Source organism: Piscirickettsia salmonis LF-89 = ATCC VR-1361 (assembly GCF_000297215.2).
GTDB lineage: Bacteria > Pseudomonadota > Gammaproteobacteria > Piscirickettsiales > Piscirickettsiaceae > Piscirickettsia > Piscirickettsia salmonis.
In genome coordinates this window covers 22,726-80,396 of record NZ_AMFF02000020.1, presented here as the reverse complement: position 1 = coordinate 80,396, position 57,671 = coordinate 22,726, and the positions used below count along the sequence as shown (strand labels likewise).

Annotated in this window: 63 protein-coding genes and 2 tRNA genes; 22 read left to right on the top strand and 43 right to left on the bottom strand. The window is 42.4% G+C overall.

All coding sequences use genetic code 11. The features are described from left to right. Positions 1-19: 19 nt before the first annotated feature. Complete coding sequence (locus tag C200_RS02610) at positions 20-529, top strand: hypothetical protein (protein WP_016209264.1); 510 nt, start codon at positions 20-22, stop codon at positions 527-529. Here the strand turns inward: C200_RS02610 and C200_RS02605 are convergent. Further along, positions 503-781, bottom strand: coding sequence for an RnfH family protein (locus C200_RS02605; RefSeq protein WP_016209308.1), 279 nt, complete (start codon positions 779-781; stop codon positions 503-505). The two genes, C200_RS02610 and C200_RS02605, sit on opposite strands and share 27 nt — an antisense overlap. Then, positions 778-1,218: a type II toxin-antitoxin system RatA family toxin gene (locus tag C200_RS02600; protein ID WP_016209302.1), complete on the bottom strand. Its 441-nt coding sequence runs from the start codon at positions 1,216-1,218 to the stop codon at positions 778-780. Before C200_RS02600 ends, C200_RS02605 begins: the two co-directional genes overlap by 4 nt. Positions 1,219-1,374: 156 nt before the next feature. Between C200_RS02600 and smpB the strand changes: the two genes are divergently transcribed. Then, on the top strand, positions 1,375-1,848 hold the full coding sequence (gene smpB, locus C200_RS02595) for an SsrA-binding protein SmpB (protein ID WP_016209247.1): 474 nt from the start codon (positions 1,375-1,377) through the stop codon (positions 1,846-1,848). Positions 1,849-2,037: 189 nt separating this feature from the next. Further along, positions 2,038-2,931 (top strand): dihydropteroate synthase, encoded by an 894-nt coding sequence (gene folP / locus C200_RS02590; protein WP_016209254.1) that lies wholly within the window; start codon positions 2,038-2,040, stop codon positions 2,929-2,931. A 9-nt stretch (positions 2,932-2,940) separates the two neighbouring features. On the opposite strand, the gene C200_RS02585 is transcribed toward folP, so the two are convergent. After that, positions 2,941-3,759, bottom strand: a complete 819-nt coding sequence (locus C200_RS02585; RefSeq protein ID WP_016209243.1) for a glycerophosphodiester phosphodiesterase family protein — start codon at positions 3,757-3,759, stop codon at positions 2,941-2,943. 104 nt (positions 3,760-3,863) lie between these two features. Next, positions 3,864-4,805 (bottom strand): glutaminase A, encoded by a 942-nt coding sequence (gene glsA, locus C200_RS02580; RefSeq protein ID WP_016209301.1) that lies wholly within the window; start codon positions 4,803-4,805, stop codon positions 3,864-3,866. A 130-nt stretch (positions 4,806-4,935) separates the two neighbouring features. On the opposite strand from glsA, the gene pip reads away from it, so the two are divergent. From pip to C200_RS02560, 4 genes are read left to right on the top strand one after another with little or no spacing between them, the layout of a single operon-like run. Then, on the top strand, positions 4,936-5,889 hold the full coding sequence (gene pip, locus C200_RS02575; RefSeq protein ID WP_016209270.1) for a prolyl aminopeptidase: 954 nt from the start codon (positions 4,936-4,938) through the stop codon (positions 5,887-5,889). Positions 5,890-5,892: 3 nt separating this feature from the next. After that, a complete protein-coding gene (dtd, locus tag C200_RS02570) occupies positions 5,893-6,330 on the top strand; it encodes a D-aminoacyl-tRNA deacylase (protein ID WP_016209277.1) in 438 nt (145 codons plus the stop codon). A 19-nt stretch (positions 6,331-6,349) separates the two neighbouring features. Continuing rightward, a complete protein-coding gene (locus C200_RS14430) occupies positions 6,350-7,246 on the top strand; it encodes a DUF1853 family protein (protein ID WP_016209280.1) in 897 nt (298 codons plus the stop codon). Positions 7,247-7,301: 55 nt separating this feature from the next. Then, on the top strand, positions 7,302-7,631 hold the full coding sequence (locus tag C200_RS02560) for a PilZ domain-containing protein (RefSeq protein ID WP_080664812.1): 330 nt from the start codon (positions 7,302-7,304) through the stop codon (positions 7,629-7,631). A 66-nt stretch (positions 7,632-7,697) separates the two neighbouring features. On the opposite strand, the gene C200_RS02555 is transcribed toward C200_RS02560, so the two are convergent. Genes C200_RS02555 through C200_RS02535 form a run of 5 tightly spaced genes read right to left on the bottom strand, consistent with a single transcriptional unit; the run spans position 7,698 to position 10,725 of the window. Beyond that, the gene (locus C200_RS02555; protein WP_016209252.1) at positions 7,698-8,495 is read right to left on the bottom strand and encodes an MlaA family lipoprotein; all 798 of its coding nucleotides are present in this window, start codon (positions 8,493-8,495) and stop codon (positions 7,698-7,700) included. Positions 8,496-8,542: 47 nt separating this feature from the next. Beyond that, positions 8,543-8,899: a hypothetical protein gene (locus C200_RS02550; protein WP_016209306.1), complete on the bottom strand. Its 357-nt coding sequence runs from the start codon at positions 8,897-8,899 to the stop codon at positions 8,543-8,545. Further along, entirely contained in the window at positions 8,899-9,747 is an 849-nt protein-coding gene (locus C200_RS02545) for a PilW family protein (RefSeq protein ID WP_075274700.1), read from the bottom strand. The genes C200_RS02550 and C200_RS02545 overlap by 1 nt, the downstream gene beginning before the upstream one ends. 16 nt (positions 9,748-9,763) lie before the next feature. Continuing rightward, a complete protein-coding gene (locus C200_RS02540; protein ID WP_016209292.1) occupies positions 9,764-10,117 on the bottom strand; it encodes a hypothetical protein in 354 nt (117 codons plus the stop codon). 29 nt (positions 10,118-10,146) lie between these two features. Next, a complete protein-coding gene (locus tag C200_RS02535; RefSeq protein ID WP_016209248.1) occupies positions 10,147-10,725 on the bottom strand; it encodes a YqeG family HAD IIIA-type phosphatase in 579 nt (192 codons plus the stop codon). Between the two features lie 117 nt (positions 10,726-10,842). Between C200_RS02535 and C200_RS02530 the strand changes: the two genes are divergently transcribed. The 5 genes from C200_RS02530 to C200_RS02510 all read left to right on the top strand — a co-directional run bounded on the left by C200_RS02530 (position 10,843) and on the right by C200_RS02510 (position 13,975). Continuing rightward, entirely contained in the window at positions 10,843-11,604 is a 762-nt protein-coding gene (locus C200_RS02530) for an SDR family oxidoreductase (RefSeq protein ID WP_016209241.1), read from the top strand. A gap of 210 nt (positions 11,605-11,814) precedes the next feature. Continuing rightward, positions 11,815-12,171 carry a dihydroneopterin aldolase gene (folB, locus tag C200_RS02525; RefSeq protein WP_016209257.1) on the top strand — a complete coding sequence of 119 codons (357 nt, stop codon included), beginning with the start codon at positions 11,815-11,817 and terminating at the stop codon, positions 12,169-12,171. After that, entirely contained in the window at positions 12,161-12,877 is a 717-nt protein-coding gene (locus C200_RS02520; RefSeq protein ID WP_016209300.1) for an SDR family oxidoreductase, read from the top strand. The genes folB and C200_RS02520 overlap by 11 nt, the downstream gene beginning before the upstream one ends. Before the next feature lie 7 nt (positions 12,878-12,884). Continuing rightward, positions 12,885-13,370, top strand: a complete 486-nt coding sequence (locus C200_RS02515; protein ID WP_016209296.1) for a 6-pyruvoyl trahydropterin synthase family protein — start codon at positions 12,885-12,887, stop codon at positions 13,368-13,370. Between the two features lie 131 nt (positions 13,371-13,501). After that, a complete protein-coding gene (locus C200_RS02510; RefSeq protein ID WP_016209303.1) occupies positions 13,502-13,975 on the top strand; it encodes a hypothetical protein in 474 nt (157 codons plus the stop codon). An 84-nt stretch (positions 13,976-14,059) separates the two neighbouring features. Here C200_RS02510 and C200_RS14425 read toward each other — a convergent pair whose 3' ends face one another. Continuing rightward, on the bottom strand, positions 14,060-14,491 hold the full coding sequence (locus C200_RS14425) for a tetratricopeptide repeat protein (protein WP_051307302.1): 432 nt from the start codon (positions 14,489-14,491) through the stop codon (positions 14,060-14,062). Continuing rightward, positions 14,488-16,827 (bottom strand): penicillin-binding protein 1B, encoded by a 2,340-nt coding sequence (mrcB, locus tag C200_RS02500; protein WP_016209244.1) that lies wholly within the window; start codon positions 16,825-16,827, stop codon positions 14,488-14,490. Before mrcB ends, C200_RS14425 begins: the two co-directional genes overlap by 4 nt. 168 nt (positions 16,828-16,995) lie before the next feature. On the opposite strand from mrcB, the gene pcnB reads away from it, so the two are divergent. From pcnB to C200_RS02465, 7 genes are all read left to right on the top strand, one after another. Then, entirely contained in the window at positions 16,996-18,405 is a 1,410-nt protein-coding gene (pcnB, locus tag C200_RS02495; protein WP_016209265.1) for a polynucleotide adenylyltransferase PcnB, read from the top strand. Then, positions 18,402-18,896, top strand: a complete 495-nt coding sequence (gene folK / locus C200_RS02490) for a 2-amino-4-hydroxy-6-hydroxymethyldihydropteridine diphosphokinase (protein WP_016209281.1) — start codon at positions 18,402-18,404, stop codon at positions 18,894-18,896. Before pcnB ends, folK begins: the two co-directional genes overlap by 4 nt. Before the next feature lie 195 nt (positions 18,897-19,091). Next, positions 19,092-20,270 (top strand): acetyl-CoA C-acetyltransferase, encoded by a 1,179-nt coding sequence (locus tag C200_RS02485; RefSeq protein ID WP_016209285.1) that lies wholly within the window; start codon positions 19,092-19,094, stop codon positions 20,268-20,270. A gap of 83 nt (positions 20,271-20,353) precedes the next feature. Then, a complete protein-coding gene (gene phbB / locus C200_RS02480; RefSeq protein WP_032126238.1) occupies positions 20,354-21,106 on the top strand; it encodes an acetoacetyl-CoA reductase in 753 nt (250 codons plus the stop codon). A 99-nt stretch (positions 21,107-21,205) separates the two neighbouring features. Beyond that, positions 21,206-21,721 carry a polyhydroxyalkanoate synthesis repressor PhaR gene (gene phaR / locus C200_RS02475; protein ID WP_016209279.1) on the top strand — a complete coding sequence of 172 codons (516 nt, stop codon included), beginning with the start codon at positions 21,206-21,208 and terminating at the stop codon, positions 21,719-21,721. Positions 21,722-21,851: 130 nt separating this feature from the next. Then, positions 21,852-22,262 carry a phasin family protein gene (locus C200_RS02470; protein ID WP_016209261.1) on the top strand — a complete coding sequence of 137 codons (411 nt, stop codon included), beginning with the start codon at positions 21,852-21,854 and terminating at the stop codon, positions 22,260-22,262. A 139-nt stretch (positions 22,263-22,401) separates the two neighbouring features. Further along, entirely contained in the window at positions 22,402-22,749 is a 348-nt protein-coding gene (locus C200_RS02465) for a phasin family protein (protein WP_016209271.1), read from the top strand. Positions 22,750-22,815: 66 nt separating this feature from the next. Here the strand turns inward: C200_RS02465 and C200_RS02460 are convergent, their stop codons facing one another. The 27 genes from C200_RS02460 to tpiA all read right to left on the bottom strand — a co-directional run bounded on the left by C200_RS02460 (position 22,816) and on the right by tpiA (position 49,695). Further along, a complete protein-coding gene (locus C200_RS02460) occupies positions 22,816-23,883 on the bottom strand; it encodes an alpha/beta fold hydrolase (RefSeq protein ID WP_016209276.1) in 1,068 nt (355 codons plus the stop codon). Beyond that, positions 23,877-24,419, bottom strand: coding sequence for a hypothetical protein (locus tag C200_RS02455; RefSeq protein WP_016209294.1), 543 nt, complete (start codon positions 24,417-24,419; stop codon positions 23,877-23,879). The genes C200_RS02460 and C200_RS02455 overlap by 7 nt, the downstream gene beginning before the upstream one ends. Positions 24,420-24,499: 80 nt before the next feature. After that, positions 24,500-26,671 (bottom strand): polyribonucleotide nucleotidyltransferase, encoded by a 2,172-nt coding sequence (gene pnp, locus C200_RS02450; protein WP_016209282.1) that lies wholly within the window; start codon positions 26,669-26,671, stop codon positions 24,500-24,502. Positions 26,672-26,738: 67 nt separating this feature from the next. Next, positions 26,739-27,005 (bottom strand): 30S ribosomal protein S15, encoded by a 267-nt coding sequence (gene rpsO / locus C200_RS02445; protein ID WP_016209298.1) that lies wholly within the window; start codon positions 27,003-27,005, stop codon positions 26,739-26,741. A 63-nt stretch (positions 27,006-27,068) separates the two neighbouring features. Further along, a complete protein-coding gene (gene truB, locus C200_RS02440) occupies positions 27,069-28,013 on the bottom strand; it encodes a tRNA pseudouridine(55) synthase TruB (protein WP_032126237.1) in 945 nt (314 codons plus the stop codon). After that, the gene (gene rbfA, locus C200_RS02435) at positions 28,013-28,366 is read right to left on the bottom strand and encodes a 30S ribosome-binding factor RbfA (RefSeq protein ID WP_016209267.1); all 354 of its coding nucleotides are present in this window, start codon (positions 28,364-28,366) and stop codon (positions 28,013-28,015) included. The genes truB and rbfA overlap by 1 nt, the downstream gene beginning before the upstream one ends. 48 nt (positions 28,367-28,414) lie before the next feature. Then, the gene (gene infB / locus C200_RS02430; protein WP_016209251.1) at positions 28,415-31,090 is read right to left on the bottom strand and encodes a translation initiation factor IF-2; all 2,676 of its coding nucleotides are present in this window, start codon (positions 31,088-31,090) and stop codon (positions 28,415-28,417) included. A 16-nt stretch (positions 31,091-31,106) separates the two neighbouring features. Continuing rightward, positions 31,107-32,624: a transcription termination factor NusA gene (gene nusA / locus C200_RS02425; RefSeq protein ID WP_016209245.1), complete on the bottom strand. Its 1,518-nt coding sequence runs from the start codon at positions 32,622-32,624 to the stop codon at positions 31,107-31,109. A gap of 76 nt (positions 32,625-32,700) precedes the next feature. Continuing rightward, entirely contained in the window at positions 32,701-33,153 is a 453-nt protein-coding gene (gene rimP, locus C200_RS02420; protein WP_016209273.1) for a ribosome maturation factor RimP, read from the bottom strand. Between the two features lie 96 nt (positions 33,154-33,249). Next, positions 33,250-33,326 (bottom strand) — tRNA-Met (locus C200_RS02415). 45 nt (positions 33,327-33,371) lie between these two features. Beyond that, on the bottom strand, positions 33,372-34,811 hold the full coding sequence (nuoN, locus tag C200_RS02410; protein ID WP_016209289.1) for an NADH-quinone oxidoreductase subunit NuoN: 1,440 nt from the start codon (positions 34,809-34,811) through the stop codon (positions 33,372-33,374). Then, positions 34,811-36,349 (bottom strand): complex I subunit 4 family protein, encoded by a 1,539-nt coding sequence (locus C200_RS02405; protein ID WP_016209272.1) that lies wholly within the window; start codon positions 36,347-36,349, stop codon positions 34,811-34,813. Before C200_RS02405 ends, nuoN begins: the two co-directional genes overlap by 1 nt. Before the next feature lie 14 nt (positions 36,350-36,363). Then, entirely contained in the window at positions 36,364-38,334 is a 1,971-nt protein-coding gene (gene nuoL / locus C200_RS02400) for an NADH-quinone oxidoreductase subunit L (RefSeq protein ID WP_016209256.1), read from the bottom strand. Between the two features lie 3 nt (positions 38,335-38,337). Beyond that, positions 38,338-38,643: an NADH-quinone oxidoreductase subunit NuoK gene (nuoK, locus tag C200_RS02395; protein WP_016209309.1), complete on the bottom strand. Its 306-nt coding sequence runs from the start codon at positions 38,641-38,643 to the stop codon at positions 38,338-38,340. A 23-nt stretch (positions 38,644-38,666) separates the two neighbouring features. Then, entirely contained in the window at positions 38,667-39,290 is a 624-nt protein-coding gene (locus tag C200_RS02390; protein ID WP_016209288.1) for an NADH-quinone oxidoreductase subunit J, read from the bottom strand. Between the two features lie 19 nt (positions 39,291-39,309). Beyond that, complete coding sequence (gene nuoI, locus C200_RS02385; protein ID WP_016209275.1) at positions 39,310-39,798, bottom strand: NADH-quinone oxidoreductase subunit NuoI; 489 nt, start codon at positions 39,796-39,798, stop codon at positions 39,310-39,312. 13 nt (positions 39,799-39,811) lie between these two features. Next, positions 39,812-40,837, bottom strand: coding sequence for an NADH-quinone oxidoreductase subunit NuoH (nuoH, locus tag C200_RS02380; protein ID WP_032126235.1), 1,026 nt, complete (start codon positions 40,835-40,837; stop codon positions 39,812-39,814). Positions 40,838-40,841: 4 nt separating this feature from the next. Next, the gene (gene nuoG, locus C200_RS02375; RefSeq protein ID WP_016209249.1) at positions 40,842-43,235 is read right to left on the bottom strand and encodes an NADH-quinone oxidoreductase subunit NuoG; all 2,394 of its coding nucleotides are present in this window, start codon (positions 43,233-43,235) and stop codon (positions 40,842-40,844) included. A 49-nt stretch (positions 43,236-43,284) separates the two neighbouring features. After that, entirely contained in the window at positions 43,285-44,574 is a 1,290-nt protein-coding gene (nuoF, locus tag C200_RS02370; RefSeq protein WP_016209307.1) for an NADH-quinone oxidoreductase subunit NuoF, read from the bottom strand. Positions 44,575-44,580: 6 nt separating this feature from the next. Further along, positions 44,581-45,090: an NADH-quinone oxidoreductase subunit NuoE family protein gene (locus C200_RS02365; protein ID WP_032126234.1), complete on the bottom strand. Its 510-nt coding sequence runs from the start codon at positions 45,088-45,090 to the stop codon at positions 44,581-44,583. After that, positions 45,090-46,343 (bottom strand): NADH-quinone oxidoreductase subunit D, encoded by a 1,254-nt coding sequence (locus C200_RS02360; RefSeq protein ID WP_016209278.1) that lies wholly within the window; start codon positions 46,341-46,343, stop codon positions 45,090-45,092. Before C200_RS02360 ends, C200_RS02365 begins: the two co-directional genes overlap by 1 nt. Position 46,344: 1 nt before the next feature. Then, positions 46,345-47,022: an NADH-quinone oxidoreductase subunit C gene (locus C200_RS02355; RefSeq protein ID WP_016209242.1), complete on the bottom strand. Its 678-nt coding sequence runs from the start codon at positions 47,020-47,022 to the stop codon at positions 46,345-46,347. Between the two features lie 17 nt (positions 47,023-47,039). Next, complete coding sequence (locus C200_RS02350; RefSeq protein WP_016209262.1) at positions 47,040-47,525, bottom strand: NuoB/complex I 20 kDa subunit family protein; 486 nt, start codon at positions 47,523-47,525, stop codon at positions 47,040-47,042. After that, a complete protein-coding gene (ndhC, locus tag C200_RS02345) occupies positions 47,516-47,884 on the bottom strand; it encodes an NADH-quinone oxidoreductase subunit A (protein ID WP_016209283.1) in 369 nt (122 codons plus the stop codon). Before ndhC ends, C200_RS02350 begins: the two co-directional genes overlap by 10 nt. A 530-nt stretch (positions 47,885-48,414) precedes the next feature. Beyond that, positions 48,415-48,501, bottom strand: a tRNA-Leu gene (locus C200_RS02340). Between the two features lie 68 nt (positions 48,502-48,569). After that, the gene (gene secG, locus C200_RS02335) at positions 48,570-48,920 is read right to left on the bottom strand and encodes a preprotein translocase subunit SecG (RefSeq protein ID WP_016209290.1); all 351 of its coding nucleotides are present in this window, start codon (positions 48,918-48,920) and stop codon (positions 48,570-48,572) included. A gap of 13 nt (positions 48,921-48,933) precedes the next feature. Further along, positions 48,934-49,695: a triose-phosphate isomerase gene (gene tpiA, locus C200_RS02330; protein WP_016209286.1), complete on the bottom strand. Its 762-nt coding sequence runs from the start codon at positions 49,693-49,695 to the stop codon at positions 48,934-48,936. A 302-nt stretch (positions 49,696-49,997) separates the two neighbouring features. Between tpiA and C200_RS02325 the strand changes: the two genes are divergently transcribed. Continuing rightward, entirely contained in the window at positions 49,998-51,365 is a 1,368-nt protein-coding gene (locus C200_RS02325; protein ID WP_016209266.1) for a hypothetical protein, read from the top strand. Positions 51,366-51,444: 79 nt separating this feature from the next. Here the strand turns inward: C200_RS02325 and ampD are convergent, their stop codons facing one another. After that, positions 51,445-51,987: a 1,6-anhydro-N-acetylmuramyl-L-alanine amidase AmpD gene (gene ampD, locus C200_RS02320; RefSeq protein ID WP_032126233.1), complete on the bottom strand. Its 543-nt coding sequence runs from the start codon at positions 51,985-51,987 to the stop codon at positions 51,445-51,447. A 114-nt stretch (positions 51,988-52,101) separates the two neighbouring features. Between ampD and nadC the strand changes: the two genes are divergently transcribed. Together nadC and C200_RS02310 are read left to right on the top strand one after the other, a co-directional pair. Then, positions 52,102-52,935 carry a carboxylating nicotinate-nucleotide diphosphorylase gene (gene nadC / locus C200_RS02315; protein ID WP_016209287.1) on the top strand — a complete coding sequence of 278 codons (834 nt, stop codon included), beginning with the start codon at positions 52,102-52,104 and terminating at the stop codon, positions 52,933-52,935. Positions 52,936-52,956: 21 nt separating this feature from the next. Next, entirely contained in the window at positions 52,957-53,550 is a 594-nt protein-coding gene (locus C200_RS02310; protein ID WP_016209268.1) for a thymidine kinase, read from the top strand. On the opposite strand, the gene C200_RS02305 is transcribed toward C200_RS02310, so the two are convergent. The 4 genes from C200_RS02305 to C200_RS02290 all read right to left on the bottom strand — a co-directional run bounded on the left by C200_RS02305 (position 53,522) and on the right by C200_RS02290 (position 56,900). Continuing rightward, a complete protein-coding gene (locus C200_RS02305) occupies positions 53,522-53,923 on the bottom strand; it encodes a DUF423 domain-containing protein (protein ID WP_016209295.1) in 402 nt (133 codons plus the stop codon). The two genes, C200_RS02310 and C200_RS02305, sit on opposite strands and share 29 nt — an antisense overlap. A 23-nt stretch (positions 53,924-53,946) precedes the next feature. Further along, positions 53,947-54,957: an SGNH/GDSL hydrolase family protein gene (locus C200_RS02300; protein WP_016209305.1), complete on the bottom strand. Its 1,011-nt coding sequence runs from the start codon at positions 54,955-54,957 to the stop codon at positions 53,947-53,949. Positions 54,958-55,023: 66 nt separating this feature from the next. Continuing rightward, positions 55,024-55,872, bottom strand: coding sequence for a zinc metalloprotease HtpX (htpX, locus tag C200_RS02295; RefSeq protein WP_016209259.1), 849 nt, complete (start codon positions 55,870-55,872; stop codon positions 55,024-55,026). 116 nt (positions 55,873-55,988) lie between these two features. Next, a complete protein-coding gene (locus C200_RS02290; protein WP_016209274.1) occupies positions 55,989-56,900 on the bottom strand; it encodes a Nudix family hydrolase in 912 nt (303 codons plus the stop codon). Between the last annotated feature and the right edge of the window lie 771 nt (positions 56,901-57,671).

Below are 57,671 nucleotides of genomic sequence, written 5' to 3'. Positions count from 1 at the left end.
AAAGAAATACGGACATCAAATGAAAGTACGCTGGCTTACCAGCTTAATATTAAGCTTCAGCTTGCTAACAAGTTTTGCTTTAAAATTACCTTTTTCACCCGATTTTAATAGTCAAGCTGCTTGTAATACTTGGGTAAGAAAAAGTATCTTAGCACCAATTAAGCATACTTGGTTTGAAAAATTAACTTCAAGTCAAGTGCAAGATTCGGAAACCGAAATCAAGCAATTAAGCCATTTTAGCCGTTGGTTTAAAAATTCGATTAACAGCTCTGAAGAAAACTATGACCAAGGCTTATTAACAAGTATTCACGGCGTCTGCTATCTGTTTTCATCAACGAACCCAGCAGATCACACCCTAGGCAAACAGATTCTCAATCAAGAAATATCTGCTTTTAACTCTTGCGGCACCAGCTTGCCAACTAAGATTCCATTGCACTGTAATATTAATAAACACTGTACTATCAATAGCTCAACTGCTTTTTTGCAGGATTTACCCATCAGTTCAACACTGCCGTTTGGCAGCGCGTAACCGCCTCGCCTCTTTTGGATCAATCAAAAGCGCGCGATAAATTTCAATACGATCTCCCTCTTGTAAAAGATGATCAAGCCTAACCTGACGATTCCATACGCCACACTCGAGAGCGTCGACAACAAGCTGATGTTTTACCAGCACCCCTGACTGCTCTAATGCCATTAAAACCGTTGCTTGTGAATTTTCTAAGTCTAATTTGATCAATTCCTGCTCATCTATACTCGCACCATAGACAACTTCAACATTCATAATTCACGCTCTCCATAAATAACACGAGCACGCTTTAAAAAAGCATCAACCATTGAGCTGACCACCGTATTAAAAATAGGTCCAAACGCAATAGCAACCAACTTATTCGAAAACTCAAACTCAACATCAAGCAATACCCTACAGGCATTGTCTGCCAGTGGCTCTAAACGCCAGCACCCTGTCAATGATCGAAAAGGCCCCTCCACAAGCTCCATATACACCGCTTGGTTTTCAGTACCTCGATTACGTGTCGTAAACGATTTTTTCAAACTTCCCCGACTAATTGTTAATCTGGCCACAACGGCATCATCAGACTCACTAAGAATCACTGATTCACTGCACCAAGGCAGAAATTCAGCATAGTGTTCAATACCTTGGATTAACGGGTACATTTCTTCAACACAATAAGGCACCAGTGCTTTTCGATTCACTTTCACAGGAGATACTCACTAAATTTTACTGGTCTTGACTGATAAAGTCCCTTATTATAGGGACCTGTTACATGAAAGCCCAGTCTCATCACAGAAATTATAGGAATACCCTTAATTCTCTCATTAATATATTTAAGATTACATTTATAGATCATTATCATTATGGCAAAGAAGAAAGTTAAAACACCAGACAATACCATCGCAGTTAATCGCAAAGCACGCCATGAGTATAGTATTGAAGAAACTTATGAAGCCGGCATGGTTTTGCAAGGCTGGGAAGTAAAAAGCCTACGTGCAGGTAAATTGCAGCTTGCCGAAAGCTATGTGCTAATTAAGCGAGGTGAAGTCTTTCTAATTGGCTCGCATATCACGCCGCTGAATACGGCCAGCACACATGTTAAAGCCGATCCAACACGCACACGCAAATTATTATTACATGATTATGAAATTAGCAAACTCATTGGTGCCGTTGAGCGTGATGGCTATACCATCATTCCATTGTCCATGTATTGGATTAAAGGTCGAGCTAAATTAAAAATTGCCTTTGCCAAAGGTAAAAAGGACCATGACAAGCGTTCAACTGAAAAAAATCGCGATTGGCAGCGCCAAAAAGCACGCCTGATGAAATCGGGCTAAGCAAGATGCTAAAAACCAGATAAAACATAACTTTTTCGCCACTTTCACTATTACAGCCGCACATATAATTTATATTTAGACTGGCATCATACTGAAACTTTATATCTAAAATGAATACAAAAAGTGAAAATTATTTTAATATAAGCACAGTGTAAATTTTTAAATACTCATTAATTTTAGCAACACATTATGACTATCCAAAGAAATCATTTAAATTTAGCAAGAGATATCCCATATATCATGGGAATTATTAATCTGACACCAGAGTCATTCTATAAACCTGCACTTGGCATCAACTCCGTTCTTGAACAAGCAGAACACATGGTCGACGCTGGCGCTGAAATTCTCGATATTGGTGCCATAGCAACCAACCCCAGCATTAATATCAATCAGTTAATCAACCCTAATGAAGAACTTGCTCTGGTCATGGAAGCCATAACAGCAATTCGCGCTCATCTAGGCCATGATATTTTCTTAAGTATCGATAGTTTTAACACCTCAACCATTCTTGAAGTATTAAAGACTAATATTGATATGATTAATATACAACAAGGTACAATATCACTTGATATTGCTGATCAATTAGTTATAAGTGACGTATATACCTGCATTATGCACTGGCCTGACCCAGCGTTTTTAAATAACGGAACCAACCCAGATCAAAGCAAGAATGCGGATAGCAATAGCGCATATTACCAGCAAAGGGTTGCTGCGATTATTACGGACTTAACGTCAATCTCTGCCAAACTTATTGCCGCGGGCATGCGCTCTAACAAACTTATCATCGACCCAGGTTTTGGTGGTGGCCACTATGGCAAGAGTGACGATGAAAACCTCTATATGCTCTATCACTTGCCACAGTTCTTAGCGGTTAAACACCCCATTTTAGTTGGCCTATCGCGTAAAGGCTTCCTATCGCGCTTGCTCAGTGAAGGTGATGATAGTCTACAAATCAGTGTCAGCAGTGCACTTATTGCTGCGCAAAATGGCGCTAAAATACTGCGGGTGCATGATGTCAAAGAAACCGCTGATGCGATTAAAGTCATTCATACGCTGTCAAAATTTAGAACCAACAAACTTTAATCAAAATAATCAATAAGAAATATTATCAAGTAATTTGGGGTAATCACTAAATACAGCATCCACCCCCCAAGCCAATAACATTTTTGCTCTTACACTATCATTGACGGTATAGCTTAACAATGGACAGTTAAATAACTGCTTTAAATCGTGCACAGTCTGCTGGTCTAAGCCCTGTTGATTCACATGCAACGAATAGCAATCGAGCTGCTTAAATACTGCAAGATAACGCTGACTTTCTTCTACAGCTAACCCCTGTGTATGTGTAGATAAACAATGATCAACCAAAAGACCTAAAGCATAATGAGGCAACTCGTTCCTAGCAGCAGCTAATAGTGACAAAGAAAAGCTAGAAATAACCAAAGATGCGCGTAAGCTTGGAAATTTCTTAATGACGGCACAAATAATTTTTGCAGTTGCCTTTAAGTCTACAGGTGAAGCTGAGCATGAAGCGATTTTTTTTTCTATACCTTTTAATTCGATATTGGCGCTTAATTGGCATTCATCCAACCAAGCCAATACAGCCTCTAAGTGCGGAATTTTTTCATTTTCAAGCAATTGCCCTTGGTGTTTGATCTGCAATGACGATAGATAAGCACTGCTCGCCTCAGTGATATGACCTACTCCATTAGTCATACGCTCCAGCGACTCATCATGAAAAATAACTGGCACACCATCTGCATTAACCCAAACATCAAATTCCAACCACTTGGCACCTTGCTCATGCGCATGCTCAAACGCCATCCAAGTATTTTCCGGATACTCGGCACTCGCACCACGATGGGCAATGACTTGAACGCAATCATTAGTCAAATCAAATGAAAAGTTCATTACATTTTTCCTAAACTAAAATTTAAAATTTGAGTCAAATCAATTTATATCTACAATTAATCTATATATAGTTATAGTGTATATGAGCTCGCTTTACCTATCACCTAGCGATAAAGATGCCAATCCAGTTCACTGGCAATATGCGCTAATATTATTTCACCACGGACACTAGTACCCTTTCTATTAATCCGCGGGCTAACTACCGCAATACCCGCACTATCAGGCACAACAGCAACAATATAACCGGCAACACCACTTTTTGCGGGCATCCCGGTACGTACCAGATGTGTACCTGACTCATTATACAGGCCACAGGTTGCCATAATGGCATTGACATGTTGCGCAGTTTTTTTAGAAATCACTTGCTCACCTGCCGGATTACAACCCGAACAGGCGAGTAAATAAGGCAAATAAGAGCTTTGTTGCAATGACGCCTCAAAAGAACACAAATAAAAATAATACTCTAAAGTCTCTTCAACACTCCCCGTAATAATATGATTACTTCGCAGTAAGTAGGCTAAAGCGCGATTACGATCACCGGTTCTACGCTCTGAAGCAAAGACCTGCATATTAACCATCAATTGACTGCCAAATAAGCGCTTTACCCAATGATTAAGCCAAGCAAAACGCTCTTCTTCACTATGACCTGGAATATGATTACTTAGCGCAATCGCCCCCGCATTTAACATCGGATTAGATGGTAAAGGACCAAATTGATCCAAACGTGCGACGGATGAAAAATCATCTCCAGAGGGTTCAACTTTCACCCATGAAAAGACATCCTCTTCCCCAAACTCTTCTAACAGACCAATCAGCAATACTAGTTTAGCTACACTTTGTAAGCTAAAACGCTCATGATCAGAATCACCAGCACAAAAATAACGGCCATCCATTAACCTAACCGCAACTCCAGTAAAATCAGGATTCACCTGTGCAAGCTCTGGAATATAATCAGCCACCTTACCTTCTTGACATCGCCTTGCAACAATCACAGCCTCGTCTAATACCTCTTGAATACGTTTTTCATCACGCAGTAATTCGCTCACACCGACCCCCTCATTAAAATTTTCACCCCTTATATTCTTAAATATTGCACATATTCACTTTTCACTTATGAACTAAAAAGTGCTAACGTTAAGTCAAATACTGGTTATTATAGGTGAAGAGGCAGGTTATATGCTAACACTCTATCCACGAATCAAGCCCAACGACACCCACCAACTTCAAGTCGATTCTAAGCATAGCCTCTATCTTGAAGAAAGCGGCAACCCCCAAGGCATTCCTGTTCTTTATGTTCACGGTGGGCCAGGCAGCTGTTGCTCTGAGCCCAGTCGTCGCTATTTTGACCCAGAAGCCTATCGGATTATTTCATTTGACCAACGCGGCTGTGGCCAATCCACTCCCCACGCCTCAGTGACAAATAACACAACAGCTGAGCTCATTGCAGACATAGAAAAAATTCGTGAACACTTTAAGATTAAACAATGGCTACTATTCGGAGGCTCCTGGGGTTCGACCCTATCATTATTGTATGCCCAAGAACACCCAGAACGCATCAGTGGATTAATTCTACGTGGTATTTTCCTTGCGACTCAAAGCAATCTTAACTGGTTACTCGATCAATCCGGTATTGGCCAGGTCTTCCCTGATTACTGGCAAGAATTTACCCATCATATGAATACCAACTCAACACAAACATTGATTAATGATTATCATCAGCGTCTATTTGGTGATAATGAAATTGAGCGCCTGCATGCAGCAAAAAAGTGGGCAAGCTTTGAAGCACGCTGCGCAACGCTCGATCCGAATCCCAAATATGTTAAATCAGCAAAAGACCCGCATCATGCACTGGCCATCGCGCGCATCGAGTGCCACTACTTTAAGCATTATTGTTTTATAGAAGAGAACCGTATTCTCAATCATATTGGCCGCCTGAGCAGCCTGCCTTGCATTATTATCCATGGCCGTTATGATATGATTTGTCCACTTAAAAATGCCTGGCAATTGCACCAGACCTGGCCTGAATCACAGCTCAATATTATTCGCGACGCCGGCCATAGCGCCAATGAACCGGCAATTATTGATGCATTGATTCGCGCAACCAATACCATGGCATTAAGGTTATCTTGAACAATGAAAGGGCTTATTCAACGTGTCTCTTGCGCCAGCATTCATGTTGCAGGAGAGTGTATTGCAAGTATCGACCAAGGCAGCTTAATTTTAATTGGCTTTGAGGCAGATGATCTACTTAATCAAATTCCACGCTTTGCTGATAAATTAATTAAATACCGTATTTTTCCAGATGAACAAGGCCGTATGAATAAAAATGTCGCTGATATCCATGGCCAGATTTTATTTGTCCCGCAATTCACCCTCGCCGCAGAGACCAAAAAGGGACTAAGAGCCGGCTTTTCAAGCAATCTAGCCCCTGATCAAGCGCAACAATATTTTGATACTCTCATTCAAACAGCCCAAAAAAATTACCCAAAAATTCACACCGGTCAATTTGGTGCGAATATGCAAGTCTCATTAATTAATGATGGACCTGTGACCTTTTTAATTGAAATGTAAGCAATACTGAATTATTACTATGGCCATTCAATTCCAGCACCAATGCGTCAGTGATCTATATTGGGTCACTCACTCCTCTATTCTATTAAACCGGCATCATGTCCTACCCAATCACGTTGAATATTTTAATCTACCCACCCCCATCGATTACTTTAAGACACTCGATCAAAACCCCAAGTCACTCAGCCAACATTTAGACAATTGCAGCACTCGTATCGGCAAATATTTTGAACAATTACTTTTATTTATTTATAAAGAACATCACTATGAAAAAATACTTTTTAGCCAACAAGTGATTAATAATAAAAAAACCATTGGCGAGTTTGACTTTATTTTGCAAGAATCACCCTCCCACCCTACCTACCATCTTGAAGTCGCAATTAAATTTTACTTAGGAACAGATCACTTAAATCAAACAGCGCATTGGCTTGGCCCCAATTGCAAAGACCGCCTGGACTTAAAATTTAACCAACTGCTTTACCAACAAAGCCAACTTAGCACACATCCAAGCAGCCAAGCTTATCTACAGCAGTATCAACTTCATCAACTCAGACCAACCATACTCATGAAAGGGTATTTATTTATACCCTTACACGCTCAAAATACGCATCATACCCAGAGCTCACCTAAAATAATTAATCCAGATGCACTGAAAGGCTGGTGGGCTCATATTAACCATGTGCCCACCTTGCTCAACAGTCAAAGTTACTGGTCTGTTTTAAATAAACCGCACTGGCTTGCCGCACCCTCATCGGCTCAACTTAAACTCAATCCGCCTTTCACTCTCACAGAGCTCTACCAATATTGTTTGGATTATTTTGACACACAGTCTGCGCCTATCTTGGTGTGCGAACTTGATAAAACTCTGCAAGAACAAAGCTGTGGCTTTATTACACCCACACACTGGCCTTTTTGACTGGTGTAAAAATTGACAGCGCGATAAAGATCAACAAAGCTTAGGACAAGGAAGGATGGATACAACCGACAAAATAAGGAAGGCAACACACATGGTTGAGTATGAAGAGAAGCGCGAGTACATTCGCCTTGATGCTCAAGCAAAGCTCCGCTTTACGCTTCCAAACCGTGAAGAGCTTTATCAAGGCATCTGCCAAAATTTAAGTGGTGGTGGCATCTTATTTGAAACAAACATTGATATTCCTGTTGGCAGCCTAATTGACGTTGCCTTAGAACCCAATGGTAACTATATTCCTCCATTGGAGGCACAAGTTAAAGTCAACCGTAGCTTCCAAGAAAGCGAAGCCCTTTTTATCATTGCCGGAGAAATTCAAGCGATTGCTTAAGCAGTCGCTCGCTAGCTACCCTCACTATAGATGCCTACTCTTAGCCGTTAAGGCATAAAAAACACTTTACTCACTCGGCTCATCAGATAACTCATATTGATAACTCCAGATCGTATAGGGCATAAACGGACTTTTACCACTGTTTTGCAACTGTTGCTCACGCAATTGCAAATAGGCATTACGCTGTGCAAGATAAGGATCTAACGTTAGCGCATTGAGCACTTTTTCATTCCCTAAAAACCCTGCGCGCTTATTAATAGCCCATAAGCCAGTCAAACCATAAGAAAGCCCTGTAGGCTCGACATAAGAAACGGGGTTAGAAACAAAATCTACCGGCGTACCAAGCGCCCCTTTCACCGTTGATGGTCCCAATAAAGGCAAAATAAAATAAGGAGAATCAGGTTTATTACCCGTCCACTTTGCCAAAGTCAAACCAAAGTTCTGATCATGATGGTGAATCCCCGTCGCTCCGGCCACATCAATTAAACCAAACAACCCTAAAGTAGAATTCATAACCAAGCGTAAAGTATCCCAACCGGCAATCTTAAACTCACCCTGTAGCAGGTCATTCATAATCGTTGGTACTTGGTGGACATTCTCAAAGAAATTAGTCACTCCAGTGCGAACAACCTGAGGTGTCACCGCTGTATAACCCTTAGCAACAGGCTTTAAAACTGCATGGTCCATTTTTGCATTAAAACGATACATCGATCGGTTGTATTTTTCATATGGGTCTGGGTTTTGTGGTGTTGCAGTCGCACACGCTGCCAATATACCCGCGAGTACGACAACACCAAGACTTTTTCCAACACCTTGAATAGCTTGGCAATTACAAGTAAATAACTGTTTTTTCATCATTCTCATAGTCACTGTCTTTATTTTATCATCTATATCTATCATAACAATTTAATCTAAAAATCTTTCTGCTCTTTATTTAATGCGCTCTGCGCTGTCAAAGCAACTGCAAAAATCGCATCAATATTCTCTGTCTGAGACTCTAACCGATAATAGACAAAACGCGAGTCTGCAGCAATAAAGTAAATCATAACACCCTCACAAGATACTTGCTTTAAATCAATACACGCTTGCACCTTAGAAATATTCACTGGCTGCACAAACTGTTTTTGCAAGCCAAGCACGCCTGCCTGATTCGCTTTAACCGTAAGCTCAATATGTTTTGCAAACTGTAAAATTAATAAGCTCAAAAGGGCACTCATGGCAACCACCACCACAAGCACAGAATCTTTTTGGTCAAACACATCGGGCATCAAATCGCTACCTCACCTTCCTCACTGACGCTATCGGCTGTCAATTTAATCTTGACCAAAGCCAGTTGCCCTCTGCCTATTACCATGTCCGTCCACAGCAACTTTCCCGAGTCTGCCCAACCATATTCAAACTGCAACTGATCAATCCCAACAACAAGTTCATGTCGGCCACTATCATCACGCATAAACAGCGCAGGCTGGCCGGTTGCTATCTTAGCAACATAAAACATATGCAGCTCTAACGGCCATACCATGGCTCCTGCCACCACATCATGATCTAAAGTTTGATCCAAAATGAGGTTACTACGATAGCTATGCCCTGCAAGCAGCAAATTAACTTGGCAGTTTGCCAACAGCCACAAAGCCCCTTGAACACCTGAGGTCTCAGCATGATTCAAGCGCAAGCGAGTCTCACCAGCTTTCACAGCAAATTCCAGATAATTCAGCCTAGCGATAGGGATATAAGCAGCCAAAACCTCCGTGCCAGCCAGCGCATTAATCCCCAGTTGTACTAATCTGTGATCCTCTGCATGGTAAATTTTAACTAATTGCACCTGCGAATCAGCTAAACCGAACCATGAAGGGGGCATTACACGAGCAAAATGAAATTGAAGTTCAGGCCTTGGGCAATTTAAAGGAGAAAGGTCCTCTAACTTATGTAGTTCATTAATAAATAACTGTACCCCTACGGCGACCTTACGTGCTGCATTAAGTTGCTGATATGCTGACTTTGCAGCATGACTTGCATGTGTATAAAGCATCCCTGCGATCCCAATGATAAGGCTACCAAGTAACAGCACAATCATCATTTCAATAAGACTTAGGCCACGCTGCTTATGTATATGCATATCTTTAGGTATTTTCTCAGGTATTTTCTATCGCCACACCTAAACAAGGACTAAAAGCGTGCTGACAACTTGTGCGCTCTCCAATAATTCGCTGCCCCCAGGTGAGCATCAAATGGCCTTGGCTCTGATGCAATTGCCCCAAAGGCAACCGCGCACTAATCCGCTGTTGCCACAGTGCCTGTAAAGTCGTTTGCTTTAATGCATAACGCCTAGCAGCCTGCCGCTCAGCAATCATCTCTGACAATAAAAAACGTGCGTGTTGGCGTACAAGAACCTGCCCGGTTTGCAAGCTCAGCTGACTGATGACCTGCACACTCATGAGCATCACACTAACAAGAGTGAGTGCAATTAAAATTTCAACTAAATTCACTTATTTCCATCATCCATGATCACTCAAAACTACGACCCATAAAATAAAGTCAGTAATCTAACGCTCCAACGCTCCCATACTCTTAATGAGGCAAAAAAACTTTCACATAAAAATGCACTAGAGAATTCAGTCAGCGGCTTATCAATATACACACCCTGTGCTTTAGCCCGTGCCACGGCCAGCATACCACAAAGCAGCCGATCATCCACCAACAAGATTTCTTCTGGTTGCACGCCATAATGTGCCGCAATATGCAATAAACCTTGTGGTGATGGCTTTTTCTCTACATCAGCAATAAAGCCAACGCTTGGAAATTTTTTTTGTAAATACAGTTCACGAACCATTTCTGGCTTATTCGATAAAATACAAACTTCACCTTTAAACTCATTGATTAAGCTTGCCAACCAGTGTTGGTACTCTGCTGTTAATTCAGTGCGGCCATGCGAGACCAAAACACCATCATAATCTAAGGCTAATACTTTGACATTCTTTGCATGTAGCTGACCTGCACTTAATTGAGTCACACGTGATACATGGTGCTGGACTAAGCACGTCTTCAACCAGCGCCGATGTACCCACATTCCAACCACAGCACCTAAATACCTCATAACTTACTCACTTTACTTATAAAAATATCTAAATCTAAAAACAATGACTATACTTCAATTGTGCAACATGTCATTTTATACAGCTTAAACCTCATACCCACAAGGGGAGTATAACGTATGAACATCCTGGGCAAGACTATCGTAATCACAGGAGCAGCTCAAGGCCTGGGCCAGGCAATGGCTATTCAGCTTGCAAAATCAGGTGCCACCCTCGTACTTGTTGACCTAAATAAAAGTAAACTCGATAAAACAGCCGCGCTTTGTGAGCAAGCCGGCGGGCAGGCGATTTGCCTAGCTGCAGATGTTTCCTCAGAAAACGACGTTATCACTCTTTTCAAAGAGGCTCAATCCCAATGCGGCCCTTTACATGGTTTGATCAATAATGCAGGCATTACCCGTGATGCATTATTAGTTAAAGCAAAAGGTAATAACATTATCAGCACCATGTCACTTGAAGCTTGGCAAGCGGTGATTGACGTTAATTTAACCGCTGTGTTTTTATGCACACGCGAGGCTGCGCGCCAGATGATTGAAAACAGTACTGCCGGAGTGATTATTAATATCAGTAGCATCTCCAAAGAAGGCAATATTGGTCAGACCAATTATACAGCAGCCAAGGCGGGTGTTGCAGCAATGACAGTCACCTGGGCCAAAGAACTCGCTCGCTATAATATCCGTGTTGGCGGCATTGCCCCTGGTTTTATCGCAACTGAAATGACCCAAACCATAAAACCAGAAGTACTCGAACGTATTGAAAAAAGCATTCCATTACAAAAAATGGGGCAGCCTGAAGATATTGCTAAAGCCGCTCAATTTATTTTAGAAAACGACTATTTTACCGGCCGTATTATCGACTGTGATGGCGGTTTGCGCCTATAAAGCCAAATAAGCAAACAACAAACAGCTGAAAGCACTACACTTTCAGCTTAATCTCTATTATTTAGGTTTAAGTCTTAAACCTGACCTAATATATTTAAAATTTCAAAATTAAACTTTTAAAGATCACCCCACTACGCCATCTATCTTCAAGCGGTTCCTTTTTCAATCAAACTTAGGTAGCATTGGATATCTGCAGGTGAGGATTAAAACATGCTCGGACAAATATTCATCAAAAACCTAGTACAACAAGCCAGTATCGGTGTTCATAGCTGGGAGAAAGAAATCAAGCAGCGCTTAGAGTTCGATATTACAATTGACTTTAATATCGCGCGCGCTATTGAAACAGATGATTGCAAAGATACCGTTGATTACACTGTGATTACCCAGCTCGTCAATAACTTAATTAATCAGCAACACTTTAATCTGATCGAGACCCTCGCATACCAGATTTCCTCCGCGATCTATAAAAAATATCCAGAGATTAAAGCAAGCAAAATCACCGTGCGCAAACCTAGCGCTGTTGCAATGACAGATACCGTTGGAATCACATTCAAATATGAATACTAAAAACCCAGTTATCTTAGTAACAGGGGCCAGTTCTGGCATTGGCTATCATACGGCAAAAAGCCTTTCTGCCTCAACAAACTGCCATATCATCGCCATCGCACGATCTGCTGCAGCCCTGGAAGCCCTCAAAACCGATTGCCAAAATACCCCCGGCACGATCTACCCAGTCACTATCGATCTGCTCATAGAAAACGATTTAAACAAACTACAAAACTTTATTACTGAAGCGTTTGGCAAACTCGATGCAATCATTAATAATGCCGGATTATTAATCAATAAACCCTTTACTGAACTAACAGATAACGATTGGCGCACGACCCTCGAGACGAATTTACTCGCCCCAGTGAAGTTAATCCGTATGTTTTATCAAGAGCTCTGCCACTCTCAGCTCGCCCATGTCGTTAATATCAGCAGCATGGGAGGCTTTCAAGGTAGCGTAAAGTTCCCCGGTCTCTCTGCCTATAGCACCGCAAAAGGAGGCTTAAGCATACTCACAGAGTCTCTGCAAGCTGAGTTCGGTGAAAAAATTACCGTCAATTGCATCAATTTAGGTGCTGTCGATACCCCGATGTTGCAACAGGCTTTTCCTAACCTCAAGACAACGGTTAGCCCCAACCAAATCAGTGAATTTATTAGCAATTTCACATTACATCACCATCATATTTGCAAAGGGAAAACCATCCCGCTCGCAGCAACCACACCTTAAAATAATTATGTATACACTGAAAATATTTAAAGAACGCTTTCACTTCTGTTCAGCACATTTTTGCATCTTCAGCAATCGTGATAAAGAAAATTTACATGGTCATAATTATTATATTGACGTTGAATTTTCAGGTGAAAAAATTGAAAATGGCTTTTTATACCCAGTCGCAGACTTAAAAGAGATTATTCAATCCACTTGCGATAACCTCGATGAAAAGATCCTTATCCAAGGGAGCAGCCCTTATCTGACCAATGAGCAAAATAGCGAATATATTACCATTTATTTCAATAACAAGATGCTTTACAAATTTCCACGGGATGAAGTGATCATTTTACCGATTAAAAATACAACCATGGAATGCCTAGCAGAGTATTTATTAACAAATATAAAAAATAATATATCACGCACAATAAATACTAACTTTTCTAAAATATCACTAGGGATTGCAGAAACGCAAGGACAAAAATTAATAATTGAACAGCAGTTCAGCTAAATTTTATCATAAACACCAAACATAAACTCAGAATTCATATTTTTTAATTTTATCTATGTTTTCTTATGATTTCTCTATCAATATAATCCTCAACAATCACTTATTTTAAATAATTTACGAGGATTTTTACAATGAAAAAAGCATTTATTCTAGGTTCGATGCTGCTTCTGTCTAGCTCTCTGAGCTTTGCTAGTGATCTGTATTGCCCCAGCCAAGTTGCCTGCACCTATAATCAAGGTCAATACCAATGTGCATGGAAACAAGGTTTTATGATGAACGGTGGTGTCGCCCCCCTCGGAGATGAATCATATGACTCATCATTTACAGCAACATTTCAATCAGCAGACGCAGGCTACTCAGACCTCGGTGAACGACCCTTTTGTAATTATGAAATTATTAAAGGTGTAAGTGTAAAGACTTATGTACTCGCACTATACCCAAAAGACCAGACCGCTGTCATCGATAACAGCGCCAGCGATAACGCTTGGAAAGCAACTGCGGTAATGGAAAACAGCACCCGATATATGTGTAATACCACCAATCCAGCACTTTGCCCTATAAAAACAACAGAATCTCCTGAATTTAATCCATCTTTATCTTTTTAAGTTTTAACTGAACCAGTCAAAAACAGGTCAAACCCGCTTCTTTACACTGTCCTATTACGGTACTAAATACTGTACTAACGATCGTTAAGAGGCGGGCTGAGCACGAATAATCTGCCTTGGTTGCAGCTCAGATTCTAACCTGGCAATTTGCTCTTGTAATTTTTTATTACCACCAGCATAAACCGTTGCTTTTTTCAGCATTTGCACAGCTTCCGCCGGCCGCTTCTGTGCTTTACGAACTAGAGCAAACTCATACCACACTCCAGCATCTTGTGGAGCAAAGCGCAAAGCTCGCTCTAAAGAAGAATTAGCATCATTGAGCTCACCTGCGGCCAGCTGCCTTTGCCCCTGCTGCTTTAAAATTGCTGCAGGGCCTTCAGCAAGTACCGTGGGTGAAACACCACCCACAGCACCGACAGAAGCCGGCATCGAATTAGTCTGGGTATTAATACCCCCGCCACACGCGCTGAGCAACACACTCGATATGATCAGTATACTGTAGTGAAAATATTTCATTGTGAACCAAATAACCCTTTGAGCCAATGCCACAAGCCCTTGTTCTCAAGAGCGTCAGCTGCTGTTACCGTTGAGGATCCGTCATCATTATCACCGATTCCACACCGAGAAACAAATTTAGGTCCATAATTCTTCATAAAGGGCACATAAACCGCATCCTCACAGCCCTGTTCACTTAACAATCCAGTGTGCTTATTCACCCAAGCAAACTCAATATCCTCAGGCATGACCGGATTTAATGGCGTTGCATGCAAGTCTTTCATTAACCAAGCCCACAAATGTCCTGCGCCTTGCTGGCCATACAAACCTGATGAAGCATAATCATCACGCCCTACCCAAACAACCGTTAATAAATTACCGGTAAAGCCAGCAAACCAGCCATCACGTAAGTTCTGACTACTGCCCGTTTTACCCGCAAAGTTCAATTCCTTAGGTAAAATTTGATACAGCAGGCGACCCGTACCTGTATCCCCTACTTGCTGCATCGCCCGTGTCAGTAAATAAATGCCTGCTGGGTTAAACTGCTCTTTTACATTAATTGCATAACTACCAAGCACTTTACCATCCATATCAGTAACCGCCGTAATCGCTCTTAGTGGCATACTAAAGCCTCCGCTGGCAATCGTTTCATACATGGTTGCCACCTGAAAGGGCGACAGCGAATAGGCCCCAAGCAAGTTCGCCGGATAAGCCTGGATCGGTGCTTTAATGCCCATATGACGAATGGTGTTCAACACATTAGCCAACCCCACTTGCATGCCCAGTCTCACACTCGCCTCGTTATACGAATGAGCTAAGGCAGTCATTAATGGCACTTTACCATGGCTAATCAAAGAAGAATTCTTAGGTGACCAGACTTTACCATCTGGGCCTTGAATGTAAATTGGCGCATCTTCAACCGGTGTTGCAAGATTATATTGCTCAGGCTGTTCCAGCGCAGTTAAGTAAATCGCGGGTTTAGTGATAGAGCCAATTGGTCGCTTAGCATCCAAAGCACGATTATAGCCATCATAGTGAGCATCGCGCCCACCGACAATGGCAAGCACCTGCGCACTGACCGGATCAACAATGACTGAAGCGGCCTCAAGTTTATCTTGTTCCAAATTATATTGCGCTTCAAGATCATTTAAACGCTTTTCTATCACTTGATTGGCAATAGTTTGCACCCAGGGATTCAACGTCGTAAACACACGCAAACCGTCTTGAACAAGTTCTTTATGGCTATAGTCCTGTTGCAATTGGCGCTCAACCAAATCCATAAAAGCCGGATAGGCCTCACTGCCCCACTGTGATTGCATCGTCACCCCTAACGGCGCAGCTTGAGCGCGTTGTAGCTGCACTTTGCTAATCACTCCCTGCTGATACATTAACTGCAAAACTAAATTACGCCGCTTAAGTGCGCGCTGCGGATGGCGCTGCGGGTTAAAATAAGAAGGGGCAGGAATAATTCCAACTAAGGTTGCAGCTTCTGGTAAAGTGAGGCTAGACACCGGGCGGCCAAAGTAAAACAAACTGGCTAAGCCAAAGCCATGCACACCATGGTTGCCATTTTGTCCCAAATAAACCTCATTCATATACGCTTGCAAAATTTCATCTTTACTGTAATGAAAAGTTAGCAGCATGGCCATTGCCAAGCCTTGTAACTTGCGTGATAACGTTTTTTTCTGCGTTAAAAATAAATTTTTAACCAGTTGTTGGGTAATAGTACTACCACCTTGAACATAGCCTCCAGCTAAAACATCAGTGACCAACGCGCGTACAATGCCACGAAATGAAATACCCCAATTTTGATAAAAACTACGATCTTCAGAGGCTAAGAGTGCCTGTTTTAAGAATACCGGCATCTTATTGATAGGAACAAAAACACGCGCGCCTTTTTTAGTCGGATAAATACCACCAATGAGCTGAGGGTCAAGACGAAATAGTGCTAATGGCTTTTGTGTTTGAGCATCGTTGAGCTCACTCACCTGACCATTCTCAATGGCAAGCTCAATTTTAGTGGCCTGACGCAGACCATCCCAAAAATCAAACGTACGCACATAAATAGTAAACCGGCCTGCGTCCTCAATATAGTTACCAGGCACACTCGGCTTGGTGGTGCGGTGATAGCCTAACCGTGATAGTGTATAAATCAGCTGCTCTTTTTTTAGCGTCGCACCTTTGAAAAGTTCTAAGGGAGCAGCATACACCTGTGCTGGAATTTGTGCAGTTTTAATATCAAATTGGTGCGTGACGATATAATTACAATAAAAAACAAAGGCAACAACAAAAATAATAAAAACAAGTGACAACCTTAAAATTAAGGATAACCAAAAACGAGGCTTTAAAAAAAACATGTTAAGACACCCTGCCTTTCTCTACTTCTATCTATAAATTCAACATCGTTTTGGCCTACGCTAGCGAGATTCTACCGCTTCCCCGTTTGCAGATCACCAACAATCTAGTAAAATGCGCCAAATACATTATTGTGTCAACGATCACAAATTAGAGCAATTTTAAACAGAATGAGTAAATTAACACGTGGTATTCGCCGTTTACTACGCCCCTTTAAAAAAAACACAGGCACGCTGCCAAGACGTATCAAGGCATCTGGCCTCAATTTTAACCATCAAGCCATTTCAGCAAATGCAATCAAAGTAGTCCGCCGCCTTCAAGAGCATGGCTATGAAGCTTACCTCGTCGGTGGTTGTATTCGCGATCTACTCATTGGCCAAACCCCCAAAGACTTTGATGTCGTCACCAGTGCACACCCGGACCAAATCAACAAAATATTCCGTAATTGTCGACTGATTGGCCGGCGTTTTCGCTTAGCGCATATTTACTTTAGTGGTGAAATTATCGAAGTCGCTACTTTTAGGGCCGGTACAGCCACTCAAGAGACAGAGGCAAATAATGAGCACTCACATCGCAAAACAGAAAATGGGCAAATCGTCCGAGATAATATTTACGGGACCTTAGCCGATGATGTCTGGCGCCGTGATTTTACCATCAATGCACTTTACTATGACCCCATTGGCAATGTCATCCTCGATTATGTTGATGGTCTAAATGATATTCAAAGCAGCAACATTCGCATGATCGGTGACCCTGAACAACGCTATCAAGAAGATCCGGTACGCATGCTGCGCGCCGTCCGCTTTGCTTGTAAGTTAGCTTTCAATATCGAGCAACACACGGCAGCACCGATTACAGAACTTGCTAAGCTGATAGAGGCAGTTCCCGCAGCCCGTTTATTTGAAGAGACCAATAAACTCTTTTTATCCGGCTATGCAGAACAAACCCTGCGCCAGCTGCGTCATTATCACTTATTTGCAAAGCTTTATCCAAGCATCCACGCTATTTTAGCTGCAGGTCATGAACCTCATGCTGAGCGCTTACTAAACTCAGCAATGCAAGATACGGATAAACGAGTTGCTCAAAATAAACCAGTCACCCCGGCTTATTTGCTTGCCGTCTTTTTATGGTACCCGCTTAAAGTACGCGAATATGAGCTGATTAATAATAATACTCCTCCCTATAAGGCCTTTCACCAGGCCTGTCATGAAATTATTTCTGCACAACTACGCTCTATTGCGATACCTAAGCGCCTACTTGCAACAACCAAAGACATTTGGCTAATGCAGCCTCGTTTTGAACATCGCCAGGGTAAACGGCCATTGCGCCTACTAGAGCAGCCTAAATTCCGCGCTGCCTATGACTTTTTGTACTTGCGCGCACGCTCAGGCGAACCCGTTCAAGAGCTCGCTGAATGGTGGAACCATTTTCAGCAAGCAGATGACAACCAACAACAACAGCTGATTTCAACGAAAGGTGAAGGCACCGGGCGCCATTTACAGCGCAAACGTCGTCGCCGCAGAAAACCTACAGATAAAGATAAGCAACAGGTGACCGTGAAAAAGGATTCGTCCTTATGAACACCGCATCACTTTGCTTTATTGCCTTAGGCAGTAATCTAAACTCACCGCTTCAACAGGTGCAATCTGCTGTTAAAGAACTGGCTCAACATGATGGTATCACTTTAATACAGCGCTCAAGCTGGTATTTATCAAAGCCGCTCGGTCCACAAGACCAACCTGATTTTATCAACGGTGTCATAAGCATGACTACAGAGCTTACCCCACTGGCTCTATTAGATACACTACAAACGCTAGAGCATGCACATGGGCGTGCACGCAAACAACACTGGGGGCCACGAACGCTGGACCTGGATCTATTACTTTACGGACGGCAGATTGAGCAGTGCGAGCGGCTGATACTACCCCATCCACAAATGTTAAGGCGTAATTTTGTCTTGCTGCCCTTATATGAGATTGCCCCCAAATTGGTTTTGCCAGGCGGAACAGCCCTTGAAAAGTTTATCGACTCATCACTGAATACAAATATTGAAAAGCTGCAACAATATTAAAATAATTTTTATTAATCAGTAAATTAATAAAAATATTCACATATAAAAAAATGAGTTAATTAACTAGCTATGCTGCAAATTTTCCTTTTTTATTCATCGACTATTTAGTCCTAGCACCCTGTTTATTTTTCTGTTACTCTTGCTTCAAACTTAAAGGATTCCATAAATTTCAGACATTTTTTAGGAGGGATGAGAATGCGTGATGTCGTTATCGTAGCCGCTGGGCGTACTGCAATTGGTGCCTTTGGTCAAAGTCTAGAAACTATATCAGCAACTACATTAGGCTCTACTGTGATTAAAGGCTTACTAGAAAAAATAAAACTTTCTGCAAGCCAAGTCGATGAAGTGATTCTCGGTCAGGTCCTAACCGCAGGCAGTGGACAAAATCCAGCACGCCAAACTGCACTTGCAGCAGGGCTCAGTGAAAACACACCCGCGCTTACCATCAATAAAGTCTGTGGCTCTGGATTAAAATCAATTCAACTCGCCATTCAAGCTATTCGCTGCCATGATGCAGATGTGATTATTGCCGGTGGCCAGGAAAATATGAGCGCCTCTCCTCATGTACTCGCTAAATCGCGCAATGGCTTTCGTATGGGCAATGCCGAGCTCACAGATACCATGATTAAAGATGGTTTATGGTGCGCAATGAATGACTTTCATATGGGCGTGACCGCAGAAAACCTGGCTGAAAAATATAGCTTAACCCGTGCAGAACAGGATCAGTTTGCTGCGCTCTCCCAACAAAAAGCAGAAAAAGCAATAAAAGCAGGACGCTTTAAAGATGAAATTATTCCAATAGAAATTCCACAACGCAAAAAAGATCCAATTATTTTTGCTGAAGATGAGTTCCCACGTGCAGGGTGTACTGCCGAGGGCTTAGGCAAGCTACGCGCAGCATTTAAAAAAGACGGTACAGTCACCGCAGGTAACGCCTCAGGCATTAACGATGGTGCAGCAGCAGTTATTTTAATGAGCAAAGAGAAAGCCACAGAGCTTGGCCTACCGATTCTTGCCACCATTAAGGCCTATGCAAGTGCTGGCGTTGACCCGAAAATTATGGGGATCGGTCCAGTTCCTGCAACACAAATTTGCCTTGAAAAAGCCGGTTGGAATATTGATGATTTAGACCTTATTGAGGCCAATGAAGCCTTCGCTGCACAAGCGCTGGCTGTTGGTAAAGAGCTGGAATTTGACTTAGACAAAGTCAATGTTAACGGTGGTGCCATTGCCTTAGGTCACCCCATTGGTGCATCAGGTACTCGCATTCTCGTCACTTTAATTCATGAAATGATCAAACGTGATGCCAAACGTGGCCTTGCTACCCTGTGTATCGGTGGTGGCCAAGGCACAGCTCTAGCTATTGAGCGCTAAATACAGCGCTCCTAACAGCTTAAGTTTATCGCAATAATTAATAATTTATATCAAGAAAGATAATACATTAAGGATTAATCATTATGTCAGATCAAAAAGTAGCACTGATTACCGGCGGCATGGGCGGTATCGGTGTTTACATCGCACGTAAGCTCGCCGATGAAGGTAATCAAGTCATCGTGACATATAACAGCGGTGGAGCAAACAGCGAACGTGCACAACATTGGCTAGCGGAGCAAGAAGCTCAAGGCTATCGCTTTGATGCGTTATTTTGCAATGTCAGTGACTTTGATTCTTGCAAAGAAATGATTGATGATATTACCAGTCGTTATGGTCAAATCGATATTTTAGTCAATAATGCGGGAATTACTCGTGATGCCCAATTGAAAAAAATGAGCCAAGATGCGTGGCAAGCAGTAATGCAAACCAATCTTGACAGTGTTTTCAATATGACTCGTAATGTCATTAATACAATGATAGATCATGGTTATGGCCGCATTATTAATATTTCTTCTATTAATGGTCAAAAAGGCCAATTTGGCCAAGCCAACTACTCTGCAGCTAAAGCGGGTATGCACGGTTTTACCAAAGCCCTCGCTCAAGAAGTTGCACGTAAAGGCATTACCGTTAATACTATTTCTCCAGGCTACATTGGTACAGATATGGTCATGGCGATTCGCGAAGATATTCGTGAACAAATCATTGCAGGCATTCCTGTCGGTCGTTTAGGCAAACCTGAAGAAATTGCCAAAGCTGTTGCTTATTTGGCCTGTGAAGAGGCGGGTTTTATCACCGGTAGTAATTTAGCCATCAACGGTGGCCAGCACATGTGCTAGTGATAACTCGGCGGCGACATACCGCCATTTTGCTATTTGTTTTATTGTTTTATTGTTTTATTGTTTTATTGTTTTATTGTTTTTAAAGAGTAGGTGATTATGACTGAGAATATTCGCATTATCAAAAAATACCCAAACCGTCGTTTATATGACACATCGATCAGCAGTTATATTACTTTAAATGATGTGCGACAACTGGTGGTTGATTGCGTAAAATTCCAAGTCATTGATGCCCGTTCGAAAGACGATTTAACCCATACAACCTTACTACAAATTATTAATGAGCAAGAAGACAAGGGCGCACCGATGTTTTCGACTCAAATACTAGAAAATATCATTCGATTTTATGGTAATTCCATGCAAGATTTTGCCCGTGGTTATCTAGATCGCAGTATGGCGCTTTTTGTTGAGCAACAAAGCTCAATTAAAGATAAAGTTGAAAACCTCGTTAATTCAACACCCAACCCCATGAATATGAACCAACAACTTTTCTCAACATTCAGTGAAATGGCGCAATCTAATTTAAATATGTGGTCAGAGATGCAGAAGAATTTTCAAAACGTCGCGCAAACTCAAACTACAGCCAATTCCACTGAAAAAGAAGAAGAAAATTAAAGTAACTAAATACCGCTAAAATAACCAAGCTATTGACAGCAAAAGAAAAACACTCATACTAATAAACCAGGATAATATCCCAAGCTCTTAAGTCTTAGGATATATGCATATAACATAAGGAGCTTTGTCCATGTATCAGGATTTTTTTTCACAGTGGAATGAAAAAACCAAAAATAGCTTCACTCCCCTGATTGAACTTAACCAACTGTTCACCCGCACCACTGAGCGCTTAACACATCAGCATATTGAAGCAACCAATGAATTCTTTAGCAATAGCGTCGAACAATTTTCTGCCTTTAAAGATGTAAAATCTGCTGAAAGCTTTATGAATTTACAAAGCCAAGCCATAAATAAAGTGAATGAAAAAGTTCAAGCGAATACTCAGCAGACCCTCGATCTTTTTAGCACAACGATCAAAGAGTATCATGCGTGGTTAGAAAAATATGGCTTTACCCCCTTTAACTTTAACAGCTCACAAACATTACAGTCTGTCGAAACAAAGCCAACACCGAAAGCCAGTGGAAAAAAAACCGCTGCCTAATCACTAAAAAATAAAGCCCTGCTTTTTTGGGGCCTAATTGCCTAATTAATTTGAAAATATTCCCAACTTATTGACAGTGCAACAATTATCGGATAACCTTGCACTAACTAATAGTGCATTGCACAAAAGGACAAATATCATGCAAAACGATTTCTTCCAGCAATTCAATAAAGCTCAACAAAGTTTTATTAAACCTGCCGTTGGTTTTCAGCAGCTAACTAACCGCATCGTTGAACGTACTGTTCGTCAAAACCTTGAGATCGTCAACGACTGTGTACAATCTTGGCAAAATCACTTTTCTGAATTTCAAAATGCCAAAAAAGTAGAAGATCTTTTTAATGTCCAAGCAAAATTTGCGACTGAAACAAGCAATAAGTTGGCGAGCTACGCACAGCAAACCATGGATACTTGCATTCAATCCTCTAAAGATTGTAACAACTGGTTTCAAGATGGTTTAACCGATATCAATACCAATCAAAAAAATTAATATTATATATTTATACTTTAATATTAATTTTCTACTGACTTTACCAAGCCCTCACACTGAGGGCTATTATTTTTCTATAGTCATCACAATTCTTTCAATCACCTGCTTTTGTACTTTATTACTAATGTACAAACCAATATGGCCCGTATTAAAGCCATATTCTTGATAATCCAATCGCTCATGCTGAACAACTTGGCCTAGTGCTTGACTTGCACTGGCAGGCACCAATGAATCATGATTAGCATATAAATTTAACGTTGGCACAGCTAAGTTAGCAAGATAAAGCGGCTGTTCTTCAATCAATAATCGACCAGAAAATAAAAGATTATTCACATAAAAGTCGTCTATAAACTCATTCAATGCATCAGCAGATAACCAACCTGAATCCCATAACCACTGTTCTAACTGATGAAATTCATGACGCTGCTGCGATTCTAAATGAATAAAGTTTGCATATTTGAGCATCAATAAACGGGTAGGCTGCTGGCATGCCAACCAATGATTAATACTACGAGAATTAATCAGCTTTCCAGCCTTTGTCCTTACATAATTAAGCTGACCTTTCAGTGCGATAGACTGCTTAGCGCGCTGCATCAAAGTATTATCAGCAGTATGAAAATTAACCGGTGCCCCCATTAGAATTAAGCGCTTTAACTTGTCTGGCTGTAATAGGCTTAAACAGAGGCTAAACACCCCACCTTGGCAGACACCTAATAACTCTAACTGCGACTGTTTACAATGCAATAACACCGTATCTACAGCCTGGCTCAGGCCCTGGTTAATAATATATTCATGATAAGAACGCACACCGGCGACATGTTGGTCATTTTTCCAAGATAATAAATAAACATCAAAACCTGCCCTAATTAATCCGGCCAAAAAAGAGCAATCTTTTGATAAGTCTAAAATACGCGGACTATTTAATAAGGCATAAACCACTAATAAAGGCCGCCCAGTTTTATTATTACTGTAGCTTTGCAGCTGCCATAAGCTATTTTCAGCAATCAGCTCGCCCACTAATGCCTGTTCTGGCATAATGTCTGACCGGCTTTCTTCTTTGGTTAAAGCAGCAAGCTCTTGTAAACGCGTCTGATAATCGAATACTTCTTGCTCTAACTGCGTCAAATCTAGCATGCTGTTATCTGCTCTTGACCTGGAAAACCTCGCCTATTAACAACATCTAACACAATATTTCCCAGAGTTTGTACAGTATCATCACATAACTGTAGCCATTGACTATAACACTCATATAAACTCAAGGCGACACTCGATTGTAATTTATCCCAGAGCAGAGAAATAAACTGGTCAAAGCAGGATTCTAATAATTGATTGAGCTCTTGACGCCACGCACTGAGCTGCATTAAAAGACGAGAACACTCAATGTGTTCAATCTGCATTTGTTTTAAAAAATCACTAAACCATCGCAGTAATTCATCAACGCCAATAGAAAGCGTATAGCCTGGGAAAATGTCTTGTAATAAAAAAGAGCGTACAGATAATAAGGTCTGTTTAAGCAAAGACGGATCGTGATCTATATTCGGAACTTTAAACACAAGTAACAATAAATTAGCAAAGCGCAGAAAACGCTCACCCTCTCGATGTACATGAGCATGTACCTGTGCATGAGTGAGATCGGTATTAAACATAAACAGGCTATGCTCACCTTGCATCTGTCACCTACATAAAAAAAGAGCGTGCGCATATGCACGCTCGCTCTATAACTCTTACTATGATGACATCCACACTTCACTTATTCAGGTGCAGACGTATCTTGTTGTTGTTCTGATTCAGGTTCAGCTGCTGTAACTGACTCTACTGGCTTTACAATGACCTCACCGGTTTGTTGATCAATGCCTTTCATCGTTAAGCGAATACGGCCCTGGCGATCAATATCCAGCACCTTCACCTTAACACTTTGGCCTTCACTCAAACGATCACTAACCTGGTTCACACGTTCTTCACAAATCTGTGAAATATGCACTAAGCCTTGTTTACCTGAAGCCAATGCTACAAAGCCACCAAAATCACGAATATTGGTCACCGTTCCTGGATAAACTTTACCAATCTCAATGACCATAGTGATATCTTCAATGCGCGCTTTCGCCTCGGCTGCTTTTTCCGCATCCACCGCTGAGATTTTCACTAAACCATCATCGTCTATATCAATGCTAGTATTTGTCTCTTCGGTTAAATTACGAATCGTCGCCCCACCCGGACCGATTAAGTCACGAATTTTATCCGCAGGAATCTTAATCGTCGTAATACGCGGTGCAAATTCAGATAAAGCACTCGGCGCAGCCACAACACTGTTCATTTTATCAAGAATATGCATACGTCCATCATAAGCTTGTGCCAGTGCCGCACCCATGATTTCTTTGGTAATACCCTCGATCTTAATATCCATTTGTAAAGCCGTCACACCACGCTCAGTTCCAGCGACTTTAAAGTCCATATCACCTAAATGATCTTCATCACCCAAAATATCAGATAATACAGCAAAACGCTCATCATCTTTAATCAAGCCCATGGCAATACCTGCAACAGGCGCTTTAATCGGCACACCTGCATCCAGTAAAGCAAGAGAGGTTCCACACACCGTGGCCATGGAGCTTGAGCCATTCGACTCAGTAATTTCAGACACTACACGCATAACATATGGGAATTCATCCAGTGTTGGCAACACTGCAGCAATAGCACGACGTGCTAGACGGCCATGACCAATTTCACGCCGTTTTGGTGCGCCAACCATCCCTGTCTCACCAACAGAGTACGGTGGAAAGTTATAGTGCAACATAAACGAGTCTTTGCGCTCACCCAAGGGCGAATCGATTAACTGCGCATCGCGCTCTGATCCCAAGGTTGCAACAACAATCGCTTGCGTCTCACCACGGGTAAACAACGCAGAACCATGCGTACGCGCTAATAGTTTATTTTTAACAAAAATAGGGCGCACTGTCCGTGTATCACGACCGTCTATACGACGTTCACCGGCCAAAATATTACCACGAACGATATCACGTTCTAATCGACTAAATGCTTTAGTTGCGCGCACTTGATCCAAAGCATTTTCATCATCACTGACAAGAGTCGCTAAGACCGCTTCTTTTGCTTGTGCAACTGCGGCATAACGTGTTTGCTTTTCTTGAATTTTATATGCCGCTTCTAAAGCAACACGTGCATGTTCACTAACTTTTGTATTCGCTTCAGTATCTTCGGCAGGAGGTAACCAATCCCAGGCCGGTTTACCCGCTTCTTGGACAAACTCATCGATGGCGCTAATAACTGCTTGTGACTGCTCATGCCCAAATAATACGGCATTTAACATCACTTCTTCTGATAACTCTTTCGCTTCAGACTCCACCATCAATACGGCACTGCGCGTTCCTGCAACAACAAGCTCAAGTGCTGACTTTTCTAATTCTTCATTGGTTGGATTAAGAACATATTCACCATTGATATAGCCAACACGTGCCGCTCCCATCGGACCCAAAAATGGTACCCCCGAAATGGATAAAGCCGCAGAAGCACCAATCATGGCTGGGATTTCAGGATCAACCTCAGGATCCCAAGATAATACAGTTACAACAACCTGGACTTCATTAATAAATGCTTTTGGAAAAAGCGGACGCAATGGCCGGTCTATTAAGCGACAGGCTAAGGTTTCTTTTTCTGTAGGCTTACCTTCACGTTTGAAAAAACCACCTGGAATTTTCCCAGCAGCGTATGTTTTTTCTTGATAATTAACAGTTAAAGGGAAAAAATCACGCCCTTCAACGCTTTCTTTTTGAGCAACCGCGGTAACTAATACCGAAGTGCCGCCCATATGAACAACCACAGCCCCAGAGGCTTGACGTGCAATTTCACCTGTCTCTAGCGTGACTGTGTGTTTGCCATATTGAAAAACTTTTTTTATTGCGTTCACGTTGATGTTTCCTTAATTGTAAGAAAGCTCCAAAGCCGCAAGCAGCTGCAGCTTTGGAGAAACGACTTTATCGACGCAGACCTAAACGCGCGATCAGTGAACGGTAACGTTCAACGTCTTTACGCTTTAAGTAATCCAATAACTTACGACGCTGGCTAACGAGACGAACGAGGCCGCGGCGTGAATGAAAGTCATGGTGATGCGTTTTAAAGTGGTCGGTTAGATACTTGATACGCGAAGACAATAATGCAACTTGTACTTCTGGAGAACCCGTGTCCCCTTCGGCACGTTGGAAGTCGCGAACAATTTGTTCTTTATCAGTGCTGCTTAACATAAGAGATATACTCCAACTTAATTATTAATTAACGCTAGGATAAAAATTAATATAATCTAATCACTAGCAATTACTTACTTCTGTAGCCAACAATCGAACTGCTTTGAGCTGATTCTCTGCCACAACTTCAGCGACACCTATGAATTGGTGTGCTTTTTCATCAAACACACAAACATAAGCGCCAATCGCTTGTTGTGTATTTAAAGAAACGGGCCGTCCCGTGCGCATATAGTACGCCATTTCTGCTGTTAAGCGCAATTCTGGCATGCCTTGCAACATTGACTCTATCGGCAATAAATAAGCATCTAAGCCAGCTAAATCACCTTGTTTAGCAAGGCCTTCTATCACAGGCCAAGGCACGAGCTGCTCTTCACTAAAATGAGCCACTTTAGTCCGGCGCAACTCACTAACATGAGCACCACAGCCTAATACCTGACCGATATCATCAACGAGACTACGAATATAGGTCCCTTTGCTACAGTGCACCTGAAATTGCGCTTGCAATTTGGCCTGATCTTGCTTTAATGCCATCAGCTCTAGCTCATAAACCGTTACATCACGAGCAACGCGCTCAACCTCAACCCCTTGGCGTGCGAGTTTATATAACGGCCGACCATCTTGCTTTAAGGCCGAATACATGGGCGGAATTTGTGTGATTTCACCGCGGAAATTTGGCAATATGCCAATAATATCAGTCTCAGTCATCTTAGCCGGCAAAGATTCGATCACCTCACCTTCACTATCAAGCGTGTCTGTGCGCTCACCCAAGGTTGCAACAGTTTGATAGCACTTATCAGTATCAAGCAGAAAACGTGAAAACTTAGTCGCCTCACCAAAACAAATCGGTAACATCCCCGTAGCTAAGGGATCTAGCGTTCCAGTATGGCCCGCTTTTTGTGCTTGATAACAACGCTTCACCCGCTGCAAGGCATGATTTGAGCTTAGCCCAGTCGGCTTATCCAGCAATATAATGCCGTTTAGCGCTCGGCCCTTGTTACGTCTGGCCATTATGATTTGTCATACAGTGCTTTATTAATCAAAGCGGATAGGGCATTACCCTGTTCAGTCGAACCATCATATTCAAAGCGCAACTTAGGCGTTGCACGCAAATTCATGCGTTTAGCCAACATAGAGCGTAAAAAGCCTGCAGCTTTTTGCAATACAACAAGAGTTTCTTCACGCGCTTCGGCCTCTTCCATCATGGTCACATACACTTTGGCATGCGCAAGGTCTTTAGACACGTCCACACCTGACACCGTAATCATACCGATGCGGGGATCTTTCATCTCTTGCTGTAACAACTCAGCCAGCTCTTTTTGCATCTGGTCTGCAATACGCTGGGTACGACTATACTCTTTCATCTTCTACCTTTAAATAAGGTTGCCAGTAGGCAGCTCGCTTTACTCGCACTATAGCTGCCTAGCTACCTCGATTTTCTCGAATACTTCGATCTGATCACCGACCTTAATATCATTATAATTCTTCACGCCTATACCACACTCCATACCATTGCGAACATCCGGTACATCGTCTTTAAAACGTCTTAATGATTCAAGTTCACCTTCATAAATCACCACATTATCACGTAATATCCGAATCGGGTTATTGCGCTTGACCGTTCCATCAACGACCATACAGCCAGCAACAGCGCCTAATTTAGAAGAGCGGTAAACTTCACGAACTTCCGCCACACCGGTAATCTGTTCCTTCACTTCAGGAGAGAGTAAACCAGACATTGCTGCTTTAACATCATTAATGATGTCGTAAATCACACTATAATAACGAATTTCTAACTCTTCAGCAGCAGCTAGGCGACGCGCACTTAAATCAGCACGCACATTAAAACCGACCATGACCGCATTCGATGCCATGGCTAAGTTAACATCAGATTCAGTGATACCGCCAACACCGCTTGCGATGACTTTAACTTTAACTTCATCCGTTGATAATTTTGTTAATGACTCCGTCAATGCTTCTAGTGAGCCTTGCACATCCGTCTTCACCAAAATATTTAACGTACCAACATCACCTTCTGTCATGCCTTCAAACATCGCCGAAAGCTTATTTGCTTGCTGACGCGCGAGCTTTACCTCACGGTATTTACCTTGACGGAACAAGGCCACTTCGCGCGCTTTCTTCTCATCAGCAACTACACTAAACTCATCACCACCATTCGGTGTGCCAGATAAGCCTAAAATCTCAACCGGACAAGAGGGTCCTACCGATTTAGTCGTATGGCCTAAATCATCATGCATCGCGCGCACACGGCCATACTCTAGCCCCGCAAGCACAATATCACCCTGTTTTAAAGTGCCTTTTTGCACTAATAAAGAAGCCACTGAGCCCCGCCCTTTATCCAAGCGTGCCTCAAGCACAACCCCTTGTGCTGGCGCACTAACCGGTGCTTGTAACTCGAGAACCTCAGCTTGCAATAAAATACTATCTAATAAATCATCAATCCCCTGACCCGTTTTAGCAGAGACATTGATAAACATAGTGTCTCCTCCCCAGTCCTCAGAAATCACCTCATGTTGACTAAGTTCAGTACGCACACGATCTAAATCAGCGGAATCTTTATCTATCTTATTGACTGCAACAACCAGCGGTACTTCAGCGGCGCGTGCATGTTGAATCGCTTCGATGGTCTGCGGCATCACACCATCATCGGCAGCAACAACTAATACCACAACATCCGTACAATTAGCTCCCCGTGCTCGCATCGCCGTAAAGGCTGCGTGTCCAGGAGTATCTAGAAAAGTAATCGTACCGCGCTCATGTTTAACCTGATACGCACCAATGTGCTGAGTAATTCCACCGGCTTCACCAGCAGCCACTTTGGCACGACGAATATAATCAAGTAGAGAAGTTTTACCATGATCGACATGACCCATAATCGTGACCACAGGCGCCCGTTGCTCTTGCTCACCCTCAACGTTTGCCGCAGCAAGCACTGCAACTTCCATAGCATTTTCTTGTAAAATTTTCGGTATATGGCCTAATTCTTCAACAATTAAAACAGCAGTATCTTGATCAAGAACCTGATTGATCGTCGCCATCACGCCCATTTTCATCAAAATTTTAACAACTTCAGCACCTTTGACTGACATTTTCTGTGCCAGCTCTGCCACCGTAATGGCCTCAGAAATAGCAACCTCACGCTTAACAGGCGCCGTCGGCTTAGAAAACGCATGCTGCAATTGCTCGCCAGCTTTCTGCCCACCCCGGCCTTTTCTGCCGCGTCTAGCACCACCGCGCGCTTCTTGCTTTGCCGCTGCACGCTTGGACTTGCTACGCTTGGCTTGGCGCTCCATATCCGTCGCTGTAATACCTTGCTCAACCCAATCAGTCGCCGTGACTTTTTTCGTGTGGGTGTGATGCTCTTCTTCTAATTTATTATCTGGCTCATCTAGAGCGCTTTTTTGCTGAACAGGCGCAAGCTTAGCAATACGCTCAGCCTCTAGTGCCGTTTGGCGACGTGCTTCTTCTTCTGCGGCAACACGTTTGGCTTCAAGCTCAGCTTGACGACGCTCAGCCAATTCCTTCTCTAAGCGCTCTTTTTCTGCTTTTTCAGGATCTTGTTCTGCTTGAGCTTTCTTTTGCTCTTGCTCTGCTGCTTTTTTCAATTCAGCCTGGCGTTTAGCCTCTTCTTTACGCTTTTGCTCAGCTGCAAGCTGCTCTTGCTTGGCTTGCTGTTCAGCCAAACGCTCGACCTCTAGCGCTGCTAGATGCTCAGCTTCTTCACCGGCTTTTAATTCCGCTTCTTTCGCTTCAAGCTCAGGATCTTTTTTTACATAGGTACGCTTTTTCTTGACCTGAATATTAACCGTTTTACGCCCACCATCAGCAGACTTAACTTTTAATTCACTATGCTCTTTGCGACGCAAAGTAATTTTACGTGGCACTTCGCTCACATCACTACTACCATGCGATTTTTTCAAAAAGCTCAGCAACATCGTCTTATCTTTATCTGTTAACACCTGCTCTGGGCCTGTTGCTGGTAAACCCGCTTCTTCTAAGTGCCTTAATAAGCGTTCAACATCAACACCAATTGAACTTGCTAAACTTTTTACATTGACTTCTGACATACTCTGCCTCCCCAACTTAGTCTTTATTGTCCTCAGCAAACCATGGTGCTCTAGCCGTCATAATAAGCTGACCTGCTTCTTTCTCATTGAGCTCTGTTGTGATCTCAAGTAAATCGGCCACTGCTTGCTCGGCTAAATCATCCATCGTTAAAATTTCATGCTTAGCCAACTTCAGCGCTAAGTCTCGTGTCATCCCTTCCATATTGAGTAACTCATCAGTCAAGCCAAATTCCTCAAGCTGCGCCTCATCAGCTAACTCTTGAGTTAACAGTGCATCTTTAGCACGCTGACGCAATTCCGTTACTATCTCTTCATCAAAGCCCTCAAGCTCCATCATTTCCTGCTGTGGTACATAGGCGATCTCTTCGATCGACGCAAAACCTTCTTCAATCAACACCTCAGCAGTTTCATCATCAATGCCGAGCTTATCAATAAAGGTTTTTAATAATTTTTCAACTTCCGCCTGGTTCTTTTCATTCGCATCATTTACGCTCATAACATTTAATGTCCAACCGGTCAGACCAGAAGCTAAACGCACATTCTGACCATTGCGACCAATCGCTTGAGAGAGCGACTCTTCGGCCACAGCAATATCCATACTATGACTATCTTCATCAACCACAATAGAATCCACTTCAGCTGGACTCATCGCATTAATCACCAATTGCATCGGATTATCATCCCAAAGGACAATATCAATTCGCTCATTATTTAACTCACCTGAAATCGCTTGCACACGCGCACCACGCATGCCCACACAAGCGCCAATCGGATCTAAGCGCTGGTCATTGGTTTTCACTGCAACTTTTGCCCGCAACCCTGGGTCACGTGCGACCGCTTTAATCTCAATAAGCTCTTCTGATACTTCAGGGACTTCAATTTTAAATAATTCTAATAAAAATTCATTACTGGCGCGCGTTAAAATCAACTGTGGGCCACGTGCTTCTTTACGGACTTCCATCAGGTATGCTCGCACACGATCGCCTGGACGGAAAATTTCTCGGTCGATCATCTGCTCCCGTGGCAGCATCGCCTCAGCACCCGCTGCACCTAAGTCAATGATAATGCTCTCACGGGTTGCTCGTTTGACCACACCGGAAACCAGTTCACCGACACGAGACAAATAAGCTTCAGCAATTTTATTACGCTCAGCCTCACGGACTTTTTGCATAATCACCTGACGCGCCGTTTGAGCTGCAATCCGACCGAACTCAATCGACGCCATCGGTTCTTCAATAATATCACCCGGCTTTGCTGCGGCATTTTCTTGACGATGCACACTCAGCCAAACCTCCCGATCTGGTGACTCTAATGTATCTTCAACCTCATCATCATCAATGACTGTCCAACGACGATAGGTATCGTAGTCTCCGGTTTTTTGATCAATATCAACGCGCACATCCATATCAATGCCACTACGCTTGCGTGTTGCTGCAGCCAGTGCAGTCTCCACAGCCTCAAAAATAATGTCTTTATCGACACCTTTCTCATTTGAAATGGCCTCGACAATAAACAGGATTTCTTTATTGCCCATCGTTCGCCTCGCTTTCCTATCTCAAGATGTTGGTTGTTTAATGACTAAAACTAGTTATATTTCTAAAATCAAACGTCTAAAACTTCGTAAACACATTCGCACGATCAATATCTGCCCAGCGAATATCAAACTGCTCATCCTTTACATCAATACAAACCCCCTGTTCTGTCACTGCAGTTAAGCGACCACGAATTCTACGTTTGCCATTATTCAGAATTTTTAAGCGAATTTGCAATTCTTGCTCAAGGTAACGCTGATATTGCTCTGATGTAAACAATAACCGATCTAGGCCAGGGGACGAAACCTCCAATGAATAATTCCCAGCAATAGGGTCTTCAACATCAAGTACCGCTCCAATCTGACGACTGACTGTCGCACAGTCCTCTACCGTCACACCCTCTGGACCTTCTATATAAACACGCAAAACTGACTGAGCACCTTGAGGTACTTGCTCTATCCCCCAAAGCTCAAAACCCAACCCTGTTACCACTAGTGATAGCATCTCAGTTAAAGATTCATTGTGTTTCATCACTCACATTCCACCTCAAATAAAAAGTGGGCACGATGCCCACTTTTTATTTTTTTAGCTAGTAAAAAGCCCCTAAAAAGGGGCTTTCAAAATTCTTGGTAGCGGGGGCTGGATTTGAACCAACGACCTTCGGGTTATGAGCCCGACGAGCTACCAGACTGCTCCACCCCGCATCAGCAAGGAGGAATTCTACAGAAAAGAACTCACAAATGCAAGCCTTAACTAAAAGATAATGTGGCTAAGTGAATTAATCCTGCTGGAAAAATTCCGAGCAATAACAGTGCCAAGCCATTTAAGCTGACAATCACCTGGCTACTTGAATGCAAAGCTAAACGGCCTTCTTTGCCTTCAGGTTCCTCAAAATACATGACTTTAATAATACGAATATAATAAAACGCCCCAACCACAGACATGATTAACGCATAAATCGCCAAACCAACATGCCCCCCCTGAATCAGCGCAGTGAGTACTAATAATTTAGCATCAAAGCCCAATAACGGTGGAACCCCCGCCATAGATGCCATAAATAACAGCATAATAAAAGCCAGCCAAGCATTTTTATGATTCAAGCCTTTTAAGTCTGAAATATTCTCAGCCTCAAAGCCTTTACGCGAAAGCAGCATAATAAAGCCAAAACCACCAGCGGACATAATCGCATAAACAATGACATAAAACATTGATGCCGCATAACCATCTGTCGTTCCAGCAGCAAAGGCCAATAGCACAAAGCCAATATGAGAAATCGTCGAATACGCCAGCATGCGTTTAATATTACTCTGGGCAATTGCCAAGAAATTACCGACAAACAACGAGACTACAGCCAAAATAATTAACATTTGCTGCCACTGCCCTTGCAAAGAAGGCAAGCCTTCAAGCAATAGGCGCAACATTAAACCAAAGGCGGCAATTTTAGGCGCGGTACTCACAAAAGCTGTTACCGCCGTAGGGGCGCCTTCATAGACATCAGGCACCCACATATGAAAAGGTACTGCACCAAATTTAAAACCAAGGCCAACCACCAAAAAGACCAAACCAAAAACAAGCACTGGGTTGCCTGACAATCCTGTCGCCGCAACCGCTTTAGCAATCATAGGCAAGTCAAGACTTGCAGCCACACCATAAATCATCGACATACCATAGAGCAACATCGCAGAGGCAATCGCCCCCATAACAAAATACTTTAAGGCCGCTTCTGCTGAGCGGCCTGAGCCGCGACGCATCGCCACCATCGCATACATCGGCAAAGACAATAGCTCCAAACCTAAATAAATCGCGATCATATTATTCGCAGAGACCATGACCATCATGCCAAGCATAGCAAGCAAGCCCAAACCGTAAAACTCACCAATAGGGACATCACGTTCAAGCATATAACGTCGGCTATAAATAAAGACGATCACAAGCACTATGCACATAAAGAATTTCAAGGTCGCCGCTAAACGATCAGCAATAAAACCGCCATGGAAAGTCACCGTTGCAGGCTGGCCAATCAAACGCCAAGATAAATAAGCAATCACCACTAAGGTGAGTAAAGTTAAAAAATAGCTCATGCTTTTCTTCGCATTTTTGCTATACACATCAACAATCATTACTACACAAGCCATGACCAAGATCACAATTTCAGGAATGGCCGGTGTAAATACAGGAAATTCGCTCATCACTGGTAGGACCCCTTATGTAATGAGATCATCACTACATCAACAAAGTGTTGAACCGTTACTTCAGTCAGGTGTAAAACCGCTTGCGGATAGACACCAAACAGGACAACAGGCACTGCAAGCAAAACAAAAATCAGCAGTTCTAAACCATTAATGTCTTTTAAATCTTTAAGTTTAGCATTCACAATCGCCCCAAAGAACACGCGCTTATACATCCACAAGGTATACGCTGCACCAACCACCAAGGTTATTGCGGATAAGGCTGCAATCCACACATGCGCCTTAAACGCGGCCAAAATCACTAGAAATTCACCAACAAAACCAGAGGTTCCCGGCAATCCTGCATTGGCCATGGCAAACAGCAAGTAAAAAGCGGCGAATACCGGCATCACCGCAGTCACACCACCAAAATCTTTAATCATACGTGTATGCATACGGTCATACATATAGCCGACACCAATAAAGAGCGCACCAGATACAAACGCATGTGAAAACATTAAAAACACTGCACCCTGCACACCCAATACCGCATCAGCACGATCCCCTGTGACGCCAATAATCATAAAGGCCATGAAAATTCCCAGTGTCGAGAACCCCATATGTGAAACCGATGAATAGGCAATCAAGCGCTTCATATCTTTTTGTGCCAGCGATGCAAAACCGACATAGACAATTGCCATTAAAGACAAGCCAATTAATAACCAGTCAAACGCCTCATGAACTCCTGGCACGATCGGTAAACTAAAACGAATAAAGCCATACACACCGACTTTTAACATTAAAGCGGCAAGTATAACCGAACCACCTGCAGGTGCTTCAGTATGCGCATCCGGCAACCATGTATGCACTGGCCACATCGGTACTTTCACCGCAAAGCCAGCCAAAAAGGCTAAAAACAGCAAATCTTGCACATTAGCCGGAATCTTTAATAAGGTAAAACCGGCAATAGAGAAATCTCCCCCTGCTTGATAACCTAAATAAATAAAGGCAACCAGCATAAAGATCGAGCCTAAAAAAGTATACAAGAAAAACTTAATCGCAGCATATGAGCGTCGACTCGCGCCCCAAACACCAATACCAAGGAACATCGGAATGAGCATTGCCTCAAAAAACACATAGAATAAAATCGAATCAGTTGCAGCAAACACACCGTTGGTAATACCTGTGAGGATTAAGAAAATCGCCATATAGTGGGTGACTTTATAGCGTACCGAGTTCCAAGCAGCCAAAATTACAATTAAATTAGTAAAGCAAGTTAACAAAATTAAAATCAGGGATATTCCATCCACACCCAAACCATAACGCACTTTAAAACTAGCAAAGTCAAACCATCGATGACTTTCCACAAACTGCATTTTATAAGTCAGCGGATCAAAGCCTTGGTAAAGAGGAATACAAAAGCCGAGCAAAACTAATGAAATAATAACAGCAACCCATTTTGCCGCACGAGAGTACTCGCCACGCTCGCTAAACGCAACAAGCAATCCGCCAACAATCGGCAGCCAGATTAAAATACTTAAAAGTGGCATATGTGACATCATTTACCCTTCACTTAATGAGGCAAGAAAAACCATAATAACAGTACCAATAAGCCAACAATCATGGCAAACGCATAATGGTACAATAAGAACTTCGACTGTATTTTGCGCATAACATCAGCAATACGACGAATCCGCCCAGCCGTGCCATTAACAACACCATCGTCAATGACAAATACATCACCAACACGCCAGCATAGATAGCCAATCAAGTAGCCACCCCAACCAAATACAGCTTGATAAATATCATCAACAAAGTACTTACGATCCATAATATAGTGAACAAACCCTAAACGCTTTCTCGTCATAGCAGCAAGCTCGGGTCTCCACACATAAAACAGCCAAGCAACAGCGACACCAGATAATGCCAACCAAAACGCCGGTGTACTTGGTGCATACAACACCATCGACATTGGCGTTGGGAAGTGCTCCGCCAGTTTTTGCACAATATCATGCTGTGGTAAGGTAAAAATTGCCTGGCCAAAGAAGCCATTTAAGGCTGGTTGGACAAAGAAGTAACCTGCAATTGTTGCCGGAATCGCTAAGACGATTAATGGCCAAGTGACAACGTTGGGCGATTCTTTTAAATGCGAGCGCGTCTGCTCATCCATGCGTTCTTTAGTGTGAAAGCATAAGAAAAACATTCTAAACGTATATAAAGCCGTTACAAACGCTGTACCAAGTACGGCAACATAGGCAAAGCTCGCTCCCCAACGATGCGACTCACCCACTGCATCAATAATCAAGTCTTTCGAGAAAAAGCCTGAAAAGCCAGGTACAGCAATCAGTGACACACAAGAAATTAACATCGTCCAGTAGGTAATTGGCATATATTTGCGCAAACCACCCATTTTACGAATATCTTGCTCATGATGCATAGCAATAATCGCCGACCCTGCAGCTAAGAACATCAATGCTTTAAAGAAGGCATGACTCATGAGGTGGAAAATCGCCAATGAATATGCTGAAACGCCTAAAGCAACCACCATGTAACCTAACTGTGACAACGTACAATAAGCCACAATGCGTTTAATATCGTTTTGAATAATCGCCAAGAGACCCATAAATAAGCAGGTAATCGCACCTAAGATCATAATCACTGACAAGGCTATTGGTGCATGCTCATATAGTGGCGACAAGCGTGCTACCATATACACCCCAGCGGTGACCATCGTTGCCGCGTGAATTAAGGCAGAAATAGGCGTTGGACCTTCCATCGAGTCTGGTAACCAGTTATGTAACGGTACTTGCGCAGATTTACCCATCGCGCCAACAAATAACAAAATACCAATCAAGTTAAAGGCACTGACTGAAGTATCACCCCAAATATGAATCACGGGTGCTTCAGCCGCCAATACTGGAGTCATTTTAAAGACCGTTGCATAATCTAGCGAACCGAATAAATACAATACACCAGCGATGCCCAATAAAAAGCCTAAATCACCAACACGATTAATCAAAAAAGCCTTTAAGTTGGCATACACTGCACTGTCTTTTTTATACCAAAAGCCAATTAATAAATACGAAACTAAGCCAACAGCTTCCCAGCCAAAGAACAGCAAGAAAAAGTTATTTGCCAGCACTAGCGTGATCATCGCAAAGGTAAACGCTGAAATATAACTAAAAAAGCGAATATAACCATCATCTTCTTTCATATAGCCGATGGTATAAATATGCACGGCCAGCGAAACAAAATTAACCACGATTAACATAAAAGCCGATAAACGATCGAGCAAAAAGCCAACGCTAAAATTCAAGCCACCAATGTTGGCCCAAGTATATATACTCTGGTTAAATGGTGCTATGTTGCCATTGGCTAATTGTACAAATAAATAAATAGAAAGAATAAGAGCGATTGCAACCGCTGCACTACACAAAGTATGCACGGTAGTACGTCCAATCCGTTTACCGACAAAGCCGGCGATAATCGCTCCGACCAGAGGACTTAAGGTCAGAACAATGAGTAATAGTCTTATATTTTCCACAACCTAGCCCTTCAATGAATTTAAGTCTTCAATATCGATTGTGCGACGATTACGGAAAAGCAGGGCTAAGATCGCAAGACCAATTGCCGCTTCAGCTGCCGCTACAGTTAAAATAAAAAATACAAACACCTGGCCAGATAAATCATTTAAATAGTGCGAAAATGCGACAAAGTTTGTATTAACAGCCAGCAACATCAACTCAATGCTCATCAGTAAAGTGATTGCACTTTTACGATTAAATAAAATCCCTGCGACACTCAAACCAAATAAAATAGCAGCAAAAATTAAATACTGTGACAGACTAATCATATGCACTTCCCCAGGATTCTATTTTATTCATCACTTTTCCCCGTGGTTTTCTTCTCACTTTTCATTTTTACCACACGCAAACGTTCGCTTGGCTGTACTTTCACTTGCTTACCAGGGTGCTGAGTGCGTGCTGAACGTGGGCCACGAAATGCCAAACAAATCGCCGCCATCATCGCGACTAATAAAATGGCCGCTGCCAAGATAAACTCATAAACATAACGGGTATATAACAGCTCACCCAATGCTTTAGTATTGCTGTAATCTGCCCCATGAACCACTGGCTTATGACCAAATAAACTCGTGCCAAAATGCTCAGGGCCCACCTGCCAAATCATTAACGCAACAATCGGTAAAACAACCAGTAAGCCGATTGGTAAATAGCGCGCAGCACCTGCTTTTAATGCAGCGACATCAACATCCAGCATCATCACAACAAATAAAAACAGCACCATCACCGCACCGACATAAACAACAATCAATGACAGAGCTAAAAACTCAGCTTGCGTTGTCATCCACACCCCAGCACTCATCACAAAGGTAAAGACAAGTGCCAGTACTGCTTTGACTGGATTGCGTGCAGTTACCACCATCCAAGCACCGAAAATAGCAAGCGCTGCAAAACAATAAAAGACAATTTCAATCAACATTGCTTATTATTCCTTAACCTTAACGGTACGGCGCATCTTGCGCTTTTGCAGCGGCAATTTGCTCTTCATATTGATCACCAATTTCTAAGAGTTTAGCTTTGGTCATAATATTTTCACCACGCTCTTCAAAGTGATAATCAAAGACCTTAGTCTCAACGATAGAATCAACAGGACAAGCTTCCTCACAAAAGCCGCAATAAATACACTTGAATAAATCAATATCATAACGTGTCGTCCGCCGTGAGCCATCTTCTCTTTGCTCAGATTCAATGGTAATGGCCAACGCCGGACACACCGCCTCACATAATTTACAGGCGATGCAACGCTCTTCACCATTTGGGTAGCGGCGCAGTGCATGCAAACCACGAAAACGTGGAGAAATCGGTGTTTTTTCTTCTGGGTATTGAACTGTAACTGACTTACTAAACAAGTGCTTTAAAGTTAGTTTTAAACCTTTAAGTAACTCGATTAATAAAAATGTTTTAGCCCATTGTTTTAATATTTTCACCTAAAGCTACCCCTTAAAACCATGGCCCAATATGAAACTTAACCAGTAATGCAGCCACAATGACCCACACCAAAGCCACAGGAATTAATATCTTCCAGCCTAAACGCATAATTTGGTCATAACGAAAACGTGGGAAAGTGGCTCGAAACCACAGGTATGAAAACATAAAAAAAGCGGTTTTTAAAAATAGCCAGACAATTCCAGGTACCCAAGAAAATAAATAATCTAGCCCAGGAATTCCCTGAAATGGTGACAACCAACCACCCATAAAAAATACTGCAGTTAACAATGAAATCAAAATCATATTGGCATATTCTGCCAAGAAAAAGATCGCAAAAGTCATCCCTGAGTACTCAACATGAAAACCGGCAACAATTTCCGACTCCCCTTCGGCCACATCAAACGGCGCCCGGTTAGTCTCAGCCACACCCGAGATCCAGTAGACAATAAATAAGGGAAACAATGGCAACCAATACCACTGCCAAATACCACCCGCTTGTGCTTGAATAATCGTATTGAGGTTTAAGCTACCTGCAGCGATTAACACGCCAATGAGAGCAAAACCCATCGCTAATTCATAAGAAACGATTTGAGCCGCAGAACGCAGTGCACCGAGCATGGCGTATTTAGAATTTGATGCCCAACCGGCGATAATCACCCCGTACACACCCAACGAAGTCATCGCCAAAATATATAAAACACCCGCATTGATATTAGCCAGTACTAAATGGGCATCAAACGGCACTACCGCCCAAGCCGCTAGCGCTGGTGCAATGGTTAACACAGGGGCGATAACAAATAAAAAACGGTTAGAGTGGCTGGGGCGAATACGCTCTTTTAAAAACAGCTTTGCTCCATCAGCAATCGGTTGCAATAGCCCCCACACGCCCACACGATTCGGGCCTAAACGGTCTTGCATATAACCAATCACTTTACGCTCAGCATAGGTATAGTAAGCCACCACCAACATCAGTGGCACGACAATAATGATAATTTTAAGGAGCGTCCACAACACACTTATTGCAAATGTTTCTGCCATTCGATTAGTCCCGTATTAATTCAACAGAGCGGTAAGGCATGGCCAGATCAACAGCTGCTGCCGTGCCCACTGGAATCAGCACACTGCCATCAGGCACATGATCATCAACTACAACCGTATGCAAAGCAGATATGCCACCGTGCTTTATTTTCACACTATCACCGACAATAAAGCCTTTACGTTCTAGTGTTGCTACTGACATATATACCTGCTTTTTCGCTGCATCAGCAGTTTGCTGTAAATCACTCGCACGACGCACTAAAGCATCCACTGAATACAATGAAAGTTGCGGAATAAACGTCAGACCACCATCATTACCATAATTAAACGCTTTTAAGTTTTCAGTCATTTGCCAAGGCGCTGCACTCAAATCAGCCTGAGCGTGCATTAGCTCACGCTTAACCTCAGCAATAACATCAGTGCTGGACTCTTGATCAAAGCCGTCGATCTGTAAAAGATTACCAAGCACACGCAACACTTTCCAAGCAGGGCGGACATCACCTTTAGGCATTACCGCTGCCGCAAAGCTTTGCCAATCCCCTGCAGCATTAATTAATGTGCCTGAAGTTTCACTAAAAGGCGCAATGGGAAAAATAACATCGACATATTCATTCATGATGTGATTTTTAAATGGCAAGAGCGAAACAACAAAATCCGCATTTTTCACTGCATCAAGCGCCGCATGTGAATTTGCACAAGCAAAACTTGGTTCTGTATTCAATAAGAAATAGAGCTTTAATTTTTTCTCAAGCATCTCTTGAGTATGGTAACCCGCAGCATCTCCAATCACATGACCTGCAACCAGACGGTGAGGTACAGCGCCGCTTAACCAAGCACCTGCACTATTTGATCCTTCGGTTAATAATAATACTTTAGCCTTAGTTATTCTTGCTAATTCAAAAGCCAGCGCTCTAAATAAAGCCGCCTCAGGCGAGGTCAGTGCATAATAGCCTAACGTAATCGTTGCTTTTTCAGCCTCTAGTAATTCACTCGCAATGCGCTCTGCTTTCGCCTGATCACCGGCGGCAGTGTTTACAATATCAACCAGCGAGGCATCCGCTGTCACCGCTGCTTTTTGTGCGGCATGTTTAACTATCAAAGCCAAGGCATTTAGCCACGTTGTCAATGGCACAACCCACTGCTTTACATCAAAACTATAAGTAAAAGTCAAAGGCGATAGAGCAGAAACAGCAGCGCCGCCTACCGCGGCTTTACGTACTCGATGCGCAGCAATCGGCACTTCTTTATGAATATTGCTACCAATTAGCAACAGTGCATTTTGATCATCAAGCTCAGCAATTGAGCCATCAAAACGTGGATACAACGGTGCAGCATATTGGTCAGAAAAATCAATATCACGCAACCGGTGATCAATATTATGTGAGCCCAATCCGCGCATAAGCTTTTGCAGTAAATAAAGCTCTTCAACAGAGCAACTGGGTGAGGCTAAAGCGCCAAGCTGCTCAGGACCATGCTCTTTGACTGTTTCATGCATACGTGCAGCGACGATATTTAATGCATCTTGCCATTCAACTTCCGTCCACACTCCATTGCGCTTAACCTGAGGTTTATAAACACGCTCAGAACTCTCCAGTCCCTTATAAGAAAAGCGATCGCGATCAGAAATCCAAACTTCATTTAAGCTTTCATTCTCACGCGGGGCCACGCTCATGACATCACTGCGACGGGTATGAATCGCAATATTCGAGCCGATGCAATCATGCGGTGCAATACTTTCTAAAGCACTAACCTCCCAAGCACGGGCAGTAAACCGTGAAGGCTTAGCCGTTAAAGCGCCGACAGGACATACATCAATCACATTGCCCGACATTTCAGAGTTCACACTATGCTTAATAAAAGTACCAATTTCAGAGTGCTCACCACGGCCAGTCATACCCAGCTCGCGAATTCCGGCAATTTCAGTGCCAAAACGTACGCAACGCGTACATTGAATACAGCGTGTTAATTCTGTTGAAATTAACGGGCCAATATTTTTATCGCTAACAGAGCGCTTGCCTTCAACATAGCGTGAACTATCACTACCATAGCCCATTGCAAGATCTTGTAACTCACACTGCCCCCCTTGATCACAAATAGGACAGTCCAATGGGTGATTAATTAATAAAAACTCCATCACTGATTTTTGTGATGCAATCGCTAGCGGCGATTTAGTAAAAACTTTCATACCGTCAGTGACTGGGGTTGCACAAGCCGGCATCGGCTTGCGCCCATTTTCAACTTCGATTAAACACATTCTGCAATTTGCAGCCACCGATAGTTTTTTATGGTAGCAAAAGCGTGGAATACGAATGCCAGCTTCGTCAGCCGCTTCAATAATCATTGAGCCTTGCTGAACTTCTAGCTTTTCACCATCGATTTCAATTTGAACTGTTGACATTGATTGATCATTCCAATTTCAAATTAATTTTAAATACAACAAACTTAGTTTAGGCTGCAACCATGCTACGCTTATGCTCAATCCAATATTCAAATTCATGCCTAAATTTTTGAATATAACTTTGCACCGGCCATGCTGCTGCATCACCCAGGCCACAAATCGTGTGGCCTTCAATTTTTCCAGCCACCGCAACCACTTTTTCTAGATCTTCTGGCCGCCCTTGACCTGAGACAATCCGCTTTAAAATACGTGACATCCAACCAGTACCTTCGCGACATGGCGTGCATTGCCCACATGACTCTTCATAGTAAAAATGTGCAATACGTGCAAGCAACTCCGCCATATCTTGGGTCTCATCAATGATAACAACCGCTCCAGAACCTAACATTGAGCCAGCTTTACCAATTGAATCATAGTCCATAGTGACATCGTTAAGCATGATATCCCCAGGCACAATTTTTGATGAGCTACCACCTGGAATCACCGCCTTTAAACGATTGCCATTGCGTACACCACCGGCCAGTGCTAATAAATCTTTAAACGAAGTCCCTAAGGGAACTTCATAATTACCCGGCTTATTGACATGACCTGAAACACTAAAAATTTTACAACCCCCGTTATTGGGTTTACCTAATTCTAAAAACCATTGCCCGCCATGTTGTAAAATCACCGGCACAGAAGCATACGTCTCAGTATTATTAATGTTCGTCGGTCGTCCATATAAGCCATAGCCAGCTGGAAACGGCGGCTTAAAGCGCGGCTGACCTTTTTTACCTTCTAACGAATTTAAAAGTGCCGTCTCTTCACCACAAATATATGCCCCTGCCCCATGGGCAGTAAACATATCAAAATCAATCCCTGAACCTAAAATATCATTGCCCAGTAGGCCCGCAGCACGTGCTTCTTCTAAAGCCAGATCACAGCGTCTAATTGGCTCAATAAACTCACCACGTACATAGTTATAGCCCACTGTCGCACCAACAACATAGCCAGCTATCGCCATCCCTTCAATCAGCTGATGAGGGTTGTAACGCATAATATCCCGATCATGGCAAGTTCCAGGCTCACCTTCATCGGAATTACAAACCACATATTTTTGCCCCGGCGCATTGCGCGGCATAAAGCTCCATTTAAGCCCTGTTGGAAATCCCGCACCGCCACGCCCGCGTAATGCCGATGTTTTGAGCTCTTCAATAATTTCCTCAGGTGGGGTTTTTTCTTTTAAAATACGCCGCCATACTGAATAACCACCGATACTTTCATAACTGGCCAACGTCCACGGCTGATCTAAACCTAATGAGCGAAAACAGACTAAATTTTGTTGGATACTGATACTCATGATTGACTACTCCAGATTATCCAAAATTTGATCAACACGCTCAGGCGTTAACTTTTCGTGATAATCATCACCAATTTGTAACATCGGTGCATTCACGCACGCACCCAGGCACTCGACTTCTTTAATACTAAATTTACCATCTGGAGTAACATCCCCCCCCATTTTAACGCCTAAACGCCGCTCTAAATGCTCAACAATTTTATCAGAGCCATTTAACATGCATGAAATATTAGTACATACACAAATCTTGTGCTGCCCTACCGGCTTGTGCTCATACATCGAATAAAACGTTGCCACTTCATAGACCGCAATCGCTGGCATATCTAAATAATCAGCCACCGCATCCATCAGCACATTGGTTAAATAACCATTATTTTCTTTTTGAACAACCATCAAGGCAGCAAGAGATGCTGACTGCTTTTGATCATGAGGAAACTTAGTGAGCCAATAATCAATTTGCTCACGCATCGTAATTGTTAAACCGTCTAAACTGTGTAAACCGTTTTCTATGGACATTAGCGGTCAACCTCTCCAAATACCAAATCTTGTGTTGCAATTAACGCAGGCACATCAGCCAACATATGACCACGTAATAACTCATCCATAGCAGCCAGATGGGCAAAACCACTGCTACGAATTTTGACACGATACGGCTTATTTGACCCATCAGAAACAAGATAAATACCAAACTCACCCTTCGGATGTTCTACGGCGCTGTACACCTCACCGGCAGGACAAGTAAAGCCTTCAGTAAATAATTTAAAATGGTGAATCAATGACTCCATATCACTTTTCACCTCAGCACGCTTTGGTGGGGCAATTTTATGGTCATCAACCATTACTGGGCCTGGATTTTTCTGTAACCATTCGATGCACTGACGCATAATATGATTAGATTGACGCATTTCTTCAACACGGACCAAATAACGATCATAGCAATCTCCCTTGCTTCCCACCGGAATATCAAAGTCCAACTGATCATATACTTCATAAGGTTGCTTTTTGCGCAGATCCCATTCTACACCACAAGCACGCAACATCGGACCTGAAAAACCAAGGTTCAGTGCTCGCTCAGCAGAGACTTCAGTAATCCCGACCGTGCGCTGTTTCCAGATCCGGTTATCTGTTAATAACGTTTCATAATCATCAACACAGGATGGAAAACGTTCAGTAAAATCCCAGAGAAAGTCCAGCAAAGAGCCTTGGCGATTTTGATTTAGCTTGGCAACCTCTTTCTCATTACGCCAGCGTGAAGCCTCATACTGCGGCATGCGCTCTGGCAAGTCACGATAAACACCGCCTGGACGCAGATAGGTCGCATGCATACGCGCACCAGATACTGCTTCATAGCAATCCATAAGGTCTTCACGCTCACGAAATGCATACAAAAAGACCGTCATCGCCCCTAAGTCTAGAGCCGTTGAACCAATGCCCATTAAATGATTTAAAATGCGGGTAATTTCGGAAAATAAGACTCGGATATATTGTGCCCGAATCGGCGCCTCTATCCCCAGTAATTTTTCAATGGCCATAACATAGGCGTGTTCATTACACATCATAGAAACATAATCGAGCCGATCCATATAACCAATGCTTTGATTATAAGGTTTGGTCTCTGCAAGTTTTTCTGTACCACGATGTAATAAGCCAATATGAGGGTCTGCACGCACAACCGTCTCGCCATCAAGCTCTAAAATTAGTCGTAAGACACCATGTGCCGCCGGATGCTGAGGCCCAAAGTTAATCGTATAATTTCGAAACTCAGACATGTTACTTTTCTCCTGCCGTCAAACGTGTGTCATAGCGATTATCATGGCGAATCACTTTCGGCACCAAAACACGCGGTTCAATTTCAACAGGTTCATAGACCACACGTTCATCTTTAGCGTCATAACGCATTTCAACATAACCACTTAATGGAAAGTCTTTTCGAAATGGGTGACCAATAAAACCATAGTCCGTCAAGATACGGCGTAAATCAGGATGACCATCAAACAGTAGCCCATACATATCAAATGCTTCACGTTCAAACCAATTCGCACTACTCCAAATCTCATTCACCGATGGCAAAATCAGCGTATCTTGATCAGGAAATACCTTTAGACGCAAACGGATATTATTTTTAATCGACATTAAATGATAAACAGCAGCAAAACGTTTACCATCACCCTTTTCAGGTGTTTCTAACTGACGCACACCACGCTCAAAACCAGTTGCCGTCGCCGAATCCGTGGTCCACTCATCTTTACCGTAATATAAATAATCTATGCCACACACATCGATTAGAACTTCAAAACACAGCGTCTGATCATCACGCAATCGTTGCGCAAACTTCAATAAATACTGAGCAGGGACTTCCAGGGTTAATTCATTAAACTCTACTTTTGAGCCAAGATTAAACTCATTAACACACGACTCAAGGAGCGTAACCAGTTCTTGTAATTCCATACCTATATTAACCTTGTTTATTGCCGTGCAATAGTATTGGTACGACGAATCTTATTTTGCAACTGAATAATGCCATACAACAAAGCTTCTGCAGTCGGCGGACAACCTGGCACATAGACATCCACCGGCACAATACGATCACAACCACGCACAACAGAATAAGAATAATGATAATAGCCACCACCATTGGCACATGAACCCATAGAAATCACCCATTTGGGGCCTGCCATTTGATCATAGACACGTCGTAATGCTGGCGCCATTTTATTGCACAAGGTGCCAGCGACGATCATCACATCCGATTGACGTGGACTTGGACGAAAAATCACACCAAAGCGATCTAAGTCATAGCGCGACGCACCCGCTTGCATCATCTCAACAGCACAGCAAGCTAAACCAAAAGTCACCGGCCACATGGAGCCTGTACGCACCCAATTCACTAACTTATCTGCAGAAGTCGTAACAAAGCCATCACGCTTTAAAATAGTATTGGCTACTCCCATTCAAGCGCCCCTTTCTTCCACTCATAAATAAACCCAACCACAAGCAAAGCAAGAAAAACGAACATTGCTGTAAAGCCATACCAGCCTATTTTATTGAGTGCTACTGCCCAAGGCAGCATGAACGCCACCTCAAGATCAAAGACAATAAAAAGTATAGCAACAAGATAAAAACGCACGTCGAACTTCATCCGTGCATCTTCGAACGGTGCAAAACCACACTCGAACGCGTCTTCTTTCGCCTTACTTTTTTGTTCTAGACCAAGAATTTTTCCAGCAACAGCGCTTGCGATCATCGGCGCCATGCCAAACAATGCTCCTATAATCAGGAACAATAATATCGGACCATAATTATCTAACATGGTATTACCCCAAATACCAAAAGGACATGTTTATACTTTCGATTTAAATTGTTATCAATGTTAATAAGTATAAACAAGTTTATTAAACTGACAAAAGTCTGGAAAGATATTAAACAAAAAGAGACCATTATACAAATAAAAAAAGGCTTTTTCACTTCTTGAACAATGATATAGCCAGCTATAAAGCACTCATTTTTGCACACTATCACCTTTAAATAGCAAGACTCTCACACTATTTATGTAATATTTCTCAACCAACAAAAAGTTTTAACTCAAGCGCATTCAAAATTAAGATATAAAATACGAAACCATACGAAATCACTAAACGTTCTATAATATATTTACATTTTTTATCATTCTCTACATCTTAACACCAAAGCTGAAGCCAACCTTATAAATTAAATTAAATCTTTTTAAAGATAGATAATTTAAAGGTAATAAAAATTTAAATTATAAATAACATTGCCATGCAGTGAATTATTAAAATTTGCAGGCAATAAAAAAGGCGATCTCAAATCGCCTCTTAAACTTGGTGCCGAAGGCCGGACTCGAACCGGCACGACCGTTAGGTCACCACCCCCTCAAGATGGCGTGTCTACCAATTTCACCACTTCGGCAAAAATTTCATTGCGCTACAAGCGCGTAGCGCCATTTTACTGTTATTTTAGTAAGATGCAAGTGCTAATTATTTTTTAACTCCGCTTTCATCAGTCGTTCGAGCGGATACCGGTGTTGTCGCTTCTTGCAATGCCGCCGCTGGCGCCGCCGTTGTTTTTACCGTAGCAGATGCGGGTGATAATTGTCCCTGCTGCGCCGCCATCCGCCCCAACACCAAACAAATTACAAAGAAAACCAAAGCACACATCGCTGTTGCTTTTACCAAAAACGAAGCGGCCCCCGCACTGCCAAATACCGTCTGTGAAGCACCAGTACCAAAAGAAGCCCCTGCAGTCGCTCCTTTACCTTGCTGTATCAAAATCAATACAATCATCACAACCGCTGCAACAATTAACAAAATCAATAGTATTTGTTCCACATTTTACCTCAAATTAACCATTAGCCACCTGACAAATTGTGACAAACTCATCGACCTGCAAAGAAGCACCACCAACTAATCCACCATCAACATCAGGTTGTTGTAGAATTTCAACAGCATTGCTTGCCCTCACACTGCCACCATATAAAATCTGCATATTTTGAGCAAGCGTTGCATCATAGTTACTCAGTACGCCGCGCAAAAAGCCATGCGCACCTTGCACATCGGCAGGCTCTGCTGCAACACCGCTACCAATCGCCCACACCGGCTCATACGCGATGACACTCCTTGCAAAAGCATTCACACCTGCGTAGTCAATCACAGTCTGTACCTGCGTGCTCACTATCTCTTGCATGTTGCCCGCTTGGCGCTGTTCTAATGTCTCGCCAACACATAATACCGGAATCAAACCTTGTGCCTGAACAGCAACAAATTTTTTTGCAACAATGTCATTGCTTTCTGCATGATAACTACGACGCTCTGAGTGCCCAACCAGCACATACTGACAATCTAAATCGTGCAGCATCGCCGACGCAACTTCACCCGTATGCGCACCTGTTTCATGCAAGCTTACATCTTGAGCTCCAAGACTCACTTTAGACCCAGACTCTTTTAATAACGCCGTCATTGTCTCTAAATAAACAAAAGCAGGACAAACTGCAACATCCACCTTAGACAAGCTTTTAACACCTTCAGAAACACCACATAATAATGCCGTCAATTCACGACGACAACCATTCATCTTCCAGTTTCCCATCACTAGCTTCTGGCGCATCTTCACCCTCCTTAAATAAATCTTTTTAATAAAGCAGCGTGTTCTTCAAGCAGCTGCCCGCGCGCGAGTAACGAAATATAGCACATATTGCAACACGGCAGCAAAACACAAAGCAACACTAAAAAACTAATCTTTATATTTTAAACATTCATTTTAACAACCAAACAATACTCACAGCCTAGCAGCCAAAGCACTCGCTTTTGAATTGAATAAACGATCACCTGTTATATAATAAAACCCTCAACATTAGGGCGTTAAAATATAACGTCTTAAAAAGAAATACACCGAAAGGGCTACTTATAGTGAAAAAATTTATTTACAGCACCATAACTATTATTGCTATCGCCAGCACAGTTTACGCCATTGCAGATTATCAAGCCCAAAAAATGGTAAAAAAAGAGCTAGATCAATGGATTCAATCACAAACCGAGGAAAATAATAATAGCCAAATTTCAGCCATTCACTATGGCCAAATCGATACTAACGGTTTCTTCTTCTTCACTCACCATGCTAGCATTCACGACATTCACGTTCAATTTAAAAATTTCACTACCAAAACACAAACACTGTCTTTGCAGTTTCCAGAGTTAACTATCGGCACACTCGCATTTACTGCAACCGAGCATGCACTGGCAGAAATAAAATTTTCAAATATCACTTTAAGCAGCAAAAATTCAAAAATAACAGGCTATTTAAAACAACTCGAATCTTCACTCAACGGTCAGCCTGTCGGTTTTGCCAGCTATAACTATGATCAAAACAGCCAAACAGAAACATTAAATATCGACATTAAAGCTGGGCCTCAATCTCAGCCGATATTTACTCTTAGCGAACGTGGGCAGCAAGTCCCAATAGCCTACACTTTACCCAAAAATTGGGCGCGCTCTTTCAAACACAATCATACAAGCCTAACGCAAACATTCAAACAAATACAACAAGAGATCGTCAATAACACAGGGCTTTATAACATCGAGTTCCACCTTGACATTCCTAAGCTTAACCTTCCCGTCACAGTCCAAAATTACCTAAAGCAACTTGGTTATCACAAAACTCAGCCACTCACCTTAGAGATTACCGGCACAACCAGTAATGCTCAACCCAGTAAAATAACAACAACACAGGTTCATGGCTTTGCTAAATTACCTAAAGCTGCCACAACACACTTTAGCTACTCATTAACCACTCACAGTGAAAAAATTGCTAAAGAAATAAATAAATTACTCGATCAATCCCCACAAAATACCAACACTAAAACTAAGCAGCAGCAACAAGCACTGGCAACCCATCTACTGGCTATCGAAGGACGCAATATTTTCTTAAATAATTTAGAACTTAGCTATCAAGACCACTCGTTGCTATCACGAATCTACCAAGAAAATGCAACACATATGAAAACAGCAACAGGATTACCCGCGACAACTCAAGATGTTGCTACCTTATATGCAGCACTCATTCAAAGCGCACAATTAAACCCAGCATTTACACCCTACCAAACAGCACTAGCGCAGTTTTTCCAAGACCCACAAGAACTCAAGCTCGCTATTGAACCAGAAAAGCCATTATCATTATTTCAAATTTTCTTTTTTGCTACTCACAAACAAGAAGCCAAGCTCATTCACGCATTAAATGCAAAACTCACCCATCATGTCAACCTAAAACTAAAGATATAACCACTCAATTTCAGGCAGCAAATTGACGTTTAGCTGCCTACACCATAATTGAGCTCAGGCCTACCTTTATCACTCATTGTTAAAGCAACTGTTTAAAATAATCCCAGTCAAAGCTTGGCCCAGGGTCAGTTTTTCGCCCGGGGGCGATATGTTCATGGCCAGCAATATGTGCTTTAGATAACTTTGGAAAATAATCAATCAAAGTTTGGCAAAGCTCAGCAAGCATACGATATTGAATCTTTTCATAAGCAATATCATCGGTACCTTCAACTTCAATGCCAACAGAGAAATCGTTACAGTTATCCCGCCCCTGATAGCAAGACACTCCAGCATGCCAAGCCCGCTGACCCACTGGGACAAATTGAATAATAGCCCCATCACGACGAATAAAGAAATGACTCGAAACTTTTAAGCCGATTAAATCATGGTAACTTGCATGCTGACTGCAATCCAAACAGTTAGTAAATAAACGCTCAACATCCATGCTGCCAAACTCTCCTGCGGGCAAGCTGATATTATGCACCACAATTAAGCTAACGTCTGCACCTTCCGGCCGCTCATTACAATTAGGGCTGGCAATATAGTTTGCCTGATCCAAACACCCCTGTGAATCAATTTGCATAAACACTTCTCCCCCTTCTTCTTTAAATTTAGTGTACAATATGGCCTCTTTGGACCGTAAGAACAATGACCAATCAGCCAAAAAACTAAAGGCTAAAATAAAGAGAGTGAGGCGATGCGCGAACCAATCCATACTGTCATCAGCAACAATGTACGCTCCGCATTAAGTGAAGACATTGCCAGTGGTGATATTACGGCGTTACTCATCGATGAGAAAAAAAACGCAACAGCCGACGTCATCACCCGTGAAAATGCAATTATCTCCGGCACACGTTGGGTCAATGAAACATTCTTACAAGTCGATCCAACAACTCAAATAGAATGGCACGTTGCCGATGGCGATCAAGTGATTACCAACCAACACTTATTTACGGTAACAGGCTCAGCCCGTAGTTTACTTACCGCAGAACGCACCGCACTTAACTTTCTGCAAACCCTTTCAGCCACAGCAACTATCACAGCCTACTACGCGAGAACTCTTGAGAGTTACTCAACGAAAATTCTTGATACCCGTAAAACGCTGCCAGGACTACGCATCGCACAAAAGCAAGCTGTTCTCGACGGTGGCGGCACCAATCACCGCATCGGCCTTGATGACGCCTTTTTAATTAAAGAAAATCATATCCTCTCCTGCGGCAGTATTGAGCAAGCCGTATCCTCCGCTAAAAAACTCGCCCCCAGCAAACCGGTCGAAGTTGAAGTAGAATCCCTGATAGAACTTGCAGAGGCATTAAACGCACAAGCCGATATCATTATGCTTGATAATTTTGACCTGCAGATGATGCAACAGGCAGTTAGCCTCACCGCCGGGCGCGCCAAATTAGAAGCTTCAGGAGAAATGACCCCTGAACGTTTAGAAGCCGTTGCCAGCACCGGCGTTGACTATATTTCTTCTGGCAACCTCACTAAACATATCCAATCTATTAATTTATCAATGCGTTTTAAATAAACTCAAAATCAAGATATCAATATGGCAAAACTTTATTTTTATTATTCAGCAATGAATGCCGGGAAATCGACAACCTTATTGCAATCTAGCTATAATTACCAAGAATCCGGCATGAATACGCTGTTATTTACCCCACATATTGATAATCGAGCGGCGTGCGGCCGTATTCATTCGCGTATTGGCATTGGCGCTGACGCCATCTCTTTTACTGATAGTGATAACCTCTACCAGCTGACAAAAAAACAATTAAAACAAGAAAAAATACATTGCATTTTAATTGATGAAGCTCAATTTCTCACTAAAAATCAAGTTTTCCAACTGACAGAAATTACTGATCAATTAAATATTCCCGTGCTTAGCTATGGTCTGCGCACTGACTTTCTCGGCGAACCTTTTACCGGTAGCCAATATTTATTGGCCTGGGCGGATGTACTCAACGAAATTAAAACCGTCTGTCACTGTGGCCGCAAGGCGACTATGGTCATCCGCCTCGATGAGCACGGCAGCCCCGTCAAAACAGGTGCACAAATTGAAATTGGTGGCAATGACAAATATATTTCCATGTGCAGAAAACACTTTAAAGCAGCTATTTATGGTGAGGCTGATAACGCATAAATGTCCAGGCCAAGAGCCCCCAAGCAATGATCCAACACATACCACCTATAGGTGTCAGTAGTCCAAGCCACGACCAAGCACCATGAAAAATGACGAAGATATATAGACTGCCTGAGAACAAAACGATACCAGCTGCCAGCAAAAAGGCAACACTGATCAGCCGTTTACATGGCTGGTAATCCAATAACAAGATACCAATTAAAATCAAACCTAAGCTATGATAAAGCTGGTAATTTACCGCAATCTGATAGGTATACAGCGCCTGTGCCGTTAAAACACCAGTTAAAACATGTGTACCAACAGCACCTAAAATAACACTGATCAACATACTCAGCGCACCCCAACCAATCACTTTTTGGCCAACAACCATCATCAAGCTAACCTTTGCATTATTGATTAACTCATAGCTTGCACATCGCTGAGTATTGCCTTGGCAATAATCTGGCTACCCAGCCAAGCCGGGTGCCTTGTATCCCAAAATAAATAATTAGGGCAGTTCTCTTTTACAGCTTTTTGATCCTCTTGACATACCTTGGCTAAATTATGAATTTTAAGTGCCTCAAAGGGCGGTTTTTTCATATAAATATCTTCAAACAGCTTCGCTGCACCAACAATCACTGGCTGCACTTTATAAGGCATTAGCGCCTGGATACTATCATCTTTTAAGTGTTGATTAAAATGACGGGTAATAAAAGTGACCAACCCTTTTAAATATTTTTTCTGCACTAATGCCGGGGTATACGCCACATTAGGTAAATTAATAATAATAATATGCCGCGCACCTGCGTTTGCCAATTTTGCTGCAGCATCAGCAATATTCTGTGCCGGCGACCAGGCTATCCTCGTCCAACGCAAACTTATCACATTCGCAATATTATTAAACATATCATTGCCACCCGCCCATAAAAAATAAACAGCCTTCGGGTCTGCTTGACCTTGGTGAGCATCCAAATATAAACCTACCTGCTTCGCTAAGCCTGGAATACACAACGGCCGCTGACTTGGCTCACTGCACTCTTTTAATACTTGCCCTTGGCGATTCGTATACACATCACCCGTCACCGCACTTGCCCAGGCATAATCCAGTGATGCTTGAGGTGTTATTTGATGGTTTTTCTGATTAATCACACCAGAGGCAACAACAAAAGGCGAAGAAAAATTACCCTGATCATACAATTCCCGCGTGATAATTTGCGGCCAAATAACACCAACACTACCGCCATAATAAGCACGGTCTCCTTGATATGGGTTAGTCACCGGCACATAAGGCTCAGACGACCCCACTGGATAATTACCTACATCCGATAAACTATCGCCAAAAAAAATGGCTTTATTCACCTCTGCAGGCACAGCATAACTAACTACAACAAATAACAACGACCAGCAAAAAATCAGCCAAACACGCACAAGCCACTCCCTTCCTATAACCATCAATTCAAATATTTGATAACGCATTTGACTTAAACAGACCAGTTACTGCTTTTTTGCCATCTGTTGTAAACGGCGAATACGCTCTTCTAACGGTGGATGAGTAGAAAACCATCTCATCATCTCGCGACCACTTAAAGGATTCACAATAAACATATGGGCCGTGGCTGGATGTTCATCTGCCTGACGCATAGGCTGGCGTTGATTCGCCGACGCTAATTTCTCTAAAGCACTGGCAAGCCATAACGGATTACCACACAACTCAGCACCCCCTCGATCAGCAGCAAATTCACGCGAACGTGAAACAGCCATCTGTATCAATGATGCTGCAACCGGCGCCAAAATAGCCATCACCAAAGTTGCAATCGGCCCAGGGCCTTCTTCATCAGAGCTCCTAAAAAAGCTAAATAATAAGGCAATATTCGCGATCGCCCCTATCGCTCCGGCTAACGTCGCACTGACAGTACCAATTAAAGTATCACGGTGACGAACATGGGCCATCTCATGGGCCATTACACCCGCGAGTTCCTCACGGCTGAGCATTTGAATTAAGCCCTCAGTTGCTGCAACCGCAGCATTTTCAGGGTTACGCCCCGTTGCAAACGCATTCGGTGTTTGATCAGGGACTAAATACACTTTGGGCATTGGCATATTGCCACGATGTGCTAACTCTTCTACGGTTTGATACAACTCTGGTGCATCATAAGGACCCACTTCTTGGGCACGATACATTTTTAACACCAATTGATCAGAAAACCAATACGCACTAAAGTTCATAATAACGGCAAAGATGATGGCAATAAACAAACCAACTTGGCCTGCCAACACACTACCGATCACTAATAATAACGCAGTTAAGGCTGCAAGTAAGACAGCGGTTTTTACCCCATTCATAGGCTCACCCTCACATCAATATTTTATAGCTACCTGCATCTACTTAAATTAAGCACTACACATTTCAACTTCAACATCAGTATAAATTATCAACCTTCGTTAAGGAAGTTCAACTCTTAACAAAACAACCGAATCCCAGCCACCCCTTGGCCACCAAGTCGCTTAACCTGATCCATATAATGCCATTCCATACCTCCTAAGGCATACACCGGAAAATTAACATTTTTTACCAGGTTCTCGAACTGCGACCAACCTAAATGTTCTGCACCTCGATGAGAAGGGGTCGGCAATACGGGTGATAATACCGCAAAATTAAGATTCAGCGCCTCTGCTTTTTTTAACTCGGCAAGGTTATGACAAGACGCTGCAGCAAAATTAATATCAGCGAGCATAGATAAATCACAGTCCATCAACTCACTCGCACGCAAGTGCACGCCTACCTCTAAACGCTTAGCCAACAGCAGATCCTTGACTAATAACCGCGCATGATGCTCTAAGCACAAATTATGTAGTTTTATAGTCACAGCCTCACTATAATCACCACGAAGCTGAATTAACTTTACCTTTTTATCTAATTGCGTTTTAACATGAGAAAGTAGCGCCTCATCACTTAAATGAAGCGGAGTAATGCAATAACGCTCTGGCAAACACAGTGCTTTAATAATCGGTAAGCTCGCTTTGGGCATATCTAAAGAAAAAAGCGCACGTTTATCCTGCCACTGAATATTTTGCCCTTCTGCGCCTATTGGCTCACCAGAGTATTTAAGCACACGAAACGTCGACAAACAGACACGTACATTAGGATAATCATGGCGAACTTCAATTAAAGGCTCTGCATGCTCTACACAAATGCCAACTTCTTCTTGCAATTCACGCTTAAGTGCACATAGCGCACCTTCACCTTCTTCAAGTTTACCTCCGGGAAACTCCCACAACCCACCTTGATCAACATGCTTGGGCCGCAATGCAGTAAACACTTGCCCTTGCTTATTTTCAATCACTCCAACTGCAACTTGAATAGATTTCACTTTTTTTTAACCCTTATGATCATTTAATTCAATATTCAACTTTTTATCACTTAATTCAACATTCATCTTTACTTAAAAATTACCAAGCCAAGTATACACTAAACGCTAAATCAAACTTGGCTCTTACAAAAAAAATACTTTTCAATATTTATGATCAAACTCAGCTAAAATCAGTAATATATCTATCTGTTTAATAATTATATTTCAATATATTTTTCTTTTATACCTAGCAAATAATCGAATCGATGATAATACAAATACAGTAGAAATCACCCTTATCATAACCTGTATTTTACTAAATTTAATCCTATCGTTTTAACCACACAGCACCATAGACAAACAGCACCAATATAAGCCATAGATAGATATAAATCCCAATTAAGCTCATATATTATGTAAATAATTAGTTTACTGCCTTTAGCTTAATATATAAACATTTACTCATATCATACAGTGAGTCAAACATGGTTACATATATTGGCACCAACAAAGCAACAAAGAATTAGGTAAATAGCCGTGATCACTAAGAAAAAAATAGCCACATTATTAGCAATATCATGTTTATCAATTGCTTCCTCATCTTTTACAGACCCAGAAGCCCATTGCCTTAAATATGTAACAACAGCCTTAAGCAAAGTTAAAATACCAACTCACCTTACGCACTGACATGATAAACGATGTATAATGAAATCTGATAGATACAGGGATTTCATCAGGAATGAATAAAGAGCTACTGGGTATTTATAGCGACTATTTAATTAGCCATAACCA

Excerpts from the sequence above, each read along its gene's own strand:
- C200_RS02610 (WP_016209264.1), top strand. The coding sequence starts at position 20 with ATGAAAGTACGCTGGCTTACCAGCTTAATATTAAGCTTCAGCTTGCTA.
- C200_RS02605 (WP_016209308.1), bottom strand. The coding sequence starts at position 781 with ATGAATGTTGAAGTTGTCTATGGTGCGAGTATAGATGAGCAGGAATTG.
- smpB (WP_016209247.1), top strand. The coding sequence starts at position 1,375 with ATGGCAAAGAAGAAAGTTAAAACACCAGACAATACCATCGCAGTTAAT.
- folP (WP_016209254.1), top strand. The coding sequence starts at position 2,038 with ATGACTATCCAAAGAAATCATTTAAATTTAGCAAGAGATATCCCATAT.
- C200_RS02585 (WP_016209243.1), bottom strand. The coding sequence starts at position 3,759 with ATGAACTTTTCATTTGATTTGACTAATGATTGCGTTCAAGTCATTGCC.
- pip (WP_016209270.1), top strand. The coding sequence starts at position 4,936 with ATGCTAACACTCTATCCACGAATCAAGCCCAACGACACCCACCAACTT.
- dtd (WP_016209277.1), top strand. The coding sequence starts at position 5,893 with ATGAAAGGGCTTATTCAACGTGTCTCTTGCGCCAGCATTCATGTTGCA.
- C200_RS14430 (WP_016209280.1), top strand. The coding sequence starts at position 6,350 with ATGGCCATTCAATTCCAGCACCAATGCGTCAGTGATCTATATTGGGTC.
- C200_RS02560 (WP_080664812.1), top strand. The coding sequence starts at position 7,302 with ATGGATACAACCGACAAAATAAGGAAGGCAACACACATGGTTGAGTAT.
- C200_RS02555 (WP_016209252.1), bottom strand. The coding sequence starts at position 8,495 with ATGAGAATGATGAAAAAACAGTTATTTACTTGTAATTGCCAAGCTATT.
- C200_RS02550 (WP_016209306.1), bottom strand. The coding sequence starts at position 8,899 with ATGCCCGATGTGTTTGACCAAAAAGATTCTGTGCTTGTGGTGGTGGTT.
- C200_RS02545 (WP_075274700.1), bottom strand. The coding sequence starts at position 9,747 with ATGCATATACATAAGCAGCGTGGCCTAAGTCTTATTGAAATGATGATT.
- C200_RS02535 (WP_016209248.1), bottom strand. The coding sequence starts at position 10,725 with ATGAGGTATTTAGGTGCTGTGGTTGGAATGTGGGTACATCGGCGCTGG.
- C200_RS02530 (WP_016209241.1), top strand. The coding sequence starts at position 10,843 with ATGAACATCCTGGGCAAGACTATCGTAATCACAGGAGCAGCTCAAGGC.
- folB (WP_016209257.1), top strand. The coding sequence starts at position 11,815 with ATGCTCGGACAAATATTCATCAAAAACCTAGTACAACAAGCCAGTATC.
- C200_RS02520 (WP_016209300.1), top strand. The coding sequence starts at position 12,161 with ATGAATACTAAAAACCCAGTTATCTTAGTAACAGGGGCCAGTTCTGGC.
- C200_RS02515 (WP_016209296.1), top strand. The coding sequence starts at position 12,885 with ATGTATACACTGAAAATATTTAAAGAACGCTTTCACTTCTGTTCAGCA.
- C200_RS02510 (WP_016209303.1), top strand. The coding sequence starts at position 13,502 with ATGAAAAAAGCATTTATTCTAGGTTCGATGCTGCTTCTGTCTAGCTCT.
- C200_RS14425 (WP_051307302.1), bottom strand. The coding sequence starts at position 14,491 with ATGAAATATTTTCACTACAGTATACTGATCATATCGAGTGTGTTGCTC.
- mrcB (WP_016209244.1), bottom strand. The coding sequence starts at position 16,827 with ATGTTTTTTTTAAAGCCTCGTTTTTGGTTATCCTTAATTTTAAGGTTG.
- pcnB (WP_016209265.1), top strand. The coding sequence starts at position 16,996 with ATGAGTAAATTAACACGTGGTATTCGCCGTTTACTACGCCCCTTTAAA.
- folK (WP_016209281.1), top strand. The coding sequence starts at position 18,402 with ATGAACACCGCATCACTTTGCTTTATTGCCTTAGGCAGTAATCTAAAC.
- C200_RS02485 (WP_016209285.1), top strand. The coding sequence starts at position 19,092 with ATGCGTGATGTCGTTATCGTAGCCGCTGGGCGTACTGCAATTGGTGCC.
- phbB (WP_032126238.1), top strand. The coding sequence starts at position 20,354 with ATGTCAGATCAAAAAGTAGCACTGATTACCGGCGGCATGGGCGGTATC.
- phaR (WP_016209279.1), top strand. The coding sequence starts at position 21,206 with ATGACTGAGAATATTCGCATTATCAAAAAATACCCAAACCGTCGTTTA.
- C200_RS02470 (WP_016209261.1), top strand. The coding sequence starts at position 21,852 with ATGTATCAGGATTTTTTTTCACAGTGGAATGAAAAAACCAAAAATAGC.
- C200_RS02465 (WP_016209271.1), top strand. The coding sequence starts at position 22,402 with ATGCAAAACGATTTCTTCCAGCAATTCAATAAAGCTCAACAAAGTTTT.
- C200_RS02460 (WP_016209276.1), bottom strand. The coding sequence starts at position 23,883 with ATGCTAGATTTGACGCAGTTAGAGCAAGAAGTATTCGATTATCAGACG.
- C200_RS02455 (WP_016209294.1), bottom strand. The coding sequence starts at position 24,419 with ATGCAAGGTGAGCATAGCCTGTTTATGTTTAATACCGATCTCACTCAT.
- rpsO (WP_016209298.1), bottom strand. The coding sequence starts at position 27,005 with ATGTTAAGCAGCACTGATAAAGAACAAATTGTTCGCGACTTCCAACGT.
- truB (WP_032126237.1), bottom strand. The coding sequence starts at position 28,013 with ATGGCCAGACGTAACAAGGGCCGAGCGCTAAACGGCATTATATTGCTG.
- rbfA (WP_016209267.1), bottom strand. The coding sequence starts at position 28,366 with ATGAAAGAGTATAGTCGTACCCAGCGTATTGCAGACCAGATGCAAAAA.
- infB (WP_016209251.1), bottom strand. The coding sequence starts at position 31,090 with ATGTCAGAAGTCAATGTAAAAAGTTTAGCAAGTTCAATTGGTGTTGAT.
- nusA (WP_016209245.1), bottom strand. The coding sequence starts at position 32,624 with ATGGGCAATAAAGAAATCCTGTTTATTGTCGAGGCCATTTCAAATGAG.
- rimP (WP_016209273.1), bottom strand. The coding sequence starts at position 33,153 with ATGAAACACAATGAATCTTTAACTGAGATGCTATCACTAGTGGTAACA.
- nuoN (WP_016209289.1), bottom strand. The coding sequence starts at position 34,811 with ATGAGCGAATTTCCTGTATTTACACCGGCCATTCCTGAAATTGTGATC.
- C200_RS02405 (WP_016209272.1), bottom strand. The coding sequence starts at position 36,349 with ATGTCACATATGCCACTTTTAAGTATTTTAATCTGGCTGCCGATTGTT.
- nuoK (WP_016209309.1), bottom strand. The coding sequence starts at position 38,643 with ATGATTAGTCTGTCACAGTATTTAATTTTTGCTGCTATTTTATTTGGT.
- C200_RS02390 (WP_016209288.1), bottom strand. The coding sequence starts at position 39,290 with ATGTTGATTGAAATTGTCTTTTATTGTTTTGCAGCGCTTGCTATTTTC.
- nuoH (WP_032126235.1), bottom strand. The coding sequence starts at position 40,837 with ATGGCAGAAACATTTGCAATAAGTGTGTTGTGGACGCTCCTTAAAATT.
- nuoG (WP_016209249.1), bottom strand. The coding sequence starts at position 43,235 with ATGTCAACAGTTCAAATTGAAATCGATGGTGAAAAGCTAGAAGTTCAG.
- nuoF (WP_016209307.1), bottom strand. The coding sequence starts at position 44,574 with ATGAGTATCAGTATCCAACAAAATTTAGTCTGTTTTCGCTCATTAGGT.
- C200_RS02365 (WP_032126234.1), bottom strand. The coding sequence starts at position 45,090 with ATGTCCATAGAAAACGGTTTACACAGTTTAGACGGTTTAACAATTACG.
- C200_RS02360 (WP_016209278.1), bottom strand. The coding sequence starts at position 46,343 with ATGTCTGAGTTTCGAAATTATACGATTAACTTTGGGCCTCAGCATCCG.
- C200_RS02355 (WP_016209242.1), bottom strand. The coding sequence starts at position 47,022 with ATGGAATTACAAGAACTGGTTACGCTCCTTGAGTCGTGTGTTAATGAG.
- C200_RS02350 (WP_016209262.1), bottom strand. The coding sequence starts at position 47,525 with ATGGGAGTAGCCAATACTATTTTAAAGCGTGATGGCTTTGTTACGACT.
- ndhC (WP_016209283.1), bottom strand. The coding sequence starts at position 47,884 with ATGTTAGATAATTATGGTCCGATATTATTGTTCCTGATTATAGGAGCA.
- tpiA (WP_016209286.1), bottom strand. The coding sequence starts at position 49,695 with ATGCGCCAGAAGCTAGTGATGGGAAACTGGAAGATGAATGGTTGTCGT.
- ampD (WP_032126233.1), bottom strand. The coding sequence starts at position 51,987 with ATGCAAATTGATTCACAGGGGTGTTTGGATCAGGCAAACTATATTGCC.
- nadC (WP_016209287.1), top strand. The coding sequence starts at position 52,102 with ATGCGCGAACCAATCCATACTGTCATCAGCAACAATGTACGCTCCGCA.
- C200_RS02310 (WP_016209268.1), top strand. The coding sequence starts at position 52,957 with ATGGCAAAACTTTATTTTTATTATTCAGCAATGAATGCCGGGAAATCG.
- C200_RS02305 (WP_016209295.1), bottom strand. The coding sequence starts at position 53,923 with ATGATGGTTGTTGGCCAAAAAGTGATTGGTTGGGGTGCGCTGAGTATG.
- htpX (WP_016209259.1), bottom strand. The coding sequence starts at position 55,872 with ATGAATGGGGTAAAAACCGCTGTCTTACTTGCAGCCTTAACTGCGTTA.